This window comes from Streptomyces sp. NPDC102514, assembly GCF_055584525.1.
The window spans coordinates 1-57,671 of sequence record NZ_JBVJLW010000006.1 but is presented as its reverse complement, the minus strand read 5'-3'; the positions used below and the strand labels follow the sequence as shown (position 1 = coordinate 57,671).

Sequence of the window (57,671 nt, the reverse complement as noted above, 5' to 3'; positions counted from 1 at the left end):
GTGGACGCCGTCTCCATGGCGTGGGCCGAGCGCTTCGCCCGGGCCCTGGCACCGCTGCGCGCGGAGGGCGGGGCCGGTGAGCGGCACACCCGCGTGTCCGCGCCGCTGCCCCAAACCGCCCGGCTGCTGGACGAGTTGGGCCTCGCGCGGGCGACCCCGGCGTCCCTGATGGCGCGTTGGGCGGACGCGGCCGACGACCCGGAGGCGTTCGGCGGCAGGGCCACGGCCGTGCTCGGCGCCGGGCCGCGCGGGCCCGTCGGGGTGGACCTCGTGGGCGAGGGCCCGCATCTGCTGATCGAGGGCCCGCCGGGCAGCGGGCGTACGGAGCTGCTGCGTTCCGTCGCCGCGTCGCTCGCCGCCGCGGAGCGGCCCGACCGGCTCGGGATCGTGCTGGTCGACGGACGGGACGGCACGGGTACCGGTGGTGCGGCGGGGCGCGGGGACGGGCTCCAGGTCTGTACGGATCTGCCGCACGTCACGACGCATCTGGGCGCCCACGATCCCGTACGCATGCGGGAGTTCGCGCAGTCGCTGTCCGCCGAGCTGAAGCGGCGGGCGGAGCTGCTCGGGCGTCTCGACTTCACCGAGTGGCACGCAGGCCGGGAGGGGCCGCGCCGGGTCGTCGCGCAGCGGTCGGGGTCCGCGTCCGGTTCGACCGGTGCGTCCGGTGCCGGGGACATCGACACGATGTCCAGTTCGACGCTGCGGCTGCGGCCCGCCGCGGCTCGGCCCCGTCCGGACGCGGGGCCGCCGCTGCCCCGGCTCGTCGTGGTCGTCGACGACCTGGACGCGCTGCTGTCCCCCTCGCTGGGGTCCCCCGGGCGTCCGGCCGCCGGGTCCGTCGTACGGGCCCTGGAGGGGGTTGCCCGGGACGGTGAGCGGCTCGGGGTGCATCTGGTGGCGGCCACCGGGGGCGGGGCCCGTACGGACGAGACGGAGCTGGCTCGGCGGGCCGGGCTGCGGGTACTGCTCGAAGCGCCGGGGGTGGGGACGGAGGAGCCGTCTCCCGGGCGGGGCAGGCTCGGTGCGGCGGGGCCGGGCGGTCGGTCCGTGCCGTTCCAGGGCGGGCGGGTCACGGGGCGTATCCCCCGTACGGCGACGCTGCGGCCCACGGTCGTGCCGCTCGAGTGGGCGCGGATGGGGGATCCGCCCGCGCGGCGGCCCGTACGTGAACTCGGCAACGGTCCGACGGACTTGGCCCTGCTGGCCAGCGCCCTGGAACGAGCGTCCCGCTCGGTCTCGGCGGCGGAAGTCCCCTCGCTCCTGTAGCCACCCCTTTCCCTGGGGGCTGCCGCCCCCAGACCCCCGCATCGGCCTGAACGGCCTCGTCCTCAAACGCCGGACGGGCTAAAACACCCAGGGGCGCGAGGAACTGCGCGACACGCCCCCACCGGCCCGCACCCGACTACGCACCCCCACGGGGCCCGGGGCGAAGCCCCGCCCGTCAGGGGCGCGAGGAACTGCGCGGCACACCCCCACCGGCCCGCACCCGACAACACACCCCCACGGGGCATGGGGCACAGCCCCACCCGTCAGGGGCGCGAGGAACTGCGCGGCACACCCCCACCGGCCCGCACCCGGCGACACACCCCGGGGCATGGGGCGGAGCCCGGTGGTGGGCAGCCGCCCCGAGCGTCACGACGCGGTCACGATCACACCCTTGACAGCGCAGGCGCCCTTGCCGACGCCAAGCGCACGGGCGTAGACCAAGAGCGCACGGGCAGGACCTCGGACGTTCGACGGAGAACGGGGCACACCATGCGCAGCAGCACTCTTCGGATCAGCAGGTCGCACAGGAGCAGCGGTGCCGCGAAGGCCGCAGCCGCCGTCGTCGCGGGGGCGATGGCACTCACGCTCACGGCATGCGGCGGTGACGACGACAAGAAGGACGACGGCGGCGACAACGGGAGCGGAGCCGCCTCCAGCGTGCAACTCCCCAAGCTCGACGGCCAGAAGCTTGAGGTCGCGGCCGTGTGGACCGGACCCGAGCAGGACAACTTCACCAAGGTCCTGGACGAGTTCGAGAAGCGGACGGGCGCGGAGGTCGCCTACGTACCGACCGGCAACAACACGTCGACGTTCCTCGGCACGAAGATCGAGGGCGGCAAGCCGCCGAACGTGGCGTTCCTCCCGCAGGTCGGTGTGCTCCACCAGTTCGCCGAGAAGGGCTGGGTCAAGCCGCTGGGCGCCGAGGCGAAGGCGCAGCTCGACAAGAACTTCTCGAAGGGCTGGCAGGACCTGGGGTCGTACGAGGGCGAGCAGTACGGCGTCTACGCGAAGGCCGCCAACAAGTCGCTGGTCTGGTACAACACGGCGGCGTTCGAGGCGGCCGGCATCACGGCGGAGCCGAAGACCTGGGACGAGTTCCTGAAGACCGCGCAGACCCTGTCGGACGCGGGTTCGCCCGCGGTGTCCATCGGCGGGCAGGACGGCTGGACCCTCACCGACTGGTTCGAGAACGTCTATCTCTCGCAGGCGGGCCCGGAGAAGTACGACCAGCTGGCCAAGCACGAGATCAAGTGGACGGATCCGTCCGTGAAGGAGGCTCTGACCACGCTGGCCCAGCTGTGGGGCAAGAACGACCTGATCGCGGGCGGCAACGCCGGAGCGCTGCGCACCGAGTTCCCGAAGTCGGTGACGAACACCTTCTCCGGTGACACGCCGGCGGGGATGGTCTTCGAGGGCGACTTCGTCGCGGCGAACATCAACGCCGACACGAAGGCGAAAGTGGGCACGGACGCCAAGGTGTTCCCGTTCCCGGCGGTCGGGGACGCGTCGCCGGTGGTCAGCGGCGGTGACGTGGCGGTGGCGCTGAAGGACGACAAGGGCTCGCAGGCCCTGCTGACCTTCCTGGCCTCCACCGACGCGGCCGAGATCTGGGCGGCGCAGGGCGGCTTCATCTCCCCCAACAAGGAGATGAACGCGGACAAGTACAAGGACGACGTGGCCCGGGACATCGGCAAGGCCCTGCTGAAGGCCAAGGACTCCTTCCGCTTCGACATGTCCGACCAGGCCCCGGCGGCCTTCGGCGGTACCGAGGGCACGGGCGAGTGGAAGGCGCTGCAGGACTTCCTGAAGACCCCCTCGGACGTGGCGGGCGCCCAGCAGCAGCTGGAGACGGCCGCCGCCAAGGCGTACAAGGGCTGACGGCCGCCGATGTCGTCGCAGGTCGCGACGGCGGGGGGCCCGGCGAACCCGGTGCCTCCCGCCGGCAAACGCAAGAGTGTGATCGGTACGCGGTGGTGGGTGGCGGGGCTGTTCCTGCTGCCGGCGATCGTGCTGCTCGGCGCGCTCGTGGTCTACCCGATCGGGTACTCGGTCTGGCGCAGTCTGTACGACGCCGACGGTTCGGGTTTCGTGGGTCTCGGGAACTACGGGGACCTGTTCAGCGACGACGCCACGTTCACCGCGGTCAAGAACACCGCGATCTGGGTCGCGGTCGCCCCCGCGCTGGTGACCGGGCTGGGTCTGATCTTCGCCGTGCTGACCGAACGGGTGCGCTGGTCCACGGCGTTCAAGCTCATCATCTTCATGCCGATGGCGATCTCCATGCTCGCCGCGGGCATCATCTTCCGGCTCGTGTACGAGGCGGACCCCGACCAGGGCGTGGCGAACGCCGTGCTGGTGGGCGTGCACGACACGTTCGCCGACTCGTCGGTGTACCCGAAGGCGCGGCCGTCCACCGAGAGCGACCTCAAGGCGTCCGGCGGGGGCGCGTTCACCTCCACGGGCGCGCTGGAGGCGGGCTCCCCGGCCCTGGTCCCGCTGGTCGGCATCGCCCCGGACAAGGTGCCGGGCGACCCCGGGGACGCGAAGGCCGCGAAGACCTCGGGCGACGGCGTGTCCGGCACGGTCTGGCTGGACTTCAAGCTGGGCGGCGGCGGGACGAAGGGCGCCGTCGACGCGGGTGAGAAGGCGCTGCCGGGCATCAAGGTCGAGGCGGTGAAGGACGGCGAGGTGGTGGCCTCCGCGAAGGCCGGCGACGACGGTACGTTCACGCTGCCTGCGTCCGCCGCGGGCGCGCAACTGCGGCTGCCGTCCTCGAACTTCGCGGAACCCTACAACGGCGTCGACTGGCTGGGCCCGAGCCTGGTCACCCCGGCCATCATCGGCTCGTACGCCTGGATGTGGGCGGGTTTCGCGATGGTGCTCATCGCGGCCGGTCTCGCGGGGGTGGACCGCAATCTGCTGGAGGCGGCCCGGGTCGACGGGGCCAACGAGTGGCAGGTGTTCCGCCGGGTCACGGTCCCGCTGCTCGCGCCGGTCCTCGTCGTCGTCCTGATCACCCTGATGATCAACGTGATGAAGATCTTCGACCTGGTCTTCATCATCGCCCCGCAGCCCAGCAAGGACGAGGCCAACGTGCTGGCCCTGCAACTGGTCAACGCGTCCTTCGGCGGCGGCAACAACCAGGGGCTCGGCAGCGCGATCGGCATCGTCCTGCTGCTCCTGGTGATGCCGGTGATGATCGTCAACATCCGCCGACTGCGAAGGGAGCGCCGACGGTGACCGCACCCTCCGTACCTCTGAAGGGCCCCGGGGACTCCGGGGGTCCCGGGAGCCCCGGGGAACCGTCCGCGGCCGTGGACGCCCCGGGTCCCCCCGAGCGCCCGCTCGTCTCCCGGATCGCGAGCGCCGCGGGAGGCGGCGCGATGCGGGTCTTCCTGATCCTGGTCGCGCTGCTGTGGGTGACGCCGACGGTGGGGCTGCTCGCCTCGTCGTTCCGGGACCCGACCGACATCGCCGCCTCCGGCTGGTGGGAGGTCTTCAGCAAACCGTCCCAGCTCACCACCGAGAGCTACTCGACGCTGCTCGGCAAGGAGGAGATCACCGACTCCCTGCTCAACACGGTGTACATCACGGTGCCGGCCACCGTCCTGGTCGTCGTGATCGGCGCCATGGCCGGATACGCCTTCGCCTGGATGGACTTCAAGGGCCGCGACTGGTGGTTCGTGGCCGTGGTGGCGCTGCTGGTGGTGCCCATCCAGATCGCCCTGATCCCGCTGGCCGATCTCTTCGGCGACCTGGGGATCTTCGGCAGCGTCATCGGCGTGGTCCTCTTCCACGTGGGCTTCGGCCTGCCGTTCGCGATCTTCCTGCTGCGCAACTTCTTCGCGGAGATCCCCCGTGAACTCCTGGAGGCGGCACGGCTCGACGGGGCGGGCGAGGCCCGGCTGTTCGCGACGGTGATCCTGCCGCTGGGGGCGCCCGCGATCGCCTCGCTGGGCATCTTCCAGTTCCTGTGGGTGTGGAACGACATGCTGGTGGCGCTGATCTTCTCGGACTCCGGTTCCCGGCCGCTGACGGTCGCGCTGACGGAGCAGACCCGGCAGTTCTCCGGCAACATCGAGACGCTCGCGCCCGGCGCGTTCATCTCGATGGTGATCCCGCTGGCCGTGTTCTTCGCGTTCCAGCGGCAGTTCGTGTCCGGAGTGATGGCGGGTGCGGTGAAGTAGCCGCCACAGCAGGCGAGTTGAGGGGCGGGCCGGTTCCGGTCCGCCCCTTCGCGTCACCCGGGGGGTCCCCCACATGCCGCATTCGGCGTAACCCCGTAACCCCTTCGGCCGTTGCCGGGCAATACGGCCGCGCCGACCCATGGATGTCCCTTGCCCCGGTTCAGTGTCATTGTCCCCGCGTACCAGGTCCAGGCGTATCTGCACGAGTGCATGGCATCGGTCCTGGAACAGTCGTTCACCGACCTGGAGCTGATCGCTGTCGACGACTGCTCGCCTGATGCCTGCGGTGCGATCGCCGACGAGTTCGCGGCCCGTGATCCGCGGGTGCGGGCCGTGCACCTCAAGGAGAACGTGGGCCTCGGCCGGGCCCGCAACGCGGGGATGCGGGCCGCCACCGGCGACTACCTGATCTTCCTGGACGGCGACGACAGCCTCACCCCGCACGCCCTGCGGGACATCGCCGACCGCGTCAAGGAGACCGGCGACCCGGATGTCCTGGTCTACGACTACGCGCGCACCTTCTGGTCGGGCGAGACGGTCCGCAACGTCCGGGCGGGGCAGCTCCACGAGGAGGGTCCGGCGCCGTTCCGCCTCGACGACCGGCCGGGCCTGCTGGACGTCCTCATGGTCGTGTGGAACAAGGCGTACCGCCGGGAGTTCGTCGAGCGGGAGCAGTTCGCGTTCCCGCCCGGCTACTACGAGGACACGCCCTGGACGTACCCGGTCCTGATGGCCGCCGAGACCATCGCGACGCTCGACCGGGTCTGCGTCCACTACCGGCAGCGGCGGCAGGGCAACATCCTCGGCACGACCAGCGGCCGGCACTTCGACATCTTCGACCAGTACGACCGGGTCTTCGCGCATCTCGACGCGCACCCCGAGCTGGCGCGCTGGCGGCCGGTCCTGTTCCAGCGGATGGTCGACCATCTGTCGGCCGTGTTCCTCAAGCGCGACCGGCTGCCGCGGGGCTCGCGCGCCGCGTTCCTGCGCAAGGCCCGTGCCCACTACGGCCGTTACCGCGTACGCGACGCCGGCGTCCCGTCCCGCAACCGGCTGCGGCACGCCCTCGTACGGTTCGGCAGTCATCGCACCTACCGCGCGCTGTGGACGGCGACACGGCTGAAGCGACGGGCCGTGCGGCTCGCCGGGGCGCTGGCCCACGGGGTCCGGACGGCCTCGCTGCGGCTGCATTACGGCGTCCAGCGCCTGCTGCCCGTACGGGCCGACCGCGCCGTGTTCGCGGGCGACGCGGGACGCGGTCACGGCTGCAACCCGGGGGCGCTGGAGGCCGCGTTCCGCACGCACGCCCCGGGGATGCGCACCGCGTGGGTCGCGGCGTCCGGCTTCCACCACACGATCCCGACGGGCACGCGCAGGCTGACGCCCGGTTCCGCCGCGTACTGGACGGCGCTGGCCCGGTCCAAGTACGTCGTCGGCAACGCCGGTTTCGACCGCCGGCTGGTCAAGCGGCGCGGCCAGATCCTGATCCAGACGCAGGCCGGCACCCCGCTCAAGCACATGGGCCTGGATCTCCAGGACCGTCCGGCGGCGGCACGGGACACCGACTTCGCCGAGGTGCTGCGCGACGCCGACCGGTGGGACTACTGCCTGTCCGGCAACCGCCACTCCACGCTCGTCTGGGAGCGCGTCTTCCCGGCCGCGTACACGATGCTGGAGTACGGCCAGCCCCGTAACGACGTCTTCCAGAAAGCCACTTCGGCGGAGGTCGCCCGGCTGCGCGAGTCGCTCGGCATCCCGGAGGGCACGGTCGCGGTGCTGTACGCGCCGACGCACCGCGACTACCGCCGCACCCAGCGCACCGCGCTCGACCTGGAGCGGGTGCTGCGCCGGCTCGGCCCGCGGTTCGTCCTGCTGACCCGCGCCCACCCCTCGTACGGGGCGCCGCTGGCCCGCAGTGGCGGCCGGCTGATCGACGTGAGCGACCATCCGAGCGTCGAGTCGCTCTGCCTCGCCTCGGACGCGCTCGTCACGGACTACTCGTCGCTGATGTTCGACTACGCGGGCCTCGACCGCCCGATCGTGCTCCTCTCGGACGACCCCGAGGCGTACGAGGCCGCCCGCGGGACCTACTTCGACCTGCGGGCCTTCCCGCCCGGCGCGATCGCCCGCAACGAGGACGAGCTGATCGACATCTTCGCGACCGGCCACTGGCGCGGTTCACGCTCCGCGCAGCTGAGGTCCGCCTTCCGGGAGCGCTTCTGCCCGTACGACGACGGCCGCGCCGCCGAGCGCGTCGTGCGCCGGGTGGTACTGGGCGAAACAGCCGGCCTCCCCGCGGTGATCCCCCCGGACGCCCGCCACCCGGTGCCGTCCGCGGCCGACGGGAACACCCCCTCGCCCCTCGCCTCCGTCCCGACACCCGGAGTTTCCGTTCCCGTCGTTGACAGACCCTGAAGCACTCCGGTCCCATCCCCAGGCACAGGAAATCCACAGACCCCGTTTTACGGAGTACTCATGACTTCCAGCACCACCGAACTGCCCCGCCCGAAGGCCCTGTCGGAGGTCAAGGGCTGGTTCAGGGCCGTCGACCAGCAGTTGTTCGACTGGTTCCTGTCCGGGCAGGTGGACCGTGCGCAGCGGGGCGACCTGCTCGAACTGGGCGCGTACATGGGCAAGAGCGCGATCTTCATGGCCTCGTACCGACGTGCCGACGACGCCTTCACGGTGTGCGATCTCTTCGACTCGGCCGCGCCGGACTCCGCCAACCTCAAGGAGATGAACAAGTCGTACTCGACGCTCACCCGGCGGGCGTTCGAGGCCAACTTCTCCGCGTTCCACGAGCGGCTGCCGGAGGTCGTCCAGGCTCCGACGTCGGTGGTCGCCGACCGCGTCGCGGACGACAGCTGCCGCTTCGCGCACATAGACGCCTCGCACCTGTACGAGCACGTGTACGGGGACATCGAGGCCGTGCGGGACATCCTCCTGCCGGACGGCGTGGTCGTCCTCGACGACTACCGCGCGGAACACTGCCCGGGGGTCGCCGCCGCCACCTGGGGGGCGGTCGCCGCGCTCGATCTGCATCCCATATGCGTGACCGGCACGAAGTTCTACGGCACGTGGGGCGATCCGGAGCTGCTGCGCGACGCGCTGCTGGAGTGGCTGGCGGCCCGTGACGACATGTGGCACGAGGTGCAGCAGGTCGCCGGGCACGGAATGATCCGCATAGACGGCAGGAAGGCCACCGAGCCGAAGCATCCGGTCTCCCGGTACGCGGCCGAGGAGGAACCGGCCGCACCCGCCGGAGCCGCGGCGCCCGCCGTGCCGGTCCAGCGCACGGCGTCGTCCCGGCCCGCACCCGCCCGTCCCGCCGCGGCCCCGCAGGCCGGCCGTGCCCGCGCACTCGCCAAGGACCTGCTCCCGCCGATCGTCACGAGGACGCTGGCAGGGCGCCGCCGCGGGCGCTGACACCGCCGGCGGCAGGAGCGCCCTCCCGGGCCGCATCGAGCCGCCGCACGTGCCGCCGTCCCGACGGACCCGTCGCTCCGCCGGGACGGCGGCACCACACAGCACAGACAGAAAGAAAGAGCACCACACCACATGCCCCGCTTCAGCATCATCGTCTCCGTCCACGACGTCGCGGGGCGGCTCCCCGCGACCCTCGATCCGGTGCTCGACCAGTCCTTCGCCGACTTCGAGGTGATCGCGGCCTGCGCGGACCCGGGCGCGCCCGCGGGCGCGCTCGTCGGTGAGTACGCCGAGGGGGACGCCAGGGTCGTCCGGGTCGCCGGTACGCGCGAGGCCGGGCTGCGGGCGGCGGCCGGGGCGTACGTGCTGTTCCTGGACGCGGGTGACGTGCTGACGCCGGGAGCGCTGGCCGGGATCGACGCGCGGCTGCGGGAGCCCGGCGGGGCCGGGGTCGATGTGCTCCGCCTGGGCCACGCGCGCGTGCCGTGGTGGGAGGGCGAGCCGGTGGTGGAGCTGTTCGAGGACCGGGACCCCGCGGACGTACGGCTGCCGGTCTGGGCCACCGCCTACCGCCGCGCCTTCCTGAGCGAGCACGGGCTCGGTTTCCCCGCCGGCCGGGACACGGATCTCGGCTGGGCCGGTCTCGTGGCCCTCGCCGCCGGGGAGAGCGCCGTGCTGTCCACGGTCTGCGTACAGCGCCACGAGCGGCGGCGGAGCGCGGGGGCATCGGGCGCGGGGGCCGGACTCCTCGACCAGGTCGAGCTGGTGCTGGAGCGGGCCGCCGCGCAGGGCCTTCCCGAGGACCGGACGCGCGCCCTCTTCGCGCAGCTCTTCGCCGAGGTCCTCGACCTGGCGGCCACCGCCCCCCACGGCCGGGCCTTCTTCCGGCGCGCGGGCAGGCTCTACCGGCGGTACCGTCCGGCGGGCCACCGCACCCGGGGAGTGCGGGCCCGGCTGCTGCGGCGGGGCGCGTACACGGCGTTCCGGGCACTCCCGGTTCTCGGTCGGCCGGCGGCCCGGGCGCGGGCGTACGCGGGCCGCTCCGCGCTGCGCAGGCGCCGCGCCCTGACGTACGCGTGGTACCTCCGCAGGCCGCTGGACGAGAACCTCGCCGTGTTCGCCGCCTACTGGGGACGCGGCTACGCCTGCAACCCGGCGGCGATCCACCGCAAGGCCCGTGAACTCGCCCCGCACATCCGGTCGGTGTTCCTGGTGAAGGAGAAGGAACTCCCGCACATGCCGGACGACGTGGAGAGCGTGGTGATCGGGAGCAGGCGGTACTGGGAGGTGATGGCGCGCGCGAAGTACACGTTCAACAACGTCAACTTCGAGCACGCCGTGGTCAAGCGCCCCGGCACCGTGCACGTCCAGACCCACCACGGGACCCCGCTGAAGCGGATGGGCGTCGACCAGATCGAGTACCGGGCCGTCGCGGCGGCCACCGGCAGTTTCGGCAGGCTGATGCGGCGCGTGGACCGCTGGGACTGCTCCCTGTCCTCCAACGCCCACTCCACGGAGGTCTGGTCGGGCGCCTACCCGAGCGCCTTCGAGCACCTGGAGTACGGCTATCCGCGCAACGACCGCTTCTGCACGGCGACCCCCGCCGAGGTCACCGCGATCCGCGAACGGCTCGGCATCCCCGAGGGCCGGGTGGCCCTGCTGTACGCGCCGACCTACCGCGACTATCCGCGGGACGTGTCGGCGCAGTTCGACCTGGCGCGGTTCTGCGCGGAACTCGGGGACGAGTTCGTGGTGCTGCTGCGCGCGCACTACTTCCTCGACGGCGACTCGGGTCTGCGGCGGGCGGTGGCGGACGGCCGGCTGATCGACGTGACGTCCCTGCGGGACACCGAGGACGTCTGTCTGGCCTCGGACGCGCTGATCACGGACTACTCGTCGATCATGTTCGACTACGCGAACCTCGACCGCCCGATCGTCACGTACGCCGACGACTGGGACGTCTACCGGGACACCCGGGGCGTCTACTTCGACCTGCTGGCCGAGCCTCCGGGCCATGTCGCCCGTACGCAGGACGAGTTGATCGACGTCCTCACGTCGGGCCGGTGGGCGGACGGGCGGTCCGCCGCACTGCGTTCCGCCTTCCGTGAACGGTTCTGCGAGTTCGACGACGGCCAGGCCGCCGAACGGGTCGTACGGCGGGTGCTGCTCGGACAGCCCGAGGAGGAGCTGCCCGCGCCGATCCCCCTGCGCGAGCGCCTGCCCGCACCGGCCGCCGCCGTGTCACGCCCCCGCACACCGGCGCGCTGAGGGGCGCGTCGATGCCCTCACGTGCTCCCGCGACCCAGCAAGTTCCCGGACCTGGAAGTGCCATGCCCCGCTTCAGCATCGTCGTGCCCGTCCACAACGTGCAGGGCTACCTGCGCACCTGTCTGGAGTCGGTCCTCGGTCAGTCGTACGGCGACTTCGAGCTGATCGTCGTCGACGACCGCTCCCCGGACGGGAGCCCGGCGATCATCGACGAGTTCGCGGCCCGCGACGAGCGGGTGGTGGCGGTGCATCTGCCCGTCAACGGCGGTATCGGCCCGGCCCGCAACCACGGCGCGAAGCTGGCGCGCGGCGAGTACCTGCTCTTCCTGGACAGCGACGACAGCTACACCCCGGGCACCCTGCGGGCGATCGCCGAACGCATCGACGCCACCGGCCGGCCGGACATCGTGCTGTTCGACTACGCGCGCACCCACTGGTACGGCGCGGTGAAGCGCAACCGGGACGCGGAGATGTTCGCCGCGCCGGGCCCGGACGTGTTCACGGTCGCCGAACGCCCCGAACTGCTCGACCTGTTCACGGTCGTGTGGAACAAGGCGTACCGCCTCGACTTCTTCCGCGAGGGCGGCTTCACCTTCCCCACCGGCTTCTACGAGGACGCGGTGATCGTCTACCAGACGCTGTGGACGGCCCGCACGATCACCCTCGTCGACCGGATCTGCGTGTACTACCGCCAGCGCCGCCAGGGCAACGCGATGCGCACGCCGAGCCGGGAGCACTTCGAGGTGTTCGCGCAGTACGAGCGGCTGTTCCGGTTCCTCGGGGAGCAGCCGGAGCTGGAGCGGTGGCGCGGTTTCCTCTACGACCACATGGCGGACCACTACCTCTTCATCCTGCGCCAGGCGGACCGCGTACCGCCGTCGTCGCGCCCCGAGTTCCACCGGCGGGCGGCCCGGGACCTGCGCGCGTACCGGCCGGAGGGCCACCGGCTCGGCGCGCACATCCCGCGGACGTCGTTCACGCTGCTCGCGCGGGCCCCGTACGCCTTCCACGCGCTGCACCGGATCGCCGCCGTGAAGCGTGCCGGGCTGCGCAGGCGCCGCCTCGTGTGGCGGCGAAGGCTGCGCAGGGTGCTGCTCGCGCTGCACCGGCGGCTGGTCCTGCGGCGCGCGCTCGACCACAACCTCGCCGTGTACTCGGCCTTCTCGCACCGGGGTGTCCTCGGCGACCCGGCCGCGATCCACCGCAAGGCGCGGGAACTCGCCCCGCACATCCGGTCGGTGTGGGTGGTCGGCAAGGACCACGTGGCCGCGCTGCCACCGGGCATCGAGCACGTCGTGCCGGGCAGCCGCGCCTATCGCAGGGTGACGGCCCGCGCGGGCTACCTGATCAACAACGTCAACTGGGCCAACGACCTGGTCAAGCGCAGGGGTGCCGTCCACATCCACACCCACCAGGGCACCCCGGTGAAGTCGATGGGCGCGGACCTGCTGAAGTACCCCGGCGCGCGGCGCGGCTTCAGCGTCCCGAAGATGCTGCTGCGGGCCGACCGCTGGGACTACAGCCTCGTCGCGAACGCGCACTCCGAACTGGTCTGGGACCGCGCCTACCCGTGCGGCTTCACGTCCCTGCGCTCGGGCAGCCCGCGCAACGACTGCCTGGTCCGTCCGGAGGAGGGCCACCGCGAGTCCGTACGGCAGCGCCTCGGCGTCCCGGACGGGAGCACCCTGCTCCTGTACGCGCCGACGAACCGGGACCACCGGCAGGGCGGTTACGCGCCTGCCCGCGACCTGGAACGCCTGATCGCGGGGCTGCCGGGCGACCACGTCCTGGCGGTCCGCCTGCACCCGTCGCTCGCCCAGCACCACGAACGGGGCCTGGGCCTGCGGGACCTGGCCGCGCGCGGCCTCCTCCTGGACGTCACCGACGAACCGCGGGTCGAGGAGCTGCTGCTCGCCTCCGACGCGCTGATCACCGACTACTCCTCCCTGATGTTCGACTACGCGCACCTCGACCGGCCGATCGTCCTGCACACCTACGACCTGGACACGTATCTCGCCGCGCGGGGCACGTACTTCGACGTCACCGAGCGCCCGCCGGGCCATGTCACCCGCGACGAGGACGAACTGGCGCGGCTGTTCGCGTCGGGCGCGTGGCAGGACGAGGAGTCGACCCGGCTGCGGACCGCCTTCCGGTCACGGTTCGGCGGGTACGACGACGGGCGGGCCGCGGAGAGGGTCGTACGGACGCTGATGCTGGCCGAGGACATGACGCCGCCCATGGTTCCCGCGCCCGGCGCCCCGAGCGACGCCCTGACCCGCTCATGAGGGCTCGCCCCGCCGCGTGGGTGCTGTTCCTCGCCGCCCTGTTCGGCTGCCTCCAGCTCGCCAACGTCACCGGCCGGGACACCCCCGACAGCCGCAACTACCTGTCGTACGCGCTGAGTCTGGGCGGCGCCGGCAAGACGGAGGCGGCGGGGCGGAGCATCGCGTACGTGTGCGCGAGCCGGGGCGAGACGGCCTCCCGCAACCACAGCGTGGACGTCCGGCGCTTCCGTGCCCCCGATCCGGGGCCGGGCATCCGGGCCGAGTGCGACCGCTACTACCACTGGAGCGTCGGCCGGCGGCTCGACGCGGGCCAGACGTCCGGCTGGACCGCGCCCTTCATGAGCGAACGGTTCATGCGGATCTTCGAGGTGCGGCCGGGCTATCCGCTGCTGCTCCTGCCGTTCGTGACGGTGTTCGGCGTGACGTGGGGACTGTGGGCGGCGGGGGTGTGCGTCGCGGCGGCCGGGGGCGTGCTGGTGTTCCTGATCCTGCGGACGCTGGACGTGCCGGTGGGGCCCGCGCTGGCCGGGCAGGCGCTGTACTACGTGCTGCCGACGGGCGCGACCGCGATGCGGCCCATGACCGAGGGCACGATGACGGCGCTCACCCTGGCTGCGCTGTGGGGCTGCGCGCTGGTGCTGCGCGGACGCCGGGCGGGCCCGGTGGTCGCCCTTTCCCTGGCCCTGCTCTTCACCGTGAAGCACTCGCAGGCGCTGTTCCTGGCGGTGTGTCTGGCCGGGGCGTGCTGTGTGATCGGCGTCCACCGCAGGAGGTCGGGGCGGCCGGTCGGGGACGCCGTGAAGACGCTGCTGAAGGTGACCGTGGGGGCGGCGGCCGGGACGGTCCTGCTCGCCCGGCTCCTGCACTACCCCTCGGAGTCGGACAGCCTCCAGGACCTGCTCACCGACCACTTCTTCCGGCCGGACCGGGAGCGGCCCTGGCGGGAGTTCCTCCACCTGGAGGTCAACTTCTGGACCGAGTGGCTGCGCCGCCAACTGGCCGAACCGCTGTTCCTGGTGCTGGTCGGGGCGGGGGTGTGGGGGGCACTCCGGGCACGGCCGGCGTTCGGGGTACTGCTGGTGGGCGCCGCGTCGACCGGGGTACTGAGCATGGCCGCGCACCCCGACATCGCCATCGACCGGCTGATGGTGACGGCATGGCTGGTGGCGGTGATCGGGGTACCGCTGTGGTGGGCGGGCGACGGTTTTCGCCCCCGAACCCCCGCTGAAGGACTCAGCCTGCGGGCCGACGGGCGCGCGCCCCTGGGGGCCTAGGCCCCCAGGGGCGCGGGGAACTGAGCAAAGGGGGGGCGAGGGGCGCGGCCCCATGCAGTGACGGGAAGGGTAGGGGCGGCGGGGGCGAGGAAAACTACTCGACGACCAGCTCGACCGGCACGTTCCCCCGCGTCGCGTTCGAGTACGGGCACACCTGGTGAGCCTGCTCCACCAGCTTCCGCCCGGTCGCCGCGTCGACAGACTCCGGCAGCTCCACCCGAAGGGTGACCTTGAGGGCGAACCCTTCCCCCTCCTTGCCGATCCCGACCTCCGCGGTCACCGCGGCGTCACTGACATCGACCTTCGCCGAACGCCCCACGAGAGCGAGCGCGCTGGCGAAACACGCCGAGTACCCGGCGGCGAACAGCTGCTCGGGGTTCGTGCCCTGCCCGTTGCCGCCCATCTCCGTCGGAATGCCGAGCTGCAGGTCGAGCTGCCCGTCGGAGCTGTAGGCGCGGCCGTCACGGCCGTGGGTGGCGGTGGCTACGGCGGTGTAGATCGCGTCCATGGAAACCATCCCTCTCAAAGGTCTGAATCGGGCCCGCGGCCTCAGTTCCCGGCCGCCGACAACCACAAGTAGAGCACACAATTAAATTGTGCACAACTAAATGACGCACCGAGGTACCCTGGGGGCATGACCACGACGCCCGTGCCCGAGGACGACTTCCTCCGCCTCGACCAGCAGATCTGCTTCTCCCTGAACGCCGCCTCGCGCGCCTTCGGGAGCCTGTACCGCGTCGTCCTGAAGGATCTGGGGCTCACCTACCCCCAGTACCTGGTCATGCTGGTGCTGTGGGAGCACGGCGACCTGCCCGTGAAGAAGGTCGGCGAGCACCTGCGGCTCGACTCCGGCACGCTGTCGCCGCTGCTGAAGCGCCTGGAGACGGCCGGTCTCGTACGCCGTGAGCGCAGCGCCCTGGACGAGCGGTCCGTGGTGGCCGGGCTCACCGACGAGGGCGCGGCCCTGCGCGAGCGGGCGCTGCGCGTACCGCGCCGGATCGCCGCCGCGACGGGCTTCGAGCTGGCCGAGATAGAGGACCTGCGGACCCGGCTCGACCGCCTCACGGGCGCGCTGGACGCGGCGGCGCTGGAGGAGACCCCGGGCTGCGAGTGACCGGGGCCGCCCCCGCCGCCGCGGACCTGCGCACGTAGAGCCGCATGACCGACGCCTTGCGCACGTACTCGGCCCGGGGCACGAACTCCCCGTTCAGGAGGGCGAGTTTGACCTGTTCGGCGGGGACCGGCGGATACCAGCCGGGCCGCAGCGCGTACGGCTCGGCGACCACCCACACGCGGTCGAGCCCGTCGAGCCGGCGGCGCAGTTCGGCGGGGCCGGTCTCGCGTCCGTAGAGGGTTCCGGAGACGGCCCCGGGCTCGCGCAGCGCGATGTCCGCCGTACCGCGGAAGCCCTTCGGGTACGCCACCGCCGCGCGCCTGGCGAGCGCCGGGAGGAAGAGCACGGGGTCGCCGTGGCCCATCCGCCGGGCCGCCGCTGCCGAGACGGCGGCGAGGTTGTCGGGGCGCCGGTCGGGGTCCCGGTCCGCGCGCAGGACGGGAAGCTGCGCGACGAAGGCGAGGGCGACGCCGAACACTCCGAGACACGTGACGGCGTGCGCGTCGACGTGTCGCGTCCGGCCGCCCCGCAGCCGGGCCGCCGCCCCGGCCAGCCGTTCCGCGCCCGCCGCCGCCAGCAGGGGCGCGCCCGCGAGCGCGTACAGCACATAGCGGTCGTCGAAGAGCGGCCAGTGGCGCGAGACGGCGAGGAGGGTCGCGGGCGGCACGAGCAGCAGGGGGAGGGCGACCGCGGGGAGGGAGAGTTCGCCGCGGCGGGCGAGGGGTCCGCCCAGGGCGAGCACGATCAGCAGCAGGTACGGGCCGAGGACCAGCAGGGTCGGCCCGGCGAACGCCCGCAGGAGCCCTTCGACCGCCTCGCCGCCGGGAGCCCTGAGCCAGGCCACCTGCCCGGCCTGCCCACGGGAGACCAGCCCCAGCGGAAGCACGACAAGAACCACACCCCCGGCGGCCCGCCCCCACCCCCACCACACCGCCCGGGAAACCCGCGCAAGCGCCAACGTGCCCGCATGCGCGAGCAGAACCAGCACAGCAAACTCATGAAGCAGCACGGTGCCCCCGGCAACACCCCCATAGAACCCCCAGCACCACCCCCCGAAAGGGGCGCGAGGAACGGCGCGCCCGACCCCCACCCCGCCGCACCGGACACCCGACCGCCGCCCCCGATAAGGGGCGCGGGGAACTGCGCGACCAGCCCCCACCGGCCCGCACCCGACACCCGCCCCCGGTCCTGCCGCCCGCACAAGCAAAAACGTAGCCCCCGCAACCCCCGCGGAGACGACCGCATAAGACCGCCCCTCCTGCGCGAAATGCCCCACCACCGGCGTCACCGCATACAGCAGCCCCGCCCACAACCCCACCCGCGGACGCGCGAGCCGCGCCCCCAGCGCGCCGACGAGACCCGCCGTCACGGCCGCCGCGCAGAGCGAGGGCAGGCGCAGCGCGACCTCGCCGGGATGGACGGCGAGGACGGGGTGCATGAGGAGGTAGTAGAGCCCGTGCACGGCGTCCACGGAGTGCAGCAACTGCCAGATCTGCGGCAGCGACCGCCGCGCCACCTGGAAGGTGACCGCCTCGTCACGCCACATCCCGCCCCGGTCGATCCCCCACAGACCGATCACGAACATGACGACCCCGGGCACCACCACCGCACCGACGACGCCGAAGTCGAAGCCGGAGCCGAAGCCGGAGCCGGAGCCGAGGCCGGAGCGGAAGCCGAACGCACCCCTCGAACGCTTGACGATCATGCGCCAGATCCTGTGCTACTAGCTGACCTTTGCTGCTGATTGACTCGTCATCGGCCGGTATGAGCCACCTTGCGGCTTACGATCCCCCGGATGACCCCCCGGAAGAAGTCCTGCAAGAAGTCCCGCAAGAAGCTCTTGGCCCTCACCGCGACCTGGTCGGCCACCCGCGCCCTGATGCTCTGGCTGCTCGCCCAGGACGGCCGCACCCCCCTCGGCGTCGGCGGTGTCGCCCGCGAGGTGCACGAGCTGTACGCCCGCTGGTACGGCGTCCTCGCCACCGGCACGTTCCCCTCCGGCGACCGCCTGTGGCAGTACCCGCCGGGCGCGGGCCCCGTCCTGCTCTCCCCGGGACTGCTGCCGGGACTGACGTACTTCCAGGCGTTCGTGACCCTCACCCTGGCCACCGACCTGCTGGTCGCCGCCGTCCTCACGCGCGCGGGCACCCGCCCCGGCCGCAGCCTGCGCGGCGCGGCCCTGTGGACGGCGGCCCTGCCCCTCCTCCTGCACATCCCCCTCGCGCGCTACGACGTGCAGGTCACCGCCTTCGCCGTCATCTCCCTGCTGGCGCTGTCGCGCTCCACGCGTGCGTGCGGCGCGTTCGCCGCGCTGGGCGCCCTGGTGAAGGTGTGGCCCGCGCTGACGCTGATCGGCACACCCCGGGGCCGTACGACGAGGGAGGCGTGGACCGCGGCGGCCGTCACCGCGGGCGTGCTGCTGCTGACGCTCGCCGCCCTGTTCCGCGACCCGTTCGACTTCCTGCACCAGCAGAGCGGCCGGGGCGTGCAGATCGAGTCGCTCGGCGGCACGGCCCTGTCCTTCGCCCACCACGCGGGCTGGCCGGGGCAGGTGGGCTACCGGTACGGCGCGATGGAGTTCACCGGCCCGTACGTCACCTCGATCGCCGCGGTGTCGCTCGCGCTCACCGTCGCGGCCTTCGGCGCCCTGCTGCTGTGGCGGCTGCGCGCGCGGCGCTGGACGCCGGCGACCCCGTACGACGCCGCGCTCAGCGCCGTGCTCCTGTTCACGGTGACGAGCCGGGTCATCAGTCCCCAGTACCTGGTGTGGCTGATCGGTCTGGCCGCCGTGTGCCTGACCTCCCGGCACACCACGCAGCGCCCGGTCGCGACGCTGGTGGCCGCCGCCGCCGCGGTCAGCTCCCTCGCGTATCCGGTCCTGTACGACGACGTCGTGGCGTGCACCTGGACGGGCACCCTGCTGATGCTCGTCCGCAACGGCCTGCTGGTGACGGCCGCCGGGCTCTCCTTCCACCGTTTGTGGACGGCCGCGTCCCCGCGGGCCGTACCGCGGCCCGAGGGGACGGAACCCCCGCCCACCGCACGCCATGTCCCCCATGAGACAGTAAGTGCCGCAAATACCTCTTAACGGAAGATAACCATCACTCTCCACCATTCCGTCCCATGGAGGCCGTGCACGTCATGCGAGCCAGAACTCCCGGCCCGTCGCAGGTGAGCGTCGTCGTCATCGGGTACGAGGACGCCGCCCGAGTGGGGGACGCGGTGCGCTCGGCGCTGGCGCAGGGGCCCGCGGTCCGTGAGGTGATCGCCGTGGACGACTGCTCGACGGACGGCAGCGCAAACCTCCTGGACCGCCTCGCCCGGGACGAGCCGCGGCTGAGGGTCGTCCGCCGCGAGGTCAACAGCGGCGGCTGCGGCAGCCCGCGCAACGACGGCATCGACGCCACCACGGCCCCGTACGTGATGTTCCTCGACAGCGACGACGTACTGCCGCCCGGCGCGGTGGACGCCCTGCTGACGGCGGCCACCGGGCGCGGCACGGAGGTCGCCGCAGGCCTGTGCGTGCGCCGCGAACTGCCCTCCGGCCGCGAGGTCCGCTGGCAGCCCGAGCTGTACGCGGGGGCCGCCCTGGTGACCCGCCCGTCGCGGCGCGTCCGCCTGGTCCACGACACGCTGTGCGTCAACAAGCTGTACCGCACCGACTTCCTGCGCGAGCACGGCATCCGCTTCCCCGAAGGGCACTTCCCCTACGAGGACTTCGTCTTCACCGCGCGCGTGCTCGCCGCCCGTCCGCGCATCGCGCTGATCCCGGACACGGTCTACGTCTGGCACGTGCGGCGCGGCGCCGAACGCCTGTCGATCTCACTGGACAGGTCGGGCGTCGACAACTGGCATGCCCGGATCACCGCCCACGCCCTCGCGTACGACATCCTCCTCGCCGCCGGTGAGAAACGGCTGGCCCGGGCGTCCCGCGCCCGGTTCCTCGACCACGCGCTGCGGATGTACGTGCGCGAGCTGGATCTGCGCGGGGCCGTGTACCGGCGTGAGTGGTGGGCCCTATCGCGCGCGTACCTCGCGACGTTCGACGCGGCCGACTTCGCGCTGGCCCCGGCGCCGGGCAGGGTGATCGCCCAGGTGGTGCTGGCCTCGGAGAAGCCGCGCGACCTGATCCGTGTCAAGGAGGTCGCGGCGCGTCCGGCCCGGCTGCGGCCCCCGTACGCGCGGGCCCAGGACGGTACGCCGGTCTGGTCGGCCGACCTGCCCCACGTCACCCTGGAACACCTCCTGCACCGGCCCGTGCGCGTCCTCCCGGTGGCCGTCGACGCGGAACTGCGGCCACGCGCGCGTGGCACCCGGCTGCGGCTGCGCCTGCACGAGCTGTACGGGCGGATGGCGGACGCGGCCCCGGCGGCCGTGGACGCCGAGTTCGTGCACCGGCAGGACGGGCGGACGGGCCTCACGCTCACCGCGCCCTTCCACGCGGACGACGTCGATCCCGACACCATCGGCTCCGGCTCCGGCGTCGACTCCTGGACGGCCGAGGCGCCGGCCGACCTCGCCGCGCTCGGCTCCGGCACCTGGGACCTGCGGCTGTGCCTGCGCTTCCACGACGGCACGACCCGCGAGACCACCGCGCACGCGAGCACAGGACCCGGTCTGCTGCGCCGGACGGTCGTCCCGAGCGCCCGGCACGGGGTCCTGCTCGTCCAGCCGTACGCGACCCACGCGGGCTCGCTCGCCCTGCGGATCGCGCCGGGCCTGCGGGGGACGGCGGCCGTGCTGGGCCGCAGGCTGAAGCGTTTGCTTCACTGATCCGTATCCGCACCATGAGGGACACACGAGTCCACGCGAGTACGCACGAGGACACATGAGGGGACGGCCGTAGATGACCTGGCTGATCACCGGCGGCGCCGGCTACATCGGGGCGCACGTCGTCCGCGCCATGACCGGGGCGGGCGAACGGACCGTGGTGTACGACGACCTGTCCACCGGGATCTCCGAACGCGTCCCGGACGGGGTCCCGCTCGTCGTCGGCTCGACCCTGGACGGGGAGCGGGTCGCGCGGGCGCTGAAGGACCACGCGATCACCGGTGTCGTGCATCTGGCGGCGAAGAAGCAGGTGGGCGAGTCGGTGGACCTGCCCCTGCACTACTACCGCGAGAACGTCGAGGGGCTGCGCGTGCTCCTGCAGGCGGTCACGGCCGCCGCGGTGCCGTCCTTCGTGTTCTCGTCCTCGGCCGCGGTGTACGGCATGCCCGACGTCGACCTCGTGACCGAGGAGACGCCCTGCGTGCCCATCAACCCGTACGGGGAGACGAAGCTCGCCGGGGAGTGGCTGCTGCGGGCCACGGGCCGCGCGCACGGTCTGTCGACGGCCTGTCTGCGCTACTTCAACGTGGCGGGGGCGGCAGCGCCGGAACTGGCCGACGTGGGCGTCTTCAACATCGTGCCGATGGTCTTCGAGAAGCTCACGCGGGGCGAGCCGCCGCGGATCTTCGGCGACGACTACGCGACCCCGGACGGCACCTGCGTGCGCGACTACATCCACGTCGTCGATCTGGCGGAGGCCCATGTCGCGGCGGCCGGACGCCTGGCCGCGGCGCCCGGCACCGAGCTGACCCTCGACATCGGCCGCGGCGAGGGAGTCTCGGTCCGCCGCATGATCGACCGCATCAACGAGCTCACCGGCCGCACGCTCGCGCCCACGGTGACACCGCGCCGGCCCGGCGACCCGGCGCGGGTCGTCGCCTCCGCCGAACGCGTCGCCGCGGAACTCGGCTGGAAGGCGAAGTACGGCCTCGACGACATGATCACGTCGGCCTGGGAGGGCTGGCTGCAACTCCACCCGCAGGCACGACGGAACTAGGAACCGCCGCACGGCTCCGCGGCTCCGAAACGCACTCGCCGCGGGCCGGAGGTGGTCCTGGGCCGCGGCGAGGGTGCTCTGACGGGATCCGTCAGAGCTTGTCCATACGGGTGTAGGGGCTGACGATACGGGCCTGGCGGGAGCCGAAGTCGACGAGCATCGCGATGCCCTCCTCGACGCCGACAATCCTGCCCAGGCCGAACTGGTCGTGCGTCACACGGTCACCCAGGGCGAAGTGCTTGGCGACCGGGACAACCGGAGCTTTGAAGGGACTGGTGGACAGGTGGCGCCGGGGCGCGGATGGCTTCGTCATCGTGTTTCCAGTATGCGCCCCCGGAGGGCCCGAGAGTGAGGCGTGGATGACAACGATCCGGTCGCTGCGGGGGTCGGGCGCCCTCTGAGAGGTGCCCGGAGCAGGGCGGCAGCCGCCGCCGAACCGCAGGTGGAACGGCCGTCTCCGGTCCTCTACAGCGCCTTGAGAGCCGCCGCCGTGGCCCGGGTCAAGCTCTCCAGATATCCCTTCGGCGGCTTTGGGCCACGGATCACCACCGCGCGCCAGTACAGCGGTCCCGACATCAGGTCGAGAGCCAGTTCGCCGTCGACGTCCGCCCGGATCTCACCGCGCGCCCGGGCCGCCTCCACGATGCCGTTCGCGACGCCCGCCTGCCCCTCGCGCAGCGCCTTCTGCAGGGCCTCCGCGATCTCCGGGTTGCGGGCCGCCTCAGCCTGAAGGTCCGGGATGACCTGCGAGGCGACAGGGTGACGCAGGGCGCGTGAGGTGACCTCGTACAGCAGGCGCAGATCGCCCTCCAGGGTGCCCGTGTCGGGCGCGGGCAGCCCCTGTACGGCGATCGCGGAGACCAGGTCGAGCACCAGGTGCAGCTTGGAGCGCCACCGGCGGTAGACGGCGGTCTTGCCGACGCCCGCGCGGCGCGCGATCCCCTCGATGGACATGCGCGCGTATCCGACGGCCGCGAGTTCCCCGAAGACGGCGGCCCTGATCGCCTCCGTGACGTCCTCCCGGAGCACCGCCGCTCCGGCGGGGGCCCTGCGGCGCGGCTTCGCCTCGGACTCCGGCCCCGTCTCCGGCCGCTGAGGGCTCCGGGCTGCTCCGTCGGCGTCGGCGTTCGTCGTCATACGGCCCAGCATAGAGGCGTGACGACGAAACGGTTGCGTTCCGACGTCGGATCGGCCTACGCTCACGTGACGACGATACGGTCCCGTCCCGACGTAAAGTCGTCCTCAATCGCAGCTCAACCGCAGGTAAAGAGCCCTCCTGGGGCTTCCCGTACGTCCCTTCCTCCCTCTCCGCCCCTCCCCCGAGTGAAAGCAGCGGATGTGAGTCAGGTCCTCGACACACCGTCCTCGGCGACCCCGCCCCCGGCGCCGGCCCCGTACGACGACGACCCCGCGGCACTCGCCGCCCGCCACGGCCTCACCGTCAGCGGCGCACGGCCCACCCTGTCCGCGTACGTCCGCCAGTTGTGGGCGCGCCGGCACTTCATCACCGCGTTCGCCACGGCCAAGCTCACCGCCCAGTACAGCCAGGCGAAGCTCGGCCAGGTCTGGCAGGTGGCCACCCCCCTGCTGAACGCGGCGGTCTACTACTTCATCTTCGGCGTCCTGATGGGCACGAGCCGGGGCGTGCCGGACTACGTTCCGTTCCTGGTCACGGGCGTGTTCGTGTGGACGTTCACGCAGAGCTCGATCATGGCGGGCACCCGGGCGATCTCCGGCAGCCTCGGCCTGGTCCGCGCCCTGCACTTCCCGCGGGCGGCGCTCCCCGTCTCGTACGCGCTGCAGCAGCTTCAGCAGCTGCTGTTCTCGATGGCCGCGCTGGTCGTGATCCTGCTCTGCTTCGGTGTGCCCGTCGGCGTGTCCTGGCTGCTGGCCGTGCCGACGCTGGCACTTCAGTTCGTGTTCAACGCGGGCGTGGCGATGATCGTGGCCCGGCTGGGCGCCCGTACACCGGACATCGCGCAGCTGATGCCGTTCCTGCTGCGGACCTGGATGTACGTCTCCGGTGTCATGTGGAGCATCGACCGGGTGCTCAGCGGCCACCCGGACATGCCGCGTGTCGTGCTGCTCGCCCTGCAGTGCAACCCGGCCGCCGTCTACATCGACCTCATGCGGTTCGCGCTGATCGACTCGTTCCACGCGGGCCAGCTGCCCCACCACGTGTGGGCACTCGCGGTCGGCTGGGCCCTGCTCGCCGGCGTCGGCGGGTTCATCTACTTCTGGAAGGCTGAGGAGACGTACGGCCGTGGCTGAACAGAGCGCAGTGACCGACGGAGTCGGTCCGATCCCCACCGTCGTCGCCGACCGCGTCGACATCGTCTACCGCGTCAACGGCACCGGGGTGGGCCGGGGCAGCGCCACCGCCGCGCTCAACCGCATCCTGCGCGGGAAGAAGGCCGAGCAGGCGTCGGGCGTACGCAAGGTGCACGCCGTCAGGTCCGTGTCCTTCACCGCGTACCGGGGTGAGGCGATCGGCCTGATCGGCACGAACGGTTCGGGCAAGTCCACCCTGCTCAAGGCCGTCGCCGGCCTGCTGCCCGTCGAGCACGGCCGTATCTACACGGACGGCCAGCCCTCCCTGCTCGGCGTCAACGCCGCGCTGATGAACGACCTCACCGGCGAACGCAACGTCTACCTCGGCGGGCTCGCGATGGGCATGTCCCGGGAGCAGGTGCGCGAGCGGTACCAGGAGATCGTCGACTTCTCCGGGATCAACGAGAAGGGCGACTTCATCACCCTGCCCATGCGGACGTACTCCTCCGGGATGGCGGCGCGGCTGCGGTTCTCCATCGCCGCCGCCAAGGACCACGACGTGCTGATGATCGACGAGGCCCTCGCGACCGGGGACCGCTCCTTCCAGAAGCGCTCCGAAGCCCGGATCCGCGAGCTGCGGAAGAGTGCGGGCACGGTCTTCCTGGTGAGCCACAACAACAAGTCGATCCGGGACACGTGCGACCGGGTGCTGTGGCTGGAGCGGGGGGAACTCCGGATGGACGGCCCCACGGAGGAAGTCCTCAAGGAGTACGAGAAGTTCACGGGGGGCGGGGGGAAGGGATAGTTCGGTGCGTGGTCGGGTGCGGGTCCGTGGGGGCTGGTCGCGCAGTTCCCCGCGCCCCTACCGCCCAGGGGCGCGGGGAACTGCGCGGGTGACCCCCACCGGCCCGCACCCGACGCACAACCGGAATCAACCGGCCTCACCGTTCAAGAAACGCGAACAACCCCTCCCACCTGTTCACGATCTCGGTCGTCGTATAACGCTGGATGTTGGCACGGGCGCGATCACCCATGCCGTCCCGCAGCTCCTTGTCGGACATGAGCGCGTCCAGGCGCCGCGCCAGTTCCCCGGTATTGCCGAGGCCGGCAAGGAGCCCGTCCTCCCCGTCGTGGACGATCTCGTGGACGCCGGGCGCGCAGTCGAACGCCGCACACGGCACCCCCATCGCCATCGCCTCCATCAGCGCGAGCGGAAACCCCTCGCCCCGGGAGGACAGCGCGAAAACGGAACCGCCCCGCAGCGCCCCCGGCACATCACCTGTACGCCCCATCCAGTCCACGGAGCCGTCGAGCCCGAGAGCCGTGCACTGCTTCTTCAGGATCTCCTCGTCCTCGCCCGAGCCGTAGATCCGCAGCCGCCAGTCGGGGTGGCGCGGCGCGACCTCCGCCCAGGTGTCGAGGAGCATGTCGATGCCCTTCTGGTCGTGCAGCCGCCCGATGCTGACGACCACGTTCCCGGTGCGCGGCGACGGCACCTCCGGCATGAACGGCAGCGGATTCGGCATGTACGAGGCGTTGTTCATGCCCTGCCCGATCCACAGGTCGGCGTCCTCGCGGGTCAGTGCCAGCATGCGGTCGACGTCCCGGTAGTGCCTGCGCACCCGGTGGAAGCGCGAGGACGCCTTCGAGTACGTGTACGACTCGTGGCTCATCCCGATCACGGTCAGGCCGTGCGTGTCGGCCCGGGCGACCCACTCCATGGCCCACACCTGCGTGACGATCACGACCGCGCCGGGCCGCGCCGCCCGGAAGAGGGCGGTGAGTTTCGTGGCCTCCTCGCGCATGCTCGCCTCGCGCGCGCGGCCGGGCCGCGGCGGCTGTCCGGCGTACAGGGTCGTCGTCGGGTACGGGAGCCCGCCGAGTTCCTGGGGCACCTCGGACGGTGTGATGCCGACGACGTGGACGCGATGGCCGCGCCCGGTGAACAGCCGGGCCATCTGGTGCGACCAGCTGGTCACCCCGCCCAGTTCGTCGACGCTGTTGGAGACGAAGAAGACGTCCCGGCGCGGATCCGCGCAATCCTCGGAATCCGCGGTCGCGGGGATGTCCTGGTCGGTCCCGGCGGTCATGCGCGCCTCCACTGGGCGAAGAACTGGTCGACGATGCTGCGCGCGGCGGTACCGGTGTCGTACTCGCCGAACTCCGCGACGAACCCCTCCCGTGCCTCCCGGTACTTGACCACCTGCTCGTCGAGGGAGGCGAGGGCCACGTACAGCTCCTCCTCGGTGCGCACGGCGGGGCCAGGCGCCCGTTCGAGGAGGTCGAAGTAGGTGCCGCGGCCCTCGTGCACGTACTCCTCGTAGTCGTAGGCGTAGAAGAACAGCGGCCGGCCGAGGAGCGCGTAGTCGAACATCACGGACGAGTAGTCGGTGATCAGGCCGTCGGCGAGCGCGAGCAGCGGCGTCACGTCGTGGCGGGCCGACACGTCGACGACGCGTCCGCGCACGGACGGCGGGAGCACGACGTGGTTGAGGTAGTGCGAGCGCACCAGCAGGACGTACCGGTCGCCGAACTCGTCGGCGAACCGCTCCACGTCGAAGGGCAGCTCGAACCGCCGCTGTTTGCCGCCGTGCTGCCGGAAGGTGGGCGCGTACAGCAGGACGGCCTTGTCGTCGGGGATCCCCAGCTCGGCGGCGAGCAGCCCGCGCTCCCGCACACCGGTCTCCTCCTCGCGCCTCCGGGCCGCCACGAGCGCGTCGTTGCGGGGGTAGCCCACGCGCAGCAGCGTGCGCTCCTTGAGGCGGAACGCGCGGGCGAGGGTGCGTACGTCGTGCTCGGAGCGGATCAGGAACCGGTCGAAGCGGTCGAGGACGCGCTGCTGCTCCTCCTGCGCGCCCCGGGTCCTGAGCTTCCACTCGGCCTCGTCGAAGCCCATCCGCTTGAGCGCCGACCCGTGCCAGGTCTGGATGTACGTGGTCCGCGACCTCTTGGTGAGCTTCAGCGGATAGCTCTGGTTGTCGACCCAGAACTCCGCCCGCGCCAGCGCCTTCAGATAGGGCAGCGACCAGCGGCGTACGAGCGTGGCGTCGGGCGGGAAGCCCTCGGGGCGGCCGGCGTACGACCACACGGCGTCGAAGTCGAGATCCTGGCGCCGCATCTCCTCGTAGAGCGCCTTGGGGCTGTCGCTGTACTGCCGGCCCAGATGGCTCTCGAAGACGACCAGGCCCTTCTTCAGGGGCAGCCGGCTGAACACCTCGTGATAGACGCGGATCTTGGTGGCCCCGGAGGTGAGCTTCCGCCGCACCCTCTTCGCCTTGCGGTACCCGGACTTGGCGAGCCGGCCGGGCGTCCCCCGCACCCCTCGTCCGACGAGCGCGTCGACCTTCTCCCGGGTCGGGACCCGGAAAGCGAGGTGGCCGCGCGCGGAGACCTCGGGCTCGATGTGATCGGCGACCAGCCGGGTGAGCCGCGGCCGGACGGGCGACCGGCCGACGGCCAGACCGGGTTCGGAGGCGGTGAGGCGGGTGGTGGTGCGTACACCGTCGACGTCCAGGCGCAGCCGTACGTCCCACACGGCGTCCACGACACCGAGGGGCCGCAGCCCGCGCGCGAGGTCGACCGACGCCTCCCAGGCGATGAACTCGCCCTCGTGCCGCAGCGTGCGGACGGGAAAGCGGAAGGTCTGGAAGCGCACCCCCTTGCGGCGGGCGCCGAACTCCAGCTCACCGGCGAGCCGCGCGCCGGCCGGGACGACACCGAGGGGATTGGTGATGCGCCCGGCGAGCCGGACGGTACCGGTGGCCTCTTCATACCTGGTCAGAACGTTGCGCAGGAACATCTTCTCGACGGTTCTGGCGTGGTGGCCGAGTGCGGTGACATCAAGAACGTGCCGAGCAAAGTCCTTCTCACCCTCGTCGCTGTCGTCGATGTGCTCGGCGCACCAGTAGACGCGGCCGTCGCGCTCGACGAGCGGCGAGGAGATCTTGTCGCGGTTGGTGAGGGTGTCCACGGCCGGCAGGAGGTTGTCCCAGTCGCTCTCGCGCAGCAGATAGGCGCAGATGGCGTGGATGGGCTCGACCTCGTCGAAGGCGGCCCGGTCGATGGAGTCCAGATAGCCGCGTGCGATGGCGGCGAACTCCTGTCGGTAGGAGGCGTCCCGGAACGGCAGGTCGCGCAGATGCAGCACCAGGTCGTGCTTGAGGAACTTGACGTCCTTGAAGAACTTCAGCTCCGCCAGCCCCCGCTCGGCCAGCAGCCGGTCGACGCGTCGGTGGATCTCCATGCGGTGCGCGAAGTTGGCGATCTCGGCGCGGCGGTTGCTGATGGACTTCGCCGCGGCCTTGTCGACGACCCGCCAGTCGTAGACGCGGTTCGGAATGAGGGTGATCCTGCGGGCCGCCGCGTACGCCTGCGCGGAGAAGAGCAGGTCCTCGTAGTGGATACCGACGGGGAACTCAAGACCCTCCCTGACCAGGAACTCCCGGCGGTAACACTTGTTGGTGGACAAGGTGTCGAAGACCAGCAGGTCGGGCAGCTCAGAGATCGACTCCAGGGTGCGGGTGCGGGTGTACAGCCAGGGGTACCACTTGACCTCCTTGCCGCCCCGCGAGTCGACGTGGACGCGGACGCACAGCCCGGAGACGAGGTCGGCGCCGGTCGTCTCGGCCGCCTCCAGCATGTTCCGGCAGGCGTTGCGTTCGAGGACGTCGTCGCTGTCGAGGAAGAGGACGTACGTGCCGCGTGCCTCGGCGATCCCGCGGTTGCGGGGCGCGCCGCAGCCTCCGCTGTTCTCGTCCAGCCGGAAGGCGCGTACGCGTCCGGGGTGCCTCGCGGCCAGCCCGCGCGCGACCTCGTACGAACGGTCCGTGCTCCGGTCGTCGACGATCACGACCTCGACGTTGCGCAGCGTCTGCTCCACCACGGAGCGGACGGCTGTGTCCAGCCGGGCCTCGTCGTTGTAGACGATCACAACAACGGAGATATCAGGGCAATCCTCGTTCATCCTATTTACCCTAAGTGCCCCCCGAGATTCCCGTCATCGGGGCTAGGCCGGTAGGGGGGTGCAGTTCCCGTCACTGACTCGAGGGCGCTGCCCCCGAACCCCCGGTCCTCAAACGCCGGACGGGCTGAAAGCTCTTCAGCCCGTCCGGCGTTTGAGGACGAGCGCGGAGCGCGATCAAGGGGGCGAGGGGCGCAGCCCCATGTGTGGACGGGAAGGGTAGGGGCGGCGGGGGCGAAAAAAGAAAGAGGCACCCCCAACCCACAGGGGTGCCCCTCTTCAAGCGCGACGCCAACCGCTACGAATGCGTCCGCAACATCGTCCGCATGGTCCTCATGGCCACAGACAGATTCGCAAGATCGAACGCCTCGGACCCCTGAATCTCCTCGAGCGTCGTCCGCGCCCGCGCAAGAATCGCCGCGTTCTTCTCCTCCCACGCCTTGAACCGCTGCTCAGGCGTGGCGGAGCCATCCCCCGCAGCGAGCACATCCGCGGTGAGCGCCGCATGCGCCGCGTACAGGTCCTCACGGATCGACGCGCGGGCCATCGACTGCCACCGGTCGGCCCGGGGCAGCTCGATGATGCGGTCCATGAGCTGGGTGATCCGCAGCCGGTCGCCGAGGTCGTAGTAGACCTCCGCGACGGCCATCGGATCCTTGCCCATGCGGTCACCGACCGCGACGATGTCGAGCGTCGGGAACGCGGACGAGAACCCGGCGACCCGCTGCGCCAGCTCGTCGGTCACCCCGGCCCCGGACAGCTCGTCGTAGATCTGCTGGTACCACTCCAGATCCGCGCCCCGCAGCAGGTTGGGCAGCTCGCCCCAGACCTGTGTGACCCGCTCCTGGAAGAAGCTGATCGTTTCGGCAAGCTGGATCGGCTGCGGCCGGTTGTTGAGCAGCCACCGCGTACCGCGCTCGACGAGCCGGCGCGAGTGCAGCCGGATCCGGGTCTGGACCCCCGCGTCGACCGTGTTGTCGAGCGCCTCGACGCCGTCCCACACGGAGCTGGAGTTGAAGATCGCGCGGGCCGCGGTCTGCGCCCTGACGATCTCCTCCAGGGACGCCCCGGTCTCCTCCCGCAGACGGTGCAGGAAGCTCGTACCACCGGTGTTGACCGTGTCGTTGACCAGCACGGTCGTGACGATCTCGCGCCGCAGCGGGTGGTTGTCGATCTGCTCGGCGAACTGCCGGCCGAGCGCGCTCGGGAAGTACGCGTGCAGCAGGCTCCGCAGGTACTCGTCGTCGGGCAGCGACGTGTGCAGCAGCTCGTCGGAGACCGTGATCTTCGTGTACGCGAGGAGGACGGCCGTCTCCGGCTGCGTCAGCCCGTGCCCGGCGTTGAGCCGCTCCTTGATCTGCCGCTCGGTGGGCATGAACTCCAGCGCGCGGTTGAGGTGGCCGGCCCGCACCAGGTGCCGCAGGTAGCGGTGCTGGGCGTGGAGCATGCTCGGCGACTGGGCGAGCGCGTTGGCGAGCGCCGTGTTCTGCGCGTAGTTGTTGCGCAGGACCAGGGTGCCGACCTCGTCGGTCATCTCGGAGAGCAGCTTGTTGCGCTGCTTGACGGTCATGTCGCCGTCCGCGACGACCGCGTTGAGCAGGATCTTGATGTTCACCTCGTGGTCGGAGGTGTCCACGCCCGCGCTGTTGTCGATGGCGTCGGTGTTGACCTTGCCGCCGGCCTGCGCGAACTCGATACGGCCGAGCTGGGTGAGGCCGAGGTTGCCGCCCTCGCCGACGACCTTGACCCGCAGGTCGGCGCCGTCCACGCGGATGGCGTCGTTGGCCTTGTCGCCGACGTCCGCGTGCGTCTCGGTGGACGCCTTCACGTACGTACCGATGCCGCCGTTCCACAGCAGGTCCACCGGCGCGGCGAGGATGGTCCGCATCAGGTCGGCGGGGGTCATCTTGCCGATGTTGCCCTCGATGCCGAGAGCTTCCCTGATGTGGCTGTTGAGCTGGATGGCCTTGGCGGTACGGGGGAAGATGCCGCCGCCCTGCGACAGCAGCTCCTTGTTGTAGTCGGCCCAGGACGAGCGCGGCAGTTCGAAGAGGCGGCGGCGCTCGGCGTACGAGGTCGCGGCGTCCGGGCGCGGGTCGATGACGATGTGCCGGTGGTCGAAGGCGGCGACCAGGCGGATGTGCTCGGAGAGCAGCATGCCGTTGCCGAAGACGTCACCGCTCATGTCGCCCACGCCGACGACCGTGAAGTCCTCGGTCTGGGTGTTGACGCCCAGCTCGCGGAAGTGGCGCTCCACGGACTCCCAGGCGCCGCGGGCGGTGATGCCCATCTTCTTGTGGTCGTAGCCCGCCGAGCCGCCGGAGGCGAAGGCGTCCCCGAGCCAGAAGTTGTACGACTCGGCCACGCCGTTGGCGATGTCCGAGAACGTCGCCGTGCCCTTGTCGGCGGCGACCACCAGGTAGGTGTCCTCGCCGTCGTGCCGTACGACGTCGGAGGGCGGTACGACCTCACCGGCCACCATGTTGTCGGTGATGTCGAGCAGCGCCGAGATGAAGGTCTTGTAGCTGCGGACGCCCTCGGCCATCCAGGCGTCGCGGTCCACCGCGGGGTCGGGGAGCTGCTTGGCGACGAAGCCGCCCTTGGCGCCGACGGGCACGATGACGGTGTTCTTGACCATCTGCGCCTTGACGAGCCCGAGGATCTCGGTGCGGAAGTCCTCACGCCGGTCGGACCAGCGCAGACCGCCGCGCGCGACCTTCCCGAACCGCAGGTGCACGCCCTCGACGCGCGGCGAGTACACCCAGATCTCGTACGCCGGACGCGGTGCGGGCAGGTCCGGGATGGCCTGCGGGTCGAACTTCATGGAGACGTAGTCGTGCGGTACGCCGCCGCCCGCCTCCTGGAAGAAGTTCGTGCGCAGGGTCGCCTTGATGACGGTGAGGAAGGAGCGGAGGATCCGGTCCTCGTCGAGGCTGGCCACCTGGTCGAGAGCGGCGTCCAGCTCCTCCAGGAGGGCGTCGGTCAGCTCGGTGCCCGCCCGCTGCCGGTCCGGCGACATACGGGCCTCGAAGAGCGAGACGAGCAGCCGGGTGGTGTGGACGTTGCTGCGGAGGGTGTCCTCCATGTAGTCCTGGCTGAACGTCGAACCGGCCTGGCGCAGGTACTTGGCGTACGCGCGCAGCACCATCGCCTGCCGCCAGTTCAGCCCGGCGCTCAGGACGAGGGAGTTGAAGCCGTCGTTCTCGGCGCGCCCGGTCCAGGTCGCCGCGAAGGCCTCCTGGAACCGCTCGCGGCCGTCGTCACCGAGGTGGTCGCCGTTGCCGCCTAGCGACTTGGGCAGCCGCAGACCGAAGTCGTAGATCCACGCGGAGGCGCGGTCCGGGCAGCGCAGTTCGTAGGGCCGCTCGTCGGTGACCTCGACGCCGAGCCGGGTGAGGACCGGCAGGACGGCGGAGAGGGAGACCGACTCTCCGATGCGGTAGATCTTGAAACGGCGCTCTCCGGGAGCGGCGCCGACCGGCTCGTACAGGCTGAGGTCGAAGTCCTGGCCGTCGCCGAGCTGCTCCAGGCGGACCAGGTCGGCGACCGCGGTGCGCGGGTTGTGGTCGGCCTTGTAGCCCTCGGGGATGACGTTGCCGTAGCGGCGCAGCAGTTCGGCCGCGCGCTCCTCGCCGCACTCCGCGTTCAGCGCCTCGGCGAAACCGTCGGCCCAGGAGCGGGCGGCCTCGACGAGCCGCGCCTCGATGCGGTCCTTGTCGGCGTCGCTGAGCTGCGGCAGCTCGGTGCCCTGCGGGACCCGGACCACGAAGTGCAGCCGGGAGAGGATCGATTCGGTGTTCCAGGCGGTGAAGTCGACGCTGATGCCGCCGAGCTCCTCCTTGAGGATGTCGATGATCCGCAGGCGCACGCCGGTGGTGTAGCGGTCGCGCGGGAGGTAGACGAGCGCGGAGTAGTAGCGCCCGTACTCGTCCTGGCGCAGGTAGAGCCGCAGCCGGCGCCGCTCCTGGAGGTACAGCACGGACGTGACGATCGCCCGCAGTTCGTCGGGCGGGGTCTGGAAGAGCTCGTCGCGCGGGTACGTCTCCAGGATCTGGAGGAGGTCGCGGCCGTCGTGGCTGTTGGGCGAGAAGCCGGCGCCGCGCAGGACCTCGGCGACCTTGCGGCGGATGACGGGCACCCGGCGCACGGACTCGGTGTAGGCGGCGGAGGAGAACAGGCCCAGGAAGCGCCGCTCCCCGATGACGTTGCCGTCGGCGTCGAACTTCTTCACGCCGACGTAGTCGAGGTAGGACGGCCGGTGCACGGTGGCGCGGCTGTTCGCCTTCGTCAGGACGAGGAGCTTGTGCTCACGGGCCTTCGCCCGGGCGTCGGCGGGCAGCCGCTCGAAGGACGGGCTGACGGGGTGGCTCTCGTCCTCGCCGTGCTGCGGGTCGGAACGCAGGACGCCGAGCCCGGTCCCGGGGACGGCGGCCAGCGAGTCGTCGTCGTGCAGCTCGTACTCGCGGTAGCCCAGGAAGGTGAAGTGGTCGTCCGCGAGCCAGCGCAGCAGCTCGCGGGCCTCCTCCACCTCCTGGTCGCGCAGGTCGTCGGCGGTGGGCTCCTTGGGCAGCTCCTCGGCGATCCGCAGCGCCGAGTCGCGCATCTTCTCCCAGTCCTCGACGGCCTCACGGGCGTCGGACAGGACCCGCAGCAGATCGGCGGTGATCTGCTTGAGATCGGCGCGGTCGGTCTCGCGGTCGATCTCGACGTGGATCCAGGACTCGATCGAGGCGTCGTGCGGGAGGTCGCCGGTGGGGCGGGTCTTGAGGACCTCGATGAGCTCGCCGGTGAGGTCTCGCCGCACGACGAACTGCGGGTGGATCACGACATGGATCCCGCGGCTCTGCCGGGACAGCTCGTTGGTCACCGAGTCGACGAGGAAGGGCATGTCGTCGGTGACGACCTCAACGACGGAGTGGCTGCAGGTCCAGCCGTTCTCCTCGACGGTCGGGGTGACGACTCTTACGTTCGCCGTGCCCTGGGGGCGCTTCTCGGCCAGCCGATAGTGCGAGAAGGCGGCGCCGAAGACATCGACCGGGTCGCGGTCGGCGAGGTCCTCCGGGGCGGTGTGCAGGTAGTAGCGCTGGAGGAACGCGAGCAATGTGTCCTGGTCGGGAGCGCTCGCGCCCGTCTTCCCGGTCGGCAGGTGAGAATTCCCCCCGACCGGGCTGTTCTCAGCAACCCGGGCGGCTCGTTCGAGCAGCTCGGCCTTGGCTTCGTCCAGCTTGGTCTGCATTGTCCTCTGGCTCCTGTCGCGCGCCGTTGCGTGACGTCGTAGAACGTGAAGTGACGTAGCGCCGCGACGCGGGGTGTCCGGTCTGATCCGACGCTATGCCGCGATGAGAGATGAGCGGGGCGTTATCGGCCATATTTGGCGGCACCGGAGGGTGTGACCCTGATCTCGGTGCCTGTTCCGCGGCTGCCCGCTCGCGGGGACCAGCGACCGCCCGGTCACGGATGTCGTCCGTGCGGTCCGGGCGCAGGGCAGGGGCAACGATGCCCCCGCGACGTATCGCGCTGATCACGCACCAAGGCTATCGCCCCTGCGGGGGGCCTCGTCACGAGCCGTATGTGTACAAAACAGGGATCACCTTTTTGACACTTTGCACAGTTCACTCGGCCACCGACTGTGCACTTGAGCCCCACGGACACAGCGCCCTGGTCCAGCCCCGCGGACACAGCGCCCTGGTTCAGCCCCGCGGGCACCGCGTCCTGGTTCAGGGCCGCGGGCACCGCGCCCTTGAGGCGGCGCAGGCAACTGCGCCCTTAAGGGGCGCGGGGAACTGCGCGACCAGCCACAACGAACCCGCACCCGACACCCAACCTCCGGCCGAAGGCCACAGGCCCGCAGGCCACAGCCCGAGCCGCAGGGCTCACATCGACCAGGGCACCGAGCCCCACAAACTCACGCCGCCAACCACTCGGCCAGAGTCACCGCCTCCGCGAGCGAATCCACCACCGGCACCCCCACCCCCTCAAGACTGCCCCGGCTGTGCGACCCCCCGGTGTACAGCACGGCCTTCGCCCCCACATGCCGCGCAGCGATCGCGTCGTCCGCCGCGTCCCCGATCACCACCGTGCGAGCGGGGTCGACGCCCGTCAGGGCTCTCAGATGCCGCACCATGTGCTCGGCCTTGCTGCCGCCCGACGGCCCGGTCCGCCCGTCGACCCGCACGAAATGGGGCTCGATCCCGAACCCCCGCACCAACGGCACCAGTTCCTCGTGCCCGTACATGCTCAGGATCGACTGGCTCCGCCCGCCCGACACCCACCCGGCGAGCAGCCCGGGCACCCCGTCGGTGAGCCCGCACCCCACCCGGTGCTCCGCGTAGTACCGGTGGAAGACCGCGTCCATGACCTCCCACTCGTCGTCCGTGGGCAGCCGCCCGATCAGCCGCTCGTAGAACTTCGGCACGGGCACGCAGTACAGCTCCCGGTACCGCTCCAGCGTGATCGACGGTATGCCCAGCTCGGCGAACGCCGCGTTCGTCGCGCCGATGATTGCCTTGTTGTCGTGGAACAGCGTCCCGTTCCAGTCCCAGACGATATGTGTCGCTCCGCGCATCCCCATATCCAAAAAGTACCCGGCACCACTGACAAAGCCCCATGTGCGCTTCGAATGGTCTGCGGGAGCACCTGCCGGGCGACACACGCCCCCGGAGCGCTTCAGTCGCCGAGCCCCACGAGGTTAGGGATCTCCTGCGTGGCGAACCAGAGCAGCTCGTGGTCCGCGGCCCCGTCCACGACGAACTGGGCGTCGTCGTCGCCGCGGTCCGCCGCACCCAGCGCGTCCGCGGCGGCCGTCACCTCCGGCTCCGCCTCGTCCGAGTCGACGTGTACGGCCGCGGCCTTGGCCAGCGCGACGGCCGCGCCGACCCGCAGTTCGCCGAGGGACGCGGGGTCGGGTCCCAGGCCGGGCTCGGCGACCGCGGCCCCGTCCGGCACGTCGACGGCGACGACGACGCGTCGGCGCGGGGTGCCGGGGTCGAGCGCGACCAGCCGCAGGGAGGCGAGCGCGGCCCGGTTCAGCGCCGCGTACTCCAGTTCCTCGATGTCGTCGGAGAGGTACCACTCGCGCAGCGCGGGCGTGACGGCGTACGCGACGAAGGGTCCCGAGCCGAGCTCCCCCGTCTTGTACGCCTCGGCGAGACCGGAGAGGGTCAGAGGGACGTACACGCGCATGGCCGACCGCTTTCGTAGACGTGGTTCCGTGGGCGGGTCCCGCACCTGCCGGAAGGTCTTCAGGATACGTGCGGGTGTCCCCTTTCGAGTCCGTACCCACCCCCGCCCGGGCGTCCACCCCCGTCCCGCACGTCACCCGGTGGACCCCAGGCCCCCCTAAGGCCGCCGCCGCTTCCGTCCCCCTGATAGGTGAACATCCCGGCGGTCCCGGCGCCCGCCCGGTCCGCTTGCGGTCGCTCGCCCCGGCCCCGTACAAGATCCCCAACGGAAAGTTACCGACCGGTATCAGCCGGTCCGACCGAATGGGGCTCCGCCGTGAACAAGGTGATGACCAGGACGAGGCGCACCCAGGGCACCCGGCCCCCCGTACGCCACGACACACGCCGCCCGGGCGGCACAGCACCGCGCACGACGCCGAAGAGCGCCTCGGTCATGCCACGGGCCGCGCAGCCGCGCCCCACGGACGTCTTCGCCGACCGTCTCGTAGAGGTGCTCAGCGGGCACCGCCCGGTCCACTGCATGCTCCGGCACACCGCGGGCCGCGCCTACGACGAACTGGCCTGGCTCGCCGAACACAGCCCGCTCCGCACCCGCGGCACCCGCCCGTTCGTCCGGGACATCGGCTATTACGTGGCCGGCCCGGGCGCGGTCGAGGCCTTCGCCCGCATCGGCGCCGGCGACCGGCTACGCGCCATGGCCTTCCGCCTGGAACAGGGCCCGGACCTCCGCTGGCGCTGCACAGCAGTAGAACTGGGCGGCACCCGAATGCCCCCACCCCAAGACGACTGACATCCACCTTCAGGGGCGCGGGGAACTGCGCAATCCGTTGGGCTCACCCCCACCACCCCGCAGCCGCCCATACACCGCAACCACCCCCCACCCTCAGGGGCGCGGGGAACTGCGCAATCCTTGAGGCCCACCCCCACCACCCCACACCCACCCAAACACCACAACCACCCCCCACCCCCAGGGGCGCGGGGAACTGCGCAATCCTTTAGGCCCACCCCCACCACCCCGCACCCACCCACCCCCGGGCCGAAGGCCAAGGCCCGAAGCCCGGAGGCTGGGCCGGGGCCCAGCGCCCAAGGCCAAGGCCCACACAGCCCCACCCCAGGCGGAGCCCAACGCAAAGGGCCGGGCGCCACCCCGGCCCCCGACCCTTCACCCGCTCACAGAGCGACCCTCACAAGCCCCGCAAACCCCGCGGAGCGCCCCGCTACTTCTTGCGCCGACGCCCACTCTTCTGCTGCTTACGCCGCTCGGCCCGGGTAAGCCCGTCCGACTCCGACCGCACAGGCTCGTCGTCCGTGGCGAAGTCGCCCTCGACGACACCGCCCTCACCGTCGACCGTGGGCGCGGAGAAGTGCAGCCGGTCCGGCCGCTGCGGAGCGTCGAGCCCCTTGGCCCGGATCTCCGGACGCGCACCCCCACCGGCGGGAACGGCGTCCTTCTTGTCGAGCGACGGCTTCGCGTCCTCGACCGGAACCTCCTCGACCTGCTGCTCGACCTGGACCTCCAGGTTGAACAGGTAGCCGACGGACTCCTCCTTGATGCCGTCCATCATGGCGGTGAACATGTCGAAGCCCTCGCGCTGGTACTCGACCAGCGGGTCCTTCTGGGCCATCGCGCGCAGGCCGATGCCCTCCTGGAGGTAGTCCATCTCGTAGAGGTGCTCACGCCACTTGCGGTCCAGGACCGACAGCACGACCCGCCGCTCCAGCTCACGCATGATCTCGGAGCCGAGCTGCTCCTCGCGCGCCGAGTACTGCTCGTAGATGTCGTCCTTGATGGACTCGGAGATGAACTCGGCGGTCAGACCGGCCCGGTCGCCGGCCGCCTCCTCCAGCTCCTCGACGGTGACCTTTACCGGGTAGAGCTGCTTGAACGCGCCCCACAGCCGGTCGACGTCCCACTCCTCGGCGAAGCCCTCCGCGGTCTCCGCGTCGATGTACGCGTCGATCGTGTCGTTCATGAAGTGCTGGATCTGCTCCTGCAGGTCCTCGCCCTCCAGGACGCGGCGGCGCTCGCCGTAGATGACCTCGCGCTGCCGGTTGAGGACCTCGTCGTACTTGAGGACGTTCTTGCGGGTCTCGAAGTTCTGCGTCTCGACCTGCGACTGGGCGGAGGCGATGGCACGGGTGACCATCTTGTTCTCGATCGGCACGTCGTCCGGCACGTTCGCCATCGACATGACGCGCTCGACCATCTGCGCCTTGAAGAGCCGCATCAGGTCGTCGCCCAGGGACAGGTAGAAGCGGGACTCGCCCGGGTCGCCCTGTCGGCCGGAACGACCGCGCAGCTGGTTGTCGATACGGCGCGACTCGTGCCGCTCGGTGCCCAGCACGTAGAGCCCGCCGAGGTCCTTGACCTCTTCGAACTCGGTCTGGACGGCCTTCTCGGCGCGCTCAAGGGCGGCCGGCAGCGCCGCGGCCCACTCCTCGATGTGCTCCTCGGGGTCGAGGCCGCGCTGACGCAGCTCCGCCTCGGCGAGGTCGTCGGGGTTGCCGCCGAGCTTGATGTCCGTACCGCGGCCCGCCATGTTCGTGGCGACGGTGACGGCGCCCCTGCGGCCGGCCTGGGCGATGATCGGGGCCTCACGGTCGTGCTGCTTCGCGTTCAGCACCTCGTGCTGGATGCCGCGCTTGCTGAGCTGCTGCGAGAGGTACTCGGACTTCTCGACCGAGGTGGTGCCGACCAGGATCGGCTGGCCCTTCTCGTGCTTCTCGGCGATGTCGTCGACCACCGCGTCGAACTTCGCGACCTCGGTGCGGTAGATCAGGTCCGACTGGTCCTTGCGGACCATGGGCCGGTTGGTCGGGATCGGGACGACACCGAGCTTGTAGATCTGGTGGAACTCGGCCGCCTCGGTCATCGCCGTACCGGTCATGCCGGAGAGGCCGGGGACGTCCTTGCCGTTGTGGTCGTGGCGCTTGTAGAGGCGGAAGAAGTTCTGCAGGGTGATCGTGGCGAGGGTCTGGTTCTCGTCCTTGATGTCCACCCCTTCCTTCGCCTCGATCGCCTGGTGCATGCCCTCGTTGTAGCGGCGGCCGGCGAGGATACGGCCGGTGTGCTCGTCGACGATCATGACTTCGCCGTCGATGACGACGTAGTCCTTGTCCTTCTTGAAGAGCTCCTTGGCCTTGATGGCGTTGTTCAGGTAGCCCACCAGAGGCGTGTTCACCGACTCGTAGAGGTTGTCGATGCCCAGCCAGTCCTCGACCTTGGCGACACCGGGCTCGTGGATGGCGACGGTGCGCTTCTTCTCGTCGACCTCGTAGTCGCCGGTCTCCTCGATGCCCTTGAGGGTGTTGCCCGCCTCGCCCTTCTTCAGGCGCGTGACGAGCTTCGCGAAGTCGCCGTACCACTTGGTGGCCTGGTCGGCGGGGCCGGAGATGATCAGCGGCGTACGGGCCTCGTCGACCAGGATCGAGTCGACCTCGTCGACGATCGCGAAGTTGTGGCCTCGCTGCACCAGTTCGTCCTGCGACCACGCCATGTTGTCGCGCAGGTAGTCGAAGCCGAACTCGTTGTTCGTGCCGTACGTGATGTCGCAGCCGTACTGCTCGCGGCGCTGGGCCGGCGTCATGTTGGCCAGGATGCAGCCGACAGTCAGGCCCAGGAACTTGTGGACGCGGCCCATCATCTCGGAGTCGCGCTCGGCCAGGTAGTCGTTGACCGTGATGAGGTGGACGCCTTCTCCGGAGAGGGCGTTCAGATACGCGGGCAGCGTGCCGACCAGGGTCTTGCCCTCACCGGTCTTCATCTCGGCGACGTAGCCGAGGTGAAGCGCGGCGCCGCCCATGATCTGTACGTCGTAGGGGCGCTGGCCGAGGGCGCGCTTGGCGGCCTCGCGCACGGTCGCGAACGCCTCGGGCAGCAGGTCGTCGAGGCTCTCGCCGTCCGCGTACCGCTGCTTGTACTCATCGGTCAGGGCTCGCAGCTCGGCGTCGGAGAGGTCGACGAAGTCCTCTTCGATGGACTTGACCTGGTCCGCGATGCGGTGCAGCTTGCGCAGGATCTTTCCTTCGCCTGCACGCATGATCTTCGAGAGGACGGACACGAGGGTTTGTCTCCTTGCCGGTCGGGCCTGGGACTGTCGGTTTCAATGGCAGATTCAAATCACAGCTTGAGCAACGGCCATCGTAAGCGAGGACCCCACCGCGCCGGGAGGTCTGCATGTGACAGCCACAGAGACAACGGGCGGAGGATGCGGAAGGTGCCGCGTCGGCGCCACGAAACGTAACGACGGCCTCACACAGTGCGAAAGTGATGGCTTCCTCACCGAAGCCCGAGCAGAATCGGCCGATGGACCCCGTCACACTGACTTCCGAACGACTCCTGCTGCGCACGGTGGGAGCACACGACACCGACGCCGTGTTCGACGCCGTCCAGGATCCCGACATCCAGCGCTGGACCACGATCCCGTCGCCGTATCTGCGCGAGCACGCCACCGCCTTCACCGAGCAGATGGTGCCCGACGGGTGGGCGGACTGCTCGATGTTCACCTTCGGTGTCTTCCTGCCGGTCGACGGTGAACTCGCCGGCATGCTCGCCGTCACGATGCGCGGCCTGGGCGTCGGCGAGATCGGTTTCTGGGCGACGAAGGAGCACCGGGGCAACGGCTACATCACCGAGGCCGCGCTCACCGCCTGCCGCTGGGCGTTCACCCAGTGGGCCATGGACCGCGTCGAGTGGCGGGCGGAGGTGGGCAACACGGGTTCCCTCGCGGTCGCCGAACGCGCCGGTTTCGTCCTGGAGGGCACTCTGCGCGCGGGCGTCAACAACAAGGGCGTACGCCGTGACTGCTGGGTCGGTTCCCTGCTCCCGTCGGACCTCGGACTGCCGTCCACGGCGCCGTACCTTCCCACGCCCGGGCAGCCGTTCACCCCCCGCCCGACCTGACATGACCGGCAGGGCCGGGAGCGATTGTCAGTGGCACCGCCTATCGTGCGGACCATGACGAGTCTGCCGCGCCCGACCGCCGAACTCTCCGCCGACGAGGCCCGTCGGATCGCCCTGCGCGCGCAGGGGTTCCTCGGAGCCCCCGACCGCAGGGGCGGCGTACGGGGCGTGCTGCGGCACCTGGGCGCGGTCCAGCTCGACACCATCTCCGTCCTGGCCCGCTCCCACGAACTCATCCCGTACGCGCGTCTCGGCGCCGTAGGCCGCAGGACGGTCGACGAGGCGTACTGGACCCCGGCACCCGTCGGCACGGCCCCGCCCCGGCCCCACGCGTTCGAGTACTGGTCGCACGCGGCCTGCATCCTGCCCGTCGAGGAGTGGCCGCACTTCGCCTTCCGCCGCCGCGCCTACCGCGCCCGCCCGCACTGGAACCACGCGCTGCCGGACGGCACGTACGAGCAGGTCATCAAGCAGCTGAAGGCCGAAGGGCCGCTCACGGCCACCGACTTGGGCGGCGCGAAGAAGACCAGCGAGTGGTGGGACTGGTCGGGCACCAAGGTCGCCGTCGAGCGCGCGCTGATGTACGGCGAGGTGGTGTGCACGGAGCGCCGCGGCTGGAAGCGGGTGTACGACCTCGCCGAGCGGGCCATCCCGGACCCGCTGCTGCACGACGATCTGGACGACATGGAGTGCCTGCGCCGCCTGGTGCGGCTCGCGGGCCGCTCCCTGGGCGTGGGCACCCTCGCGGACATCGCCGACTACCACCGCCTCAAGCGCGAGCAGGTCGACGCGGTGATCGCGGAGTCGGGCCTGGTCCCGGTCACGGTGGGGGGCTGGTCGAAGGCGGCCTGGGCAGATCCCGAGGCCCTGGAGACGACCCCGCGCGGCCGTCACCGCACGACGCTCCTGTCGCCGTTCGACTCACTGGTCTGGGACCGGGCGCGCACGGAGCGGATCTTCGACTTCACCCACCGCCTGGAGGCCTACGTCCCCAAGCCCAAGCGCGTGCACGGCTACTTCGCCATGCCGGTGCTCGCCGGTGGCCGTCTGGTGGGCCGCGTGGACCCGGCCCGCGAGGGCGCCACCCTGGTAGCCAAACAGGTCACCCTGGACAGCCCCAAGGCGATCCCGTCAGTGGCCCAGGCCCTCCTGGAAGCAGCCACCTGGGTGGACTGCACGAACGTAAGAGTGGAAAGGGCGAACACCCCAGAACTCAGAGAAGCCCTGACAACCGAACTCGCAAGAACCCTCAGCTAGAGGGGCTTTCTTGGGGGCGCGGGGAACGGCGCAAAAGCCCCGCAGGGGCTTCGAAGGGGCGCGGGGAACTGCGCGGCCAACCCCCACCGAACCCGCACCCGACACCCAACCCCGCCCGCCCCAACCCGCTCAGACCTCAGCGAATCTCAAGAATCTTCTCCCGCATCGCGTACACAACCGCTTCCATCCGCGAGTGCAACTGCAGCTTCTCCAAGATGTTCCGCACATGGTTCTTCACGGTGTTCTCGGAGATGAACAACTCCTTGGCGATATCCCGGTTGTTCATCCCGGTGGCCACGAGCTTCAAAACCTCCAGCTCACGATCGGTGAGCCGAGGCGCCGGCACAAGCCGCCGCTCATCCGTGCGCTGGATCATCGACTTGAACTCGGTCAGCAGCTTCGACGCCATCGAAGGGCTGATCTGCGACTGCCCGTCGGCCACCGCGCGAATCGCCGTGGCCACTTCGTCCGTGGAGATCTCCTTCAGGAGATACCCCGTGGCCCCCGCCTTGATCGCGTCATAGAGGTCGGCTTCCTCGTCACTGATCGTCAGCATGATGATCTTCGCGCTGGGGGCGACCTCCTTGATGGAGGTGCACGCCTCGATCCCGCCGCGCTTCGGCATCCGTACATCCATCAGCACGATGTCGGGCAGCAGATCGGCGGCCTTGTCGACCGCCTCCGCCCCGTCCCCCGCCTCCCCGACGACCTGGATGTCCTCCTCGGCGGCGAGCACGATCTCCAGGCCGCGGCGGAAGAGGGCGTGGTCGTCCACGACAAGCACCCGGATGGGCTCCTTGCCCGGGGAGCCCGCGTCCGGGCCCATGCCGACGACGCCGTCGTCGGCATCTTCGTCACGCATCGGTCCGAAGCTGTCCGCCATGGTTCCTCCCCCTGAAGGCCGTGGCCTGTGTTCCTGTGCCATCACCAACCCCGCGCAACGACACACCGGTTGAGGCCGGTACAGCCATGATTTCATGCCCGGACGACAACGGGATGACAGAGCGGGGCACTGAGGGGTCGCACACCGGTGCCCCTGGGGGCGCACAAGCACTCCAGGGGCACCGGCTGAAGCCGTCCCCCGGCCGAGGGCCGGGGAGCTCACCGGTCGGGGTCAGCCACCCAACGCCCCGCCGGGCGGGGCCTGCTGCGCCTCGGCGACCATCGGGTCGGTGTTGAGGTGGATGACGCCGTAGTCGTACGCGTGCCGCCGGTAGACGACACTCGGTTCCTTGGTCTCGGAGTCGACGAACAAGTAGAAGTCGTGCCCGACCAGCTCCATCTCGTAGAGCGCCTGGTCGAGCGTCATCGGGGACGCGACATGGGTCTTCTCGCGGACGACGAGGGGGCCGTCACCCTTCACCTCGAGGGAGCCGATCTTCTTGGTCGGCACCGCCTCGGGCTCTTCGTCGTGGACGACACTGCCGTTCCCGTCGAGCGTCGCCGCGTCCGGGACGTGGTCGGCGACCTCGGAGGCCGAGATCCTGCGGGCGCCGCGGCGCGTGTACCGCTTGTCGTGCTGCTTGCGCAGCCGTGCTTCCAGCTTGTCCGCCGCCAGGTCCAGCGCCGCGTACGGATCGCTTGCCGCTGCCTCCGCCCGGATCACCGGACCGCGGGAGTGAAGCGTGATCTCCACCCGGTCGGAGCGGTCGGCCTGCCGGGGGTTCAGCTCCTTGGACACCTCGACGTCTAGGCTGATCACCTTGCCATCGAGCTTCTGGATCTTCTCCAGCTTCAGCTTCTCGGCCACGTGCTTGCGGAACCGCTCGGGCACCTCGGTCTTGCGGCCCTTGACGACGATGTCCACGCAGAACTCCGTTCCCGGATCGCTCCGCATCGACGGCGGAGCATCTCCCTTTTGCACCAGGCTCCAGCGCGTCCCGGAGCCTCGGACTCGGTGACTTCCACCTCCTCCTCCCCCGCAGGGAAGATCTCCACCCCACTGTCCCGGGTGAAAGAGAAAACCCACGGCGCGGCATTCCGATATGCAAGGGTCGGCGTCCGCCATTCCCTCACAACCGAACATATCTCGCCTGGACGGATGTCGTCACCCTCTACTGCGGCGTACCTCCATTCAGGTGAATGGAACCTCTCACTACCTGCAACGACGCAACTTCTCTGTCAGTTCCGGTTTATTTCGAAAGAAGCTGGAGATGCCGCGACCACTGCCGCGCCAACCCCGTCATCCGCGCTGTTCGCGCCTCTCTTTTCCCTGACCGCTTCTGCTCGGCCTACACCTGTCATCGGTGCCTGTCTCACCCCATCTCCCGTCGTTCCAGGTGTTACCCGTCCGTAGAATCCGCCTTTTTCCGGGAGAACGGCCCTCAGCGCCCGCGCCGCCTCGGCCAAGGACGCGCCCGTCGTCATCAGGTCGTCGACGAGAACGACCCGCCCACCGCCGGCCAGCAGCCGTGCACCACCCGGGGTCACCTCCAGCGCACCGGCCAGATTGTCCAGCCGCTGCCGTGAGTCGAGCCCCGACTGGTCGGCCACGGCCCGCCGTTGGCGCAGCACGGACGCCACCCGGGCCGACGTCCCGGACCGCCGCAGCCCGGCCGCCGCGGCGAGCGCGATCCGCCGCGCCGGGTCGTGCCCGCGCGCCCGCACCGCCCACCGCGCCGACGGCACGGGTACGAGCAGCACCGGCGCCGCGGAGCCCGCGGCCCCGGCCGCCCGTCCACCGGGCCCGAGTCCGGCCCGTACAGCCCCCGCCAGCGCCGCTCCCAGCGGCCCGGCGAGCATCAACGCCCCCCGTTCCTTGTGGGCGAGGAGCGCCGCCCGCACCTGGTCCTCGTACGGAGCCGCGGCGTGCACCACCGGCAGCCCCGGCGGCTCCGGGTCCGGTCGTACACGGCTCGGCGCGTCCCCGGTCAGAGCGGCACGGCACTTTGGGCAGAGCACCGTGCGAGGCCGTCCACAGCCTCCGCACTCGGCCGGAAGCACCAGGTCGGTGAGGTCCTGCCACCACCCCCGCATGCCCACCACTCTGCCAAATCCCGAAGCGCCCGGGCCAGCCCTGTGGACAACTACCTGTGGACAACTCCTCGCACACGTCAGCACGTTGTCCCCCACACGAGGGACGAGGGCAGCCTCGTACCGGAACGGCCCGCGGAACTCAGCCCGGATAGACCGGCGCCATCCCCGTCTTGACCACCGTCTGCCACTGCGAACCGCTCGACAGCCGCACGATCCCGTCCTCCGAGTGCGCCACCAGCGGCAGCCGTTCGTCCTCGGAGGCGGCGATCTCCTTCACCCCGGTGAGCGCGGAGGGGGCCGGACCGACCGGCGTGGAGCCGTCGACCTGGACGTACTGGATCTGCTGCACGCCGCGGGCCTCGCGCCCGACGACGACCAGCCGGCTGTCGCCGGCCCAGGACATGGCCGTGACCTCCTCCAGCTGCGGTGCCACGGTGCTCAGTTCATGGATCGCGACGGTGTCCTTCCCGCCCGCGCCCTCGGAGTCCCCGCGTTCGATCCGCCCCATGAGCAGGGTCGTCCGCTTGCCGTTGCTCACCATGAGCGCGATCCGCACCCCGTCCGCGGCGACCCGCACCGCCTCGATCCGCCCCTCCAGACCGGGCGTCGAGACGACCAGGGGGTCGCCCGCGCCCTTCGGCAGCAGGAGCAGCCGGGAGTCCTTCGGCCCGCGGTCGGCCACCCACAGGTCGCCGCTCGCGTCCCAGCTGGGGGTCGTCAGCCCGTCGTCCTGCGAGGTGGCCGTGCTGCGCAGCACGGCTTCCCCGAGCGAGCCCCCGGACGCGAGCGACCCGACGTACATCGAGCGTCCGTCGAGCGAGACCCCCGCGGCGGTGTCCTCGTCCCGCGAGACGGCGGCCGCCCGCAGTTCCTTGCCGCCGTCGCCGAGGGCGCCGGGCACCGGCTCGGGCTCCTGCTCGCTGCCGGCCCCCGGTATCCGGACCAGCCGCTTCTCGCCGTCGATGAAGTACTCGTACTCGGCGCGCTTGGCCGGACCGTGGACTACGTAGACCTCTGCCTGGTTGTTGTTGATCACGCACGACTGCGTGCCGTCCGAACGCTGCAGCTCCACCTCGTCGATGCCCGTGGGCGTCAGGTCCTGGAGCGTGAACAGGATCTGGGCGGCCATCTCCGTGCACTTGGACTGCCCGACCCGGTCGGCCTTGGCGTTCAGCGGCACCGTCAGCCGGTTCTGGTCGTCGGGCGTCAGCGACTTGACGCCCTTCTTCAGCGCCGTACCGGTGGGGAAGCTCGACCTGACCACCGGCTTGAGCCAGCTCGTGGGCCCCTTGAGGACCGAGCGGACCATCTGCGTCACCGGGTCCACCTGCTCCCGTACGTAGACGGGGTCGGCGACCGCGCCGAGCTGAACGCCGGTCCTGCCCTGCGTGTTCGAGGCGAAGTAGTACTTGTTGACGGACTCGTAGTTGCGCTGGAAGTCGGACATCCCCATCACCAGACCGGCCGGCAGGGCGTCGATGCGCCACTCCTTGGCGCCGTCCGTGGTCTTCTGCTCCGAGAGGTGCACGATCTCGCTGTACGCCCCCTCGGCGGGCTTGTAGGCGAACTGCGAGTCCACGGTGGCGACCTTGGTGCCGATCAGCGAGTACGCGTAGTCGCCGGTCGCCTCCCTGCTGCCGCTGTGCTCCGCCACGGTGTTGGGGCCGTCCGCGAGCACCGTCGTCGACGCGTTCGGACGCCACTTCTTCGACGCGCCCTCGGTCAGGTACTTGCGGGCCGTCTCGAATCGCGGGTCGTCGCTGGTCAGCGCTTCGAGGAAGCCCTGGACGATCTCCTCGGGCTGCGCGTTCTCCCGCGGGGGCATGGCGAAGACCCTGACCTGTGCGTCCGGCCGCTGGGAGGCCTCGACATCGCGCAGGTCCCCTTCGTCCGGCATCGACGCGCACCCGGCCAGCAGTACGGTCCCGCAGGCGGCGTACACCACCCCACGTGCCGGACGCCGACGGCCGCCCCGATCGCGGTCAGCGCCCACGAGACCCCTCCCCATGCTTGAGCTGTTCCGGCTGCCCGCCGGCTTGCGGGCCGTCCTCGGACGGTGCCTCTTCCGGCGTTTCCCCCGGTGCCGTGACCGGCCCTCTGGTCTCCGCGGAGGGCCGCGGCACCACGCGCGCCCCGCTGCCGGGCAGCGCCGCCGGATCCACCGCGCCCGCCACCCTGGGGTCGCGCGACGGCATCGGCGGCACGGCCCGCTCGGCGGGCTGCGCCGGCACCGTGGCCAGCTTCTGCGTGCCGCCGAGGGGCAGCCCCGCGTCGTTCAGGCCGCGGTTGCGCCGCGAGTCCTTGGGCTCCAGCGGTATCGGCGAACCCCGCAGCGGCTCGTCGGCCGTCCGGGGCACCGTCAGCCGGAACTGCGAGCCCCCGCCGGGTTCCCCCCACGCCTGGAGCCAGCCGCCGTGCAGCCGCGCGTCCTCCAGGGCGATGGACAGGCCCAGGCCCGTACCGCCGGTGGTACGCGCGCGTGCCGGGTCGGCCCGCCAGAAGCGGCTGAACACCCGGGTCGCCTCTCCGGGCTTGAGCCCCACTCCGTAGTCGCGCACCGCGACCGCGACGGCCCCGCCCGCGGACGCGAGCTTGACCACGACGTCCTTGCCCTCGCCGTGCTCCACGGCGTTGACCACGAGGTTGCGCAGCACCCGTTCCACCCGCCGGGCGTCCGCCTCGGCGACCACGGGCTGCTGGTCGCCGACGACCCGTATCCGTGTGCCCTTGCGCTCGGCGAGCGGCTCGGCCCCGCTGATGACCCTGCGCACGACCTCCCGCAGGTCTATCGGCTCGGCCTCCAGGGCCGCCGCGCCCGCGTCGAAGCGGCTGATCTCCAGGAGATCCGCCAGCAGCGTCTCGAACCGGTCCAGCTGGTCGGCGAGCAGCTCGGCCGACCTGGCGGTCATCGGATCGAAGTCCACGCGCGCGTCGTGGATGACGTCGGCCGCCATCCGCACGGTCGTCAGCGGCGTACGCAGCTCGTGCGACACGTCGGACACGAACCGCCGCTGCATCCGCGACAGGTCCTCCAGCTGCTGGATCTTCAGCTGGAGGTTCTGCGCCATCTTGTTGAAGGCCTCACCGAGGCGCGCGATGTCGTCCTCACCGGTGACCTTCATACGTTCCTGGAGGCGCCCCGCGGACAGCCTCTCGGCGATCCCGGCGGCCATCCGTACCGGCGTGACGACCTGGCGCACCACGAGCCAGGCGATCGCCCCGAGCAGCACCACGACGAACAGCCCCGCCGTCGCGAGGGTCCCCTTGACCAGGCTGAGCGACTTCTCCTCCTGCGTGAGCGGGAAGAGGTAGTACAGCTGGTACGGGTCGCCCTTGGGGTCGTTGACCTGCGTACCGATGATCAGCGCGGGCTGGGAGTCCTGGCCGTTGGTGTACGAGATGCGCGTGTAGCTCTGGGCCGTGCCCGTGCCCGCGTCGACCCGCTCACGCAGGTCCTGGGGCACGCTGAGGCTCCAGTCCACGAAACCCGACGCACGCGGGCCCAGACCCCGGCTGCTGCTGTCCGCGGAGGTGGTGCTGAGCGTGACGACGCTGAACGCGCCCTGGCCGCCGCTGGAGAGCGACTCCACGAGGGAGCTCATCCATCCGCTGACGTTCTGGACGGGGTTCTCGTTCGGGCCGGAGCGGTCGTCGCCGCCCGCGCCCGCCGCGCTGTCGGCCTCCTGCTTGGCGACCGTGAACCCGCCCGTGGCCTGGCTCTGCGAAGCCTTCACCTTGGCGTCCAGCAGGCCGTTGCGCACCTGCCCGATCACGACGAAACCCAGCAGCAGGACGACGCCCAGCGACATCAGCAGGGTGGTGGCGACGACCTTGAGCTGGATGTTGCGCCGCCACAGCCGCATGACCGGCAGCAGCGGACGGCGCACCCAGCGCATGAACAGCCGAAGGACCGGGCTGCCCTGGACTCCGCCCTGGAGCAGCCCGCCCTCGACGAACCGTCCCCAGCGGGAGCCCGTCATCTTCCCGCCGACAGGCCGCCCCGAGCGGACCCCCGGCTCACCGGGCGCCGAAGCGGCACTGTCCCGGGACACGTCAGCTCGGTCCGGCCTTGTAACCGACACCACGGACGGTCACCACGATCTCCGGGCGCTCCGGGTCCTTCTCGACCTTGGAGCGCAGCCGCTGCACATGGACGTTCACCAGACGGGTGTCCGCCGCGTGCCGGTAGCCCCACACCTGCTCCAGGAGCACCTCACGCGTGAACACCTGCCACGGCTTGCGGGCCAGCGCCACCAGCAGGTCGAACTCCAGCGGGGTGAGCGCGATCGAGGCGCCGTCCCGCTTCACAGAGTGACCGGCCACGTCGATGACCAGATCGCCGATCGCGAGCTGTTCGGGCGCCGGTTCCTCGGACCTGCGCAGCCTGGCCCGGATCCGGGCCACCAGCTCCTTTGGCTTGAACGGCTTCACGATGTAGTCATCCGCACCCGACTCGAGGCCGACCACGACATCGACGGTGTCGCTCTTCGCTGTGAGCATCACGATCGGTACCCCGGACTCCGCCCTGATCAGGCGGCACACCTCGATGCCGTCCCTACCGGGAAGCATCAGGTCCAGGAGCACCAGGTCGGGCTTGCTCTCACGAAAAGCGGCCAGCGCCTTGTCGCCGTCGGCTACGAAAGACGGCTCAAAACCTTCACCACGCAACACAATGCCGAGCATCTCGGCCAGTGCGGTGTCGTCATCGACGACAAGGACTCGTCCCTTCATAAACGACATCATCCCATTAACTAAATCGTTACCTGGCGTGACCTGTCACACAGCTCCGCGAGCGCCTCGGTCGTCACGGGCGACACGACGCCCTCCTCGGTGACGATCGCCGTCACCAACTCGGGCGGCGTCACGTCGAACGCCGGGTTGTACGCCTGGGTCCCCAGGGGTGCCACCGGTATCCCGCCTCCCGCCTCGACTCCCGCCACGGGCACCAGAGGTGCTGTGATCTCTGTCACTTCATGACTGGCACGCTGCTCGACCTCGATCGATGCTCCGTTCGGAGTGTCCGGGTCCACCGTCGTCAACGGCGCCACCACGATGAACGGCACATGGTGGTACCTGGCCAGCACCGCGAGCGGATAGCTCCCCACCTTGTTCGCCACCGAACCGTCGGCGGCGATCCGGTCCGCTCCGATGAGCACCGCATCCACCTCTCCCGCCGAGAACAATGACCCGGCAGCGTTGTCCGTGAGCAAGGTGTACGCCATTCCGGCGCGCGCCGCCTCATACGAGGTCAGGCGAGCACCCTGCAGCAACGGACGCGTCTCGTCCACCCAGAGCCTGCGCAGCCGCCCCACCCGGTGCGCCGCGAGCGCCACGGCGAACGCCGTGCCCTCGCCGCCCGACACCAGCGCGCCGGTGTTGCAGTGCGTGAGAATCCGGTGGTTGCCCCCAGGCAGCAGTTCGTCGAGCAGCGTCAGCCCGTGCACGGCCATACGCCCGCTGGCCTCGGCGTCTTCCGCGTGGAGCGTCCGCGCGGCAGCCAGCGCGGCAGCCGCGGCCTGCTCCTGGCCGCCACCGGCCCGCAGCACCGCGAGGTGGGCCTCCTGGGCCCGGCGGACTCCGTACGAGAGGTTCACCGCGGTGGGCCGCGCACTCGCGAGCGAGGCGGCCGCCCCGTCCACGTCGAACCCGCGGGCCGCGGCGAGCGCGACCCCGTACGCTCCCGCGATGCCGAGGAGCGGTGCCCCGCGCACGGCGAGCGAGCGGATCGCCTCCACCAGCGCGGACGCGTCCGTGCACACCAGCTCGACCTCTTCGGCGGGCAGCCTCGTCTGATCGAGGAGGACCAGCACGGGTCCCTCCGGCGGCTCGTCCCACCGGATCGCAGGTATCTCGATGGGCCGGTTGTCCTCGCGGATTTGCGCGTACTGATCAGCCATCTGCTCAGTCTGCCCCGTACGGGGCAGACAATTGAAGGTGTGCAGCCCATACGGCGGCCGGTCACTTCCCGGCCGCACCGTGGCACGATGGCAGCCAACCTGCCGCCGCGACCGCGGGCGGGCACCTTGAAGGAGCGACGATGAACGACACTCCGGGCTGGGCATCGCCCGGATCTGCCCCCTCCGACGGGCAGAACGGACAGGAGCCGACACCTTCCGGCCCTGCCCGGCCCACCGACCGGCCCGCGTCCACCGAGCCCGCGGGCGAACCGGGTCAGCCCGGCCCCGCCCCGTCCGGCCCGGGCCCGAAGTGGTCCAAGGAGCAGCCCCCGCCCGCCCAGTGGCCCTCGCCCGGCGGCGGCCCGCAGGGCGCCCCGCCCCAGGCCCCGCCACCACCGCCCGGCCCCGGCTGGGGCGGCCAGCCCCCCGCGGGCCCCGGCGGATACGGCGGCCCCGGAGGCTACGGAGGTCCCGGTGGCTACGGCGGCGGCTACGGACCGGGCCCGGGCGGCCACCCCGGCTGGGGCGGCGGCTGGGGCGGACCCCCGCCCGCGGCCAAGCCCGGCGTGATCCCGCTCCGCCCGCTCGGCGTCGGGGAGATCCTCGACGGCGCGGTGTCGACCATGCGCACGCACTGGCGCACGGTCCTCGGAATCTCGCTCACCGTCGCGGTCTTCACCCAGATCCTCGTGATCCTGCTCCAGGGCCTCGTCCTGGACGACAGCGCCAGCACGGACGTCCTCAACGACCCGAGCGCCACCGCGGGCGAACTGTCCCGCGCCATGGGCGACACCCTGCTGAACTCCGGCGTCGTCCTGCTGATCACCCTGCTCGGCACGATCGTCGCGACGGCCCTGCTCACGACCGTGACCAGCCGTGCCGTCCTCGGCAAGTCGGTGACCACGGCCGAGGCCTGGCGCGACGCCCGGCCCCAGCTGCTCAAGCTCTTCGGCCTGACCTTCCTGCTGCCGCTCATCGCGGCCGCGATCGTCGCCGTGGGCATCCTGCCCGGCGTCCTCCTCGGCCTCGCGGGCGGCGGTGACGGCGCCGTCGCACTCGGCGCACTGGGCGGCCTGGCCGCGACCGTCGTCGCGCTCTGGATGATGATCCGCTTCTCCCTGGCCTCGCCGGCCCTGATGCTGGAGAAGCAGAGCGTCTGGAAGTCGCTGGGCCGCTCCGCGAAGCTGGTCCGCGGCTCCTGGTGGCGGGTCTTCGGCATCCAGCTCCTCGCCACGATCATCGCGAACATCGTCGCGTCGATCATCGTGATCCCGTTCGCCCTCCTCGCCTCCGCACTCAGCGGAGACGGCATCGGCAGCCTCCTCGACAGCGGCACGGGCGACCTCGGCTGGACGTTCCTCATCGTGAGCGGCATCGGCTCGGTGATCGGCTCCATGCTGACCTTCCCGATCACCGCCGGCGTCACCGTGCTCCTCTACATCGACCAGCGCATCCGCCGCGAGGCCCTCGACCTCGACCTGGCCCGCGCGGCCGGCATCCAGGACCACGGCTCCGGCGCACCGGGCCCGACCCCGGGGAGCTGACGGAGTGGGCCTGGCGGGGGGAGTTCTCACTGCGGTACTGGCGCTGCCACGCGCCGACGGCGAACCACCGGTGACCGTCCCGCGCGATCCCGCGCGGGAGGCCGCCCGGCGCGAACTGTCGAAGCGCATGTACCACGAGAACGACCCCAGCCTCTTCCGCCGGGCCCTGGACGCGTTCTGGAAGTGGGTCGGCGAACTGCTCGACACGGCCTCCTCGGCCACCCCGGGAGGCGGACTCGGCCTCCTGGTCGTCGTCCTGGCGGTCGTGGCACTCATCGGCGCCCTCTGGTGGCGCCTCGGCTCCCCCCGCCGGGGCCCCACCTCGACCGCCCCGCTCTTCGACGACCGGCCGCGCAGCGCCGCCGAGCACCGCGCCGCCGCCGAGGCACACGCGGCCCAGGGCCACTGGAACCAGGCCGTCCAGGAACGCATGCGCGCCGTCGTCCGCTCCCTGGAGGAACGCGCCCTGCTCGACCCCCGCCCCGGCCGCACCGCCGACGAGGCCGCCGCCGAGGCGGGCCGCACCCTGCCCGCCCACACGGACCGACTGCGCGCCGCGGCACGGGACTTCGACGACGTCACGTACGGCGGACGAACCGCCACCCCGCAGACGTACCACCGCCTCGCCCAGCTCGACCAGGACCTGGAACGCACCAGGCCGGTCCTCGCGAGCAGCGCAGGCCGGGGGGCCGCCACATGACACCCGAGGCCCCCACCACCTCCACGCCGGCTCCGACTGCGACCGCCCCGCCCTCCACCTCGGACTCGCCCACCGTCCGCCAGGTGTGGACCCGCGCGCGCGGTGTCGTTCTCGCGTTCGTGATCCTCCTGGTGGCCGCCGTCACCATCGCCGTCGTACGCTCCGGCGCCCAGCACGGCAGCCTCGACCCGCGCTCCGCCGACCTCAAGGGCAGCCGGGCCGTCGCCGAACTCCTCGCCGACCGGGGCGTGTCCACGCGCGTGGTCACCACCCTGGCCGAGGCGAGCGCCGCGACCGGCCCCGACACGACACTCCTGGTCGCCCGCCCCGACCTGCTGACCGACCGCCAACAGGACCGTCTGCACTCCGCGTACCGCAACTCCGGCGGCCGCACCGTCCTCGTTGCCCCCGGCGTCCCGTCCGTCGGTGCCCTCGCCCCCGGAGTCGACGCGGACCCCGTACCCAGCTACGACTCCACGCTCTCGCCCCACTGCGCCCTGCCCGCCGCCCGACGGGCGGGCACCGCCGACACGGGCGGCATCCGGTACGCGACGGACGCACCCGGCGCCGACACCTGCTACCCCAGCGACGGCCTGCCCACCCTGCTGCGCCTCCCCGCCTCCGAAGGGGACGGCGACACCGTCGTGCTCGGCGCGCCCGACATCCTTCAGAACGAGCGCCTCGACCAGCAGGGCAATGCCTCCCTCGCGCTTCAACTCCTCGGCTCCCGCACCCACGTGGTCTGGTACCTCCCCTCGCTCTCCGACGACTCGGCCACCGACGCCGGCGACAGCAGCTTCCTCGACCTGGTCCCTTCCGGCTGGCTCTGGGGCACGCTGCAGCTCTTCATCGCCGCACTGCTGGCAGCCCTCTGGCGTGCCCGCCGCCTCGGCCCGCTCGTCCCCGAGCGGCTCCCCGTCGCGATCCGCGCCTCCGAGACCGTCGAAGGCCGCGCCCGCCTCTACCGCAAGTCCAACGCCCGCGACCGTGCCGCGGGAGCTCTGCGCTCCACCACCCGCACCCGCCTCGCCCCCCTCGTCGGCGTGTCCCCCGCTCAGGCGCACGCGCCCGAGGCCCTGCTCCCCGCCCTGTCCGCCCGGCTCCGCCAGGAAGGACAGGCCCTGCACTCACTGCTCTTCGGGCCGCCGCCCCGCGACGACGCGGCCCTCATCGCACTCGCCGACCAACTCGACGCCCTCGAAAGAGAGGTACGCCGTCCATGATGGCCCCGACCACTGACAACGCCGGGAACACCGGGGACGCAGCCGCCGCCCGCGCCTCCCTGGAAGCCCTGCGCGCCGAGATCGCCAAAGCCGTGGTCGGCCAGGACCCCGCAGTGACCGGCCTCGTCGTCGCCCTCCTGTGCCGCGGACACGTCCTGTTGGAGGGCGTCCCCGGAGTGGCCAAGACCCTGCTCGTACGGGCTCTCGCCTCCGCCCTGGAACTCGACACCAAGCGCGTCCAGTTCACCCCCGACCTGATGCCCAGCGACATCACGGGCTCCCTCGTCTACGACGCCCGCACCGCGGAGTTCTCCTTCCAGCCCGGCCCGGTCTTCACTAATCTCCTCCTCGCGGATGAGATCAACCGCACCCCTCCGAAGACTCAGTCGTCCCTCCTGGAGGCCATGGAGGAACGCCAGGTCACGGTCGACGGCACCCCGCGCCCGCTCCCCGAGCCGTTCCTGGTCGCCGCGACCCAGAACCCGGTCGAGTACGAGGGCACGTACCCCCTCCCGGAAGCGCAGCTGGACCGTTTCCTCCTCAAGCTGACGATCCCGCTCCCGTCCCGCCAGGACGAGATCAACGTCCTCACCCGTCACGCCGAGGGCTTCAACCCCCGGGACCTGCGCGCCGCCGGCATACGCCCCGTCGCCGGCCCGGCCGACCTCGAAGCCGCCCGCACGGCCGTCGCCAAGACCGCGGTCTCCCCCGAAATCACCGGCTACGTAGTGGACATCTGCCGCGCCACCCGCGAATCGCCGTCCCTCACTCTCGGAGTCTCCCCCCGTGGCGCGACGGCGCTCCTGGCCACGGCCCGCGCCTGGGCCTGGCTGACGGGCCGCGACTACGTCATCCCGGACGACGTGAAGGCCCTCGCGCTGCCGACCCTGCGCCACCGCGTCCAGCTCCGCCCGGAAGCCGAGATGGAGGGTGTGACGGCCGACTCGGTCATCAACGCGATCCTCTCCCACGTCCCCGTCCCCCGCTGATGGCCCTCACCGGCCGCACCGCCCTCCTCGCGGCCCTCGGCACCCTCCCCGTGGGCATCTGGGAACCCAGCTGGACGGGCATCCTCGCCGTCAACGCCCCACTGGCCCTCGCCTGCGCCTGCGACTTCGCCCTGGCCGCACCGGTACGCCGCCTGGGCCTGATCCGCTCCGGCGACACCTCCGTACGCCTCGGCGAGACCGCCGACGTCACCCTCACGGTCACCAACCCGTCGGGCCGTCCGCTGCGCGCCCGCATCCGCGACGCCTGGCCCCCGAGCAGCTGGCAGCCGGGCACGGAAGTCACGGCTTCCCGCCACCGTCTGACGGTCCCTCCGGGCGAGCGCCGACGCGTCACGACCCGTCTGCGCCCCACCCGCCGCGGCGACCGCCGGGCGGACCGCGTCACCATCCGCTCGTACGGTCCTCTGGGCCTCTTCGCCCGCCAGGGCAATCACCAGATCCCCTGGACGGTACGCGTCCTGCCGCCCTTCACCAGCCGCAAGCATCTCCCCTCGAAACTGGCCCGTCTGCGCGAACTCGACGGCCGCACCAGCGTGCTGACCCGCGGTGAGGGAACCGAGTTCGACAGCCTGCGTGACTACGTCCCCGGTGACGACACCCGCTCGATCGACTGGCGGGCCACCGCCCGTCAGTCGAGGGTCGCCGTACGCACCTGGCGTCCCGAACGCGACAGGCACATCCTCCTGATCCTCGACACGGGCCGCACAGCCGCGGGCCGCGTCGGGAACGCCCCCCGCCTCGACGCCTCCATGGACGCGGCCCTGCTCCTGGCGGCTCTCGCGTCCCGCGCCGGTGACCGGGTGGAGCTGCTCGCCTACGACCGCCGGGTACGTGCCCTGGTACAGGGCCGTGCCGCAGGCGATGTCCTTCCTTCGCTGGTCAACGCCATGGCGCACCTCGAACCGGAACTCGTCGAGACGGATGCCCGCGGTCTCACCTCCACCGCGCTCCGCACGGCCCCGCGCCGCTCACTGATCGTGCTCCTCACGACCTTGGACGCGGCCCCCATCGAGGAAGGCCTGCTTCCCGTACTCTCCCGCCTCACCCAGCGCCACACGGTCCTCGTCGCCTCGGTCTCGGACCCGCACATCGAGCGCATGGCCACGGCACGGGGAAACACGGAGGCCGTGTACGAGGCCGCCGCAGCGGCGCAGGCCCAGGCTGAACGTCATCGCACGGCGGAACAGCTGACGCGTCACGGTGTCACTGTCGTGGACGCGACCCCGGACAACCTGCCGCCGGCCTTGGCGGACGCATACCTGGCTCTCAAAGCCGCGGGCCGTCTCTGAACCTGCTTCTCCCCTTCCACGGAAAGGGAGAACGCATGACTGAAGGCAAACGCAAAAAAGCCCCCGCACCGAAGTGCGGGGGCTTTTCCGTCAATAATAGTTCGGCGGCGTCCTACTCTCCCACAGGGTCCCCCCTGCAGTACCATCGGCGCTGTAAGGCTTAGCTTCCGGGTTCGGAATGTAACCGGGCGTTTCCCTCACGCTATGACCACCGAAACACTTTGAAACTCTGATTCAAATCAACCGCACCACACCCCCCTGTGGCCAAACACAAGAGGTGCGGGGTTGTTCGTGGTTTCAGAACCAACACAGTGGACGCGAGCAACTGAGGACAAGCCCTCGGCCTATTAGTACCGGTCAGCTTCACCCCTTACAGGGCTTCCACATCCGGCCTATCAACCCAGTCGTCTACTGGGAGCCTTAACCAATCTAGTTGGTGGGAGCCCTCATCTCGAAGCAGGCTTCCCGCTTAGATGCTTTCAGCGGTTATCCCTCCCGAACGTAGCCAACCAGCCATGCCCTTGGCAGGACAACTGGCACACCAGAGGTTCGTCCGTCCCGGTCCTCTCGTACTAGGGACAGCCCTTCTCAAGACTCCTACGCGCACAGCGGATAGGGACCGAACTGTCTCACGACGTTCTAAACCCAGCTCGCGTACCGCTTTAATGGGCGAACAGCCCAACCCTTGGGACCGACTCCAGCCCCAGGATGCGACGAGCCGACATCGAGGTGCCAAACCATCCCGTCGATATGGACTCTTGGGGAAGATCAGCCTGTTATCCCCGGGGTACCTTTTATCCGTTGAGCGAC

General features: G+C 71.0%; 40 protein-coding genes and 2 rRNA genes (1 of these 42 running past the window's edge). 23 read left to right on the top strand and 19 right to left on the bottom strand.

Annotated elements, in window-relative coordinates:
• The 9 genes from ACZ60E_RS17095 to ACZ60E_RS17055 form a co-directional block, all read left to right on the top strand.
• On the top strand, positions 1-1,269 hold the 3' portion of the coding sequence (locus tag ACZ60E_RS17095) for an FHA domain-containing protein (RefSeq protein ID WP_469441291.1). 2,595 nt of this gene lie to the left of the window's left edge; 1,269 of the gene's 3,864 nt are visible here — the last part of the coding sequence; its start codon lies beyond the left edge, outside the window; the stop codon is at positions 1,267-1,269.
• Between the two features lie 489 nt (positions 1,270-1,758).
• Positions 1,759-3,147 (top strand): ABC transporter substrate-binding protein, encoded by a 1,389-nt coding sequence (locus ACZ60E_RS17090; RefSeq protein WP_453793468.1) that lies wholly within the window; start codon positions 1,759-1,761, stop codon positions 3,145-3,147.
• 9 nt (positions 3,148-3,156) lie between these two features.
• Positions 3,157-4,509 carry a carbohydrate ABC transporter permease gene (locus ACZ60E_RS17085; RefSeq protein WP_469441290.1) on the top strand — a complete coding sequence of 451 codons (1,353 nt, stop codon included), beginning with the start codon at positions 3,157-3,159 and terminating at the stop codon, positions 4,507-4,509.
• Positions 4,510-4,652: 143 nt separating this feature from the next.
• A complete protein-coding gene (locus tag ACZ60E_RS17080) occupies positions 4,653-5,456 on the top strand; it encodes a carbohydrate ABC transporter permease (protein WP_384813697.1) in 804 nt (267 codons plus the stop codon).
• 150 nt (positions 5,457-5,606) lie between these two features.
• Positions 5,607-7,871 carry a bifunctional glycosyltransferase/CDP-glycerol:glycerophosphate glycerophosphotransferase gene (locus tag ACZ60E_RS17075; RefSeq protein WP_469441289.1) on the top strand — a complete coding sequence of 755 codons (2,265 nt, stop codon included), beginning with the start codon at positions 5,607-5,609 and terminating at the stop codon, positions 7,869-7,871.
• A gap of 60 nt (positions 7,872-7,931) precedes the next feature.
• Positions 7,932-8,882, top strand: coding sequence for a class I SAM-dependent methyltransferase (locus ACZ60E_RS17070; protein ID WP_469441288.1), 951 nt, complete (start codon positions 7,932-7,934; stop codon positions 8,880-8,882).
• A gap of 132 nt (positions 8,883-9,014) precedes the next feature.
• Complete coding sequence (locus ACZ60E_RS17065; protein ID WP_469441286.1) at positions 9,015-11,150, top strand: bifunctional glycosyltransferase/CDP-glycerol:glycerophosphate glycerophosphotransferase; 2,136 nt, start codon at positions 9,015-9,017, stop codon at positions 11,148-11,150.
• Between the two features lie 62 nt (positions 11,151-11,212).
• Positions 11,213-13,435 (top strand): bifunctional glycosyltransferase/CDP-glycerol:glycerophosphate glycerophosphotransferase, encoded by a 2,223-nt coding sequence (locus ACZ60E_RS17060; protein WP_469441284.1) that lies wholly within the window; start codon positions 11,213-11,215, stop codon positions 13,433-13,435.
• The gene (locus ACZ60E_RS17055; RefSeq protein WP_469441282.1) at positions 13,432-14,709 is read left to right on the top strand and encodes a hypothetical protein; all 1,278 of its coding nucleotides are present in this window, start codon (positions 13,432-13,434) and stop codon (positions 14,707-14,709) included. Before ACZ60E_RS17060 ends, ACZ60E_RS17055 begins: the two co-directional genes overlap by 4 nt.
• A 94-nt stretch (positions 14,710-14,803) precedes the next feature.
• On the opposite strand, the gene ACZ60E_RS17050 is transcribed toward ACZ60E_RS17055, so the two are convergent.
• The gene (locus ACZ60E_RS17050; RefSeq protein ID WP_384815430.1) at positions 14,804-15,217 is read right to left on the bottom strand and encodes an organic hydroperoxide resistance protein; all 414 of its coding nucleotides are present in this window, start codon (positions 15,215-15,217) and stop codon (positions 14,804-14,806) included.
• 126 nt (positions 15,218-15,343) lie between these two features.
• Between ACZ60E_RS17050 and ACZ60E_RS17045 the strand changes: the two genes are divergently transcribed.
• The gene (locus tag ACZ60E_RS17045) at positions 15,344-15,823 is read left to right on the top strand and encodes a MarR family winged helix-turn-helix transcriptional regulator (protein WP_384815428.1); all 480 of its coding nucleotides are present in this window, start codon (positions 15,344-15,346) and stop codon (positions 15,821-15,823) included.
• Here ACZ60E_RS17045 and ACZ60E_RS17040 read toward each other — a convergent pair.
• Complete coding sequence (locus ACZ60E_RS17040) at positions 15,771-17,408, bottom strand: glycosyltransferase family 39 protein (protein ID WP_469441784.1); 1,638 nt, start codon at positions 17,406-17,408, stop codon at positions 15,771-15,773. The genes ACZ60E_RS17045 and ACZ60E_RS17040 overlap by 53 nt on opposite strands.
• Before the next feature lie 210 nt (positions 17,409-17,618).
• Between ACZ60E_RS17040 and ACZ60E_RS17035 the strand changes: the two genes are divergently transcribed.
• The 3 genes from ACZ60E_RS17035 to galE all read left to right on the top strand — a co-directional run bounded on the left by ACZ60E_RS17035 (position 17,619) and on the right by galE (position 21,650).
• Positions 17,619-18,911: a glycosyltransferase 87 family protein gene (locus ACZ60E_RS17035; protein WP_469441279.1), complete on the top strand. Its 1,293-nt coding sequence runs from the start codon at positions 17,619-17,621 to the stop codon at positions 18,909-18,911.
• Positions 18,912-18,964: 53 nt separating this feature from the next.
• Positions 18,965-20,596, top strand: a complete 1,632-nt coding sequence (locus tag ACZ60E_RS17030) for a glycosyltransferase family 2 protein (RefSeq protein WP_469441277.1) — start codon at positions 18,965-18,967, stop codon at positions 20,594-20,596.
• Between the two features lie 73 nt (positions 20,597-20,669).
• The gene (galE, locus tag ACZ60E_RS17025; RefSeq protein WP_469441275.1) at positions 20,670-21,650 is read left to right on the top strand and encodes a UDP-glucose 4-epimerase GalE; all 981 of its coding nucleotides are present in this window, start codon (positions 20,670-20,672) and stop codon (positions 21,648-21,650) included.
• 91 nt (positions 21,651-21,741) lie between these two features.
• Here galE and ACZ60E_RS17020 read toward each other — a convergent pair whose 3' ends face one another.
• Positions 21,742-21,963: a hypothetical protein gene (locus ACZ60E_RS17020; protein WP_055517933.1), complete on the bottom strand. Its 222-nt coding sequence runs from the start codon at positions 21,961-21,963 to the stop codon at positions 21,742-21,744.
• A gap of 152 nt (positions 21,964-22,115) precedes the next feature.
• Positions 22,116-22,799 carry a TetR/AcrR family transcriptional regulator gene (locus ACZ60E_RS17015; protein ID WP_469441272.1) on the bottom strand — a complete coding sequence of 228 codons (684 nt, stop codon included), beginning with the start codon at positions 22,797-22,799 and terminating at the stop codon, positions 22,116-22,118.
• Positions 22,800-22,988: 189 nt separating this feature from the next.
• Between ACZ60E_RS17015 and ACZ60E_RS17010 the strand changes: the two genes are divergently transcribed.
• Both ACZ60E_RS17010 and ACZ60E_RS17005 read left to right on the top strand, forming a co-directional pair.
• The gene (locus ACZ60E_RS17010) at positions 22,989-23,921 is read left to right on the top strand and encodes an ABC transporter permease (protein ID WP_384815416.1); all 933 of its coding nucleotides are present in this window, start codon (positions 22,989-22,991) and stop codon (positions 23,919-23,921) included.
• The gene (locus tag ACZ60E_RS17005) at positions 23,914-24,726 is read left to right on the top strand and encodes an ABC transporter ATP-binding protein (RefSeq protein ID WP_469441270.1); all 813 of its coding nucleotides are present in this window, start codon (positions 23,914-23,916) and stop codon (positions 24,724-24,726) included. Before ACZ60E_RS17010 ends, ACZ60E_RS17005 begins: the two co-directional genes overlap by 8 nt.
• A gap of 136 nt (positions 24,727-24,862) precedes the next feature.
• On the opposite strand, the gene ACZ60E_RS17000 is transcribed toward ACZ60E_RS17005, so the two are convergent.
• The 5 genes from ACZ60E_RS17000 to ACZ60E_RS16980 form a co-directional block, all read right to left on the bottom strand.
• A complete protein-coding gene (locus ACZ60E_RS17000) occupies positions 24,863-26,011 on the bottom strand; it encodes a glycosyltransferase (protein ID WP_469441267.1) in 1,149 nt (382 codons plus the stop codon).
• Complete coding sequence (locus tag ACZ60E_RS16995; RefSeq protein ID WP_469441264.1) at positions 26,008-28,884, bottom strand: bifunctional glycosyltransferase/CDP-glycerol:glycerophosphate glycerophosphotransferase; 2,877 nt, start codon at positions 28,882-28,884, stop codon at positions 26,008-26,010. The genes ACZ60E_RS17000 and ACZ60E_RS16995 overlap by 4 nt, the downstream gene beginning before the upstream one ends.
• 295 nt (positions 28,885-29,179) lie before the next feature.
• Positions 29,180-34,117, bottom strand: a complete 4,938-nt coding sequence (locus ACZ60E_RS16990; protein ID WP_469441262.1) for an NAD-glutamate dehydrogenase — start codon at positions 34,115-34,117, stop codon at positions 29,180-29,182.
• Between the two features lie 669 nt (positions 34,118-34,786).
• Entirely contained in the window at positions 34,787-35,452 is a 666-nt protein-coding gene (locus ACZ60E_RS16985; protein ID WP_384815403.1) for an HAD family hydrolase, read from the bottom strand.
• Between the two features lie 95 nt (positions 35,453-35,547).
• Positions 35,548-36,063, bottom strand: coding sequence for a DUF6912 family protein (locus ACZ60E_RS16980; protein WP_385837637.1), 516 nt, complete (start codon positions 36,061-36,063; stop codon positions 35,548-35,550).
• A 315-nt stretch (positions 36,064-36,378) separates the two neighbouring features.
• Between ACZ60E_RS16980 and ACZ60E_RS16975 the strand changes: the two genes are divergently transcribed.
• On the top strand, positions 36,379-36,852 hold the full coding sequence (locus ACZ60E_RS16975) for an Rv3235 family protein (protein WP_469441259.1): 474 nt from the start codon (positions 36,379-36,381) through the stop codon (positions 36,850-36,852).
• 427 nt (positions 36,853-37,279) lie between these two features.
• Here ACZ60E_RS16975 and secA read toward each other — a convergent pair whose 3' ends face one another.
• Complete coding sequence (secA, locus tag ACZ60E_RS16970; protein ID WP_384815639.1) at positions 37,280-40,123, bottom strand: preprotein translocase subunit SecA; 2,844 nt, start codon at positions 40,121-40,123, stop codon at positions 37,280-37,282.
• Between the two features lie 245 nt (positions 40,124-40,368).
• Here secA and ACZ60E_RS16965 point away from each other — a divergent pair, with 245 nt between their 5' ends.
• Both ACZ60E_RS16965 and ACZ60E_RS16960 read left to right on the top strand, forming a co-directional pair.
• Positions 40,369-40,965, top strand: coding sequence for a GNAT family N-acetyltransferase (locus ACZ60E_RS16965; protein ID WP_469441257.1), 597 nt, complete (start codon positions 40,369-40,371; stop codon positions 40,963-40,965).
• A gap of 54 nt (positions 40,966-41,019) precedes the next feature.
• Positions 41,020-42,222 carry a winged helix-turn-helix domain-containing protein gene (locus ACZ60E_RS16960; RefSeq protein WP_469441255.1) on the top strand — a complete coding sequence of 401 codons (1,203 nt, stop codon included), beginning with the start codon at positions 41,020-41,022 and terminating at the stop codon, positions 42,220-42,222.
• A 136-nt stretch (positions 42,223-42,358) separates the two neighbouring features.
• Here the strand turns inward: ACZ60E_RS16960 and ACZ60E_RS16955 are convergent, their stop codons facing one another.
• The 7 genes from ACZ60E_RS16955 to mtnA form a co-directional block, all read right to left on the bottom strand.
• Complete coding sequence (locus ACZ60E_RS16955) at positions 42,359-43,105, bottom strand: response regulator (protein WP_107015873.1); 747 nt, start codon at positions 43,103-43,105, stop codon at positions 42,359-42,361.
• Between the two features lie 231 nt (positions 43,106-43,336).
• On the bottom strand, positions 43,337-44,029 hold the full coding sequence (hpf, locus tag ACZ60E_RS16950; RefSeq protein WP_384815642.1) for a ribosome hibernation-promoting factor, HPF/YfiA family: 693 nt from the start codon (positions 44,027-44,029) through the stop codon (positions 43,337-43,339).
• Between the two features lie 314 nt (positions 44,030-44,343).
• A complete protein-coding gene (locus tag ACZ60E_RS16945) occupies positions 44,344-45,198 on the bottom strand; it encodes a ComF family protein (protein ID WP_469441252.1) in 855 nt (284 codons plus the stop codon).
• Between the two features lie 139 nt (positions 45,199-45,337).
• Positions 45,338-47,191: an LpqB family beta-propeller domain-containing protein gene (locus ACZ60E_RS16940; protein WP_469441249.1), complete on the bottom strand. Its 1,854-nt coding sequence runs from the start codon at positions 47,189-47,191 to the stop codon at positions 45,338-45,340.
• Positions 47,181-49,250, bottom strand: coding sequence for an MtrAB system histidine kinase MtrB (gene mtrB, locus ACZ60E_RS16935; RefSeq protein ID WP_469441248.1), 2,070 nt, complete (start codon positions 49,248-49,250; stop codon positions 47,181-47,183). The genes ACZ60E_RS16940 and mtrB overlap by 11 nt, the downstream gene beginning before the upstream one ends.
• A gap of 1 nt (position 49,251) precedes the next feature.
• Positions 49,252-49,941 (bottom strand): two-component system response regulator MtrA, encoded by a 690-nt coding sequence (mtrA, locus tag ACZ60E_RS16930; protein ID WP_188114266.1) that lies wholly within the window; start codon positions 49,939-49,941, stop codon positions 49,252-49,254.
• Between the two features lie 8 nt (positions 49,942-49,949).
• Positions 49,950-51,095: an S-methyl-5-thioribose-1-phosphate isomerase gene (mtnA, locus tag ACZ60E_RS16925; RefSeq protein WP_453795721.1), complete on the bottom strand. Its 1,146-nt coding sequence runs from the start codon at positions 51,093-51,095 to the stop codon at positions 49,950-49,952.
• A 140-nt stretch (positions 51,096-51,235) separates the two neighbouring features.
• On the opposite strand from mtnA, the gene ACZ60E_RS16920 reads away from it, so the two are divergent.
• From ACZ60E_RS16920 to ACZ60E_RS16900, 5 genes are read left to right on the top strand one after another with little or no spacing between them, the layout of a single operon-like run.
• Positions 51,236-52,639: a DUF7847 domain-containing protein gene (locus ACZ60E_RS16920; protein WP_469441246.1), complete on the top strand. Its 1,404-nt coding sequence runs from the start codon at positions 51,236-51,238 to the stop codon at positions 52,637-52,639.
• A 4-nt stretch (positions 52,640-52,643) separates the two neighbouring features.
• On the top strand, positions 52,644-53,339 hold the full coding sequence (locus tag ACZ60E_RS16915) for a DUF4129 domain-containing protein (protein ID WP_469441244.1): 696 nt from the start codon (positions 52,644-52,646) through the stop codon (positions 53,337-53,339).
• On the top strand, positions 53,336-54,562 hold the full coding sequence (locus ACZ60E_RS16910) for a DUF4350 domain-containing protein (protein WP_469441240.1): 1,227 nt from the start codon (positions 53,336-53,338) through the stop codon (positions 54,560-54,562). The genes ACZ60E_RS16915 and ACZ60E_RS16910 overlap by 4 nt, the downstream gene beginning before the upstream one ends.
• Positions 54,559-55,551 (top strand): AAA family ATPase, encoded by a 993-nt coding sequence (locus ACZ60E_RS16905; protein ID WP_469441238.1) that lies wholly within the window; start codon positions 54,559-54,561, stop codon positions 55,549-55,551. Before ACZ60E_RS16910 ends, ACZ60E_RS16905 begins: the two co-directional genes overlap by 4 nt.
• A complete protein-coding gene (locus tag ACZ60E_RS16900; protein ID WP_469441235.1) occupies positions 55,551-56,861 on the top strand; it encodes a DUF58 domain-containing protein in 1,311 nt (436 codons plus the stop codon). The genes ACZ60E_RS16905 and ACZ60E_RS16900 overlap by 1 nt, the downstream gene beginning before the upstream one ends.
• A 99-nt stretch (positions 56,862-56,960) precedes the next feature.
• Here the strand turns inward: ACZ60E_RS16900 and rrf are convergent.
• Together rrf and ACZ60E_RS16890 are read right to left on the bottom strand one after the other, a co-directional pair.
• Positions 56,961-57,077: ribosomal RNA gene (rrf, locus tag ACZ60E_RS16895) — 5S ribosomal RNA — on the bottom strand.
• 111 nt (positions 57,078-57,188) lie between these two features.
• Positions 57,189-57,671, bottom strand: a 23S ribosomal RNA gene (locus ACZ60E_RS16890); the annotation flags it as partial.

Excerpts from the sequence above, each read along its gene's own strand:
- ACZ60E_RS17090 (WP_453793468.1), top strand. The coding sequence starts at position 1,759 with ATGCGCAGCAGCACTCTTCGGATCAGCAGGTCGCACAGGAGCAGCGGT.
- ACZ60E_RS17085 (WP_469441290.1), top strand. The coding sequence starts at position 3,157 with ATGTCGTCGCAGGTCGCGACGGCGGGGGGCCCGGCGAACCCGGTGCCT.
- ACZ60E_RS17080 (WP_384813697.1), top strand. The coding sequence starts at position 4,653 with ATGCGGGTCTTCCTGATCCTGGTCGCGCTGCTGTGGGTGACGCCGACG.
- ACZ60E_RS17070 (WP_469441288.1), top strand. The coding sequence starts at position 7,932 with ATGACTTCCAGCACCACCGAACTGCCCCGCCCGAAGGCCCTGTCGGAG.
- ACZ60E_RS17065 (WP_469441286.1), top strand. The coding sequence starts at position 9,015 with ATGCCCCGCTTCAGCATCATCGTCTCCGTCCACGACGTCGCGGGGCGG.
- ACZ60E_RS17060 (WP_469441284.1), top strand. The coding sequence starts at position 11,213 with ATGCCCCGCTTCAGCATCGTCGTGCCCGTCCACAACGTGCAGGGCTAC.
- ACZ60E_RS17055 (WP_469441282.1), top strand. The coding sequence starts at position 13,432 with ATGAGGGCTCGCCCCGCCGCGTGGGTGCTGTTCCTCGCCGCCCTGTTC.
- ACZ60E_RS17050 (WP_384815430.1), bottom strand. The coding sequence starts at position 15,217 with ATGGACGCGATCTACACCGCCGTAGCCACCGCCACCCACGGCCGTGAC.
- ACZ60E_RS17045 (WP_384815428.1), top strand. The coding sequence starts at position 15,344 with ATGACCACGACGCCCGTGCCCGAGGACGACTTCCTCCGCCTCGACCAG.
- ACZ60E_RS17040 (WP_469441784.1), bottom strand. The coding sequence starts at position 17,408 with ATGTTCGTGATCGGTCTGTGGGGGATCGACCGGGGCGGGATGTGGCGT.
- ACZ60E_RS17035 (WP_469441279.1), top strand. The coding sequence starts at position 17,619 with ATGACCCCCCGGAAGAAGTCCTGCAAGAAGTCCCGCAAGAAGCTCTTG.
- ACZ60E_RS17030 (WP_469441277.1), top strand. The coding sequence starts at position 18,965 with ATGCGAGCCAGAACTCCCGGCCCGTCGCAGGTGAGCGTCGTCGTCATC.
- galE (WP_469441275.1), top strand. The coding sequence starts at position 20,670 with ATGACCTGGCTGATCACCGGCGGCGCCGGCTACATCGGGGCGCACGTC.
- ACZ60E_RS17020 (WP_055517933.1), bottom strand. The coding sequence starts at position 21,963 with ATGACGAAGCCATCCGCGCCCCGGCGCCACCTGTCCACCAGTCCCTTC.
- ACZ60E_RS17015 (WP_469441272.1), bottom strand. The coding sequence starts at position 22,799 with ATGCTGGGCCGTATGACGACGAACGCCGACGCCGACGGAGCAGCCCGG.
- ACZ60E_RS17000 (WP_469441267.1), bottom strand. The coding sequence starts at position 26,011 with ATGACCGCCGGGACCGACCAGGACATCCCCGCGACCGCGGATTCCGAG.
- ACZ60E_RS16995 (WP_469441264.1), bottom strand. The coding sequence starts at position 28,884 with ATGAACGAGGATTGCCCTGATATCTCCGTTGTTGTGATCGTCTACAAC.
- ACZ60E_RS16990 (WP_469441262.1), bottom strand. The coding sequence starts at position 34,117 with ATGCAGACCAAGCTGGACGAAGCCAAGGCCGAGCTGCTCGAACGAGCC.
- ACZ60E_RS16985 (WP_384815403.1), bottom strand. The coding sequence starts at position 35,452 with ATGGGGATGCGCGGAGCGACACATATCGTCTGGGACTGGAACGGGACG.
- ACZ60E_RS16980 (WP_385837637.1), bottom strand. The coding sequence starts at position 36,063 with ATGCGCGTGTACGTCCCTCTGACCCTCTCCGGTCTCGCCGAGGCGTAC.
- ACZ60E_RS16965 (WP_469441257.1), top strand. The coding sequence starts at position 40,369 with ATGGACCCCGTCACACTGACTTCCGAACGACTCCTGCTGCGCACGGTG.
- ACZ60E_RS16960 (WP_469441255.1), top strand. The coding sequence starts at position 41,020 with ATGACGAGTCTGCCGCGCCCGACCGCCGAACTCTCCGCCGACGAGGCC.
- ACZ60E_RS16955 (WP_107015873.1), bottom strand. The coding sequence starts at position 43,105 with ATGGCGGACAGCTTCGGACCGATGCGTGACGAAGATGCCGACGACGGC.
- ACZ60E_RS16945 (WP_469441252.1), bottom strand. The coding sequence starts at position 45,198 with ATGCGGGGGTGGTGGCAGGACCTCACCGACCTGGTGCTTCCGGCCGAG.
- mtrA (WP_188114266.1), bottom strand. The coding sequence starts at position 49,941 with ATGATGTCGTTTATGAAGGGACGAGTCCTTGTCGTCGATGACGACACC.
- mtnA (WP_453795721.1), bottom strand. The coding sequence starts at position 51,095 with ATGGCTGATCAGTACGCGCAAATCCGCGAGGACAACCGGCCCATCGAG.
- ACZ60E_RS16920 (WP_469441246.1), top strand. The coding sequence starts at position 51,236 with ATGAACGACACTCCGGGCTGGGCATCGCCCGGATCTGCCCCCTCCGAC.
- ACZ60E_RS16910 (WP_469441240.1), top strand. The coding sequence starts at position 53,336 with ATGACACCCGAGGCCCCCACCACCTCCACGCCGGCTCCGACTGCGACC.
- ACZ60E_RS16905 (WP_469441238.1), top strand. The coding sequence starts at position 54,559 with ATGATGGCCCCGACCACTGACAACGCCGGGAACACCGGGGACGCAGCC.
- ACZ60E_RS16900 (WP_469441235.1), top strand. The coding sequence starts at position 55,551 with ATGGCCCTCACCGGCCGCACCGCCCTCCTCGCGGCCCTCGGCACCCTC.